Origin of the sequence: Streptomyces sp. CoH27 (genome assembly GCF_020181035.1) — a bacterium.
Lineage (GTDB): Bacteria > Actinomycetota > Actinomycetes > Streptomycetales > Streptomycetaceae > Streptomyces > Streptomyces camelliae.
This window is the reverse complement of the sequence record NZ_JAIQYY010000032.1, coordinates 1-56,714: the sequence shown is the minus strand read 5'-3', so window position 1 is coordinate 56,714 and position 56,714 is coordinate 1. Positions and strand designations below refer to the sequence as shown.

Annotated in this window: 49 protein-coding genes; 17 read left to right on the top strand and 32 right to left on the bottom strand. The window is 72.7% G+C overall.

All coding sequences use genetic code 11. The features are described from left to right. Positions 1-32 precede the first annotated feature (32 nt). Together LE548_RS37990 and LE548_RS37985 are read right to left on the bottom strand one after the other, a co-directional pair. The gene (locus LE548_RS37990) at positions 33-878 is read right to left on the bottom strand and encodes an inositol monophosphatase family protein (RefSeq protein ID WP_225101611.1); all 846 of its coding nucleotides are present in this window, start codon (positions 876-878) and stop codon (positions 33-35) included. An 89-nt stretch (positions 879-967) separates the two neighbouring features. Continuing rightward, positions 968-2,782: a gamma-glutamyltransferase family protein gene (locus tag LE548_RS37985; RefSeq protein ID WP_225101610.1), complete on the bottom strand. Its 1,815-nt coding sequence runs from the start codon at positions 2,780-2,782 to the stop codon at positions 968-970. A 134-nt stretch (positions 2,783-2,916) separates the two neighbouring features. On the opposite strand from LE548_RS37985, the gene LE548_RS37980 reads away from it, so the two are divergent. The 7 genes from LE548_RS37980 to LE548_RS37950 all read left to right on the top strand — a co-directional run bounded on the left by LE548_RS37980 (position 2,917) and on the right by LE548_RS37950 (position 8,097). Beyond that, entirely contained in the window at positions 2,917-3,981 is a 1,065-nt protein-coding gene (locus LE548_RS37980; protein ID WP_225101625.1) for a biotin/lipoate A/B protein ligase family protein, read from the top strand. Between the two features lie 188 nt (positions 3,982-4,169). Beyond that, positions 4,170-4,676, top strand: a complete 507-nt coding sequence (locus tag LE548_RS37975) for an SAV_915 family protein (RefSeq protein ID WP_225101609.1) — start codon at positions 4,170-4,172, stop codon at positions 4,674-4,676. Beyond that, positions 4,676-4,975 carry a DUF6317 family protein gene (locus tag LE548_RS37970; RefSeq protein ID WP_225101608.1) on the top strand — a complete coding sequence of 100 codons (300 nt, stop codon included), beginning with the start codon at positions 4,676-4,678 and terminating at the stop codon, positions 4,973-4,975. Before LE548_RS37975 ends, LE548_RS37970 begins: the two co-directional genes overlap by 1 nt. Continuing rightward, positions 4,975-6,258, top strand: coding sequence for a WXG100 family type VII secretion target (locus LE548_RS37965; protein WP_225101607.1), 1,284 nt, complete (start codon positions 4,975-4,977; stop codon positions 6,256-6,258). Before LE548_RS37970 ends, LE548_RS37965 begins: the two co-directional genes overlap by 1 nt. After that, positions 6,236-6,772 (top strand): hypothetical protein, encoded by a 537-nt coding sequence (locus LE548_RS37960; RefSeq protein WP_225101606.1) that lies wholly within the window; start codon positions 6,236-6,238, stop codon positions 6,770-6,772. Before LE548_RS37965 ends, LE548_RS37960 begins: the two co-directional genes overlap by 23 nt. Further along, positions 6,769-7,293 (top strand): hypothetical protein, encoded by a 525-nt coding sequence (locus tag LE548_RS37955; RefSeq protein WP_225101605.1) that lies wholly within the window; start codon positions 6,769-6,771, stop codon positions 7,291-7,293. Before LE548_RS37960 ends, LE548_RS37955 begins: the two co-directional genes overlap by 4 nt. Positions 7,294-7,422: 129 nt before the next feature. Continuing rightward, positions 7,423-8,097 carry a hypothetical protein gene (locus tag LE548_RS37950; RefSeq protein WP_225101604.1) on the top strand — a complete coding sequence of 225 codons (675 nt, stop codon included), beginning with the start codon at positions 7,423-7,425 and terminating at the stop codon, positions 8,095-8,097. A gap of 56 nt (positions 8,098-8,153) precedes the next feature. Here the strand turns inward: LE548_RS37950 and LE548_RS37945 are convergent, their stop codons facing one another. The 4 genes from LE548_RS37945 to LE548_RS37930 are packed head-to-tail and all read right to left on the bottom strand — an operon-like array spanning position 8,154 to position 14,843. Further along, a complete protein-coding gene (locus tag LE548_RS37945; protein WP_225101603.1) occupies positions 8,154-8,846 on the bottom strand; it encodes an FHA domain-containing protein in 693 nt (230 codons plus the stop codon). After that, positions 8,821-10,833, bottom strand: a complete 2,013-nt coding sequence (locus LE548_RS37940; protein ID WP_225101602.1) for an AAA family ATPase — start codon at positions 10,831-10,833, stop codon at positions 8,821-8,823. The genes LE548_RS37945 and LE548_RS37940 overlap by 26 nt, the downstream gene beginning before the upstream one ends. Before the next feature lie 60 nt (positions 10,834-10,893). Next, positions 10,894-12,555 (bottom strand): hypothetical protein, encoded by a 1,662-nt coding sequence (locus tag LE548_RS37935; protein ID WP_225101601.1) that lies wholly within the window; start codon positions 12,553-12,555, stop codon positions 10,894-10,896. Then, a complete protein-coding gene (locus LE548_RS37930) occupies positions 12,552-14,843 on the bottom strand; it encodes a protein kinase (RefSeq protein ID WP_225101600.1) in 2,292 nt (763 codons plus the stop codon). The genes LE548_RS37935 and LE548_RS37930 overlap by 4 nt, the downstream gene beginning before the upstream one ends. Before the next feature lie 167 nt (positions 14,844-15,010). On the opposite strand from LE548_RS37930, the gene LE548_RS37925 reads away from it, so the two are divergent. Continuing rightward, positions 15,011-16,171, top strand: a complete 1,161-nt coding sequence (locus LE548_RS37925) for a macro domain-containing protein (protein ID WP_225101599.1) — start codon at positions 15,011-15,013, stop codon at positions 16,169-16,171. On the opposite strand, the gene LE548_RS37920 is transcribed toward LE548_RS37925, so the two are convergent. After that, the gene (locus LE548_RS37920; protein WP_225101598.1) at positions 16,125-16,820 is read right to left on the bottom strand and encodes a 4Fe-4S single cluster domain-containing protein; all 696 of its coding nucleotides are present in this window, start codon (positions 16,818-16,820) and stop codon (positions 16,125-16,127) included. The two genes, LE548_RS37925 and LE548_RS37920, sit on opposite strands and share 47 nt — an antisense overlap. 238 nt (positions 16,821-17,058) lie before the next feature. On the opposite strand from LE548_RS37920, the gene LE548_RS37915 reads away from it, so the two are divergent. Genes LE548_RS37915 through LE548_RS37905 form a run of 3 tightly spaced genes read left to right on the top strand, consistent with a single transcriptional unit; the run spans position 17,059 to position 20,193 of the window. Continuing rightward, positions 17,059-17,742, top strand: coding sequence for a hypothetical protein (locus LE548_RS37915; protein ID WP_225101597.1), 684 nt, complete (start codon positions 17,059-17,061; stop codon positions 17,740-17,742). Positions 17,743-17,801: 59 nt separating this feature from the next. Beyond that, entirely contained in the window at positions 17,802-18,566 is a 765-nt protein-coding gene (locus LE548_RS37910) for a hypothetical protein (protein WP_225101596.1), read from the top strand. Then, positions 18,541-20,193 (top strand): hypothetical protein, encoded by a 1,653-nt coding sequence (locus LE548_RS37905; RefSeq protein WP_225101595.1) that lies wholly within the window; start codon positions 18,541-18,543, stop codon positions 20,191-20,193. The genes LE548_RS37910 and LE548_RS37905 overlap by 26 nt, the downstream gene beginning before the upstream one ends. A 109-nt stretch (positions 20,194-20,302) precedes the next feature. On the opposite strand, the gene LE548_RS37900 is transcribed toward LE548_RS37905, so the two are convergent. The 3 genes from LE548_RS37900 to LE548_RS37890 are packed head-to-tail and all read right to left on the bottom strand — an operon-like array spanning position 20,303 to position 25,685. Beyond that, positions 20,303-20,956 (bottom strand): RES family NAD+ phosphorylase, encoded by a 654-nt coding sequence (locus LE548_RS37900; RefSeq protein WP_225101594.1) that lies wholly within the window; start codon positions 20,954-20,956, stop codon positions 20,303-20,305. Next, positions 20,956-21,783, bottom strand: a complete 828-nt coding sequence (locus tag LE548_RS37895; RefSeq protein ID WP_225101593.1) for a hypothetical protein — start codon at positions 21,781-21,783, stop codon at positions 20,956-20,958. Before LE548_RS37895 ends, LE548_RS37900 begins: the two co-directional genes overlap by 1 nt. Continuing rightward, positions 21,780-25,685: a CHAT domain-containing protein gene (locus tag LE548_RS37890; protein ID WP_225101592.1), complete on the bottom strand. Its 3,906-nt coding sequence runs from the start codon at positions 25,683-25,685 to the stop codon at positions 21,780-21,782. Before LE548_RS37890 ends, LE548_RS37895 begins: the two co-directional genes overlap by 4 nt. A 20-nt stretch (positions 25,686-25,705) precedes the next feature. Here LE548_RS37890 and LE548_RS37885 point away from each other — a divergent pair, with 20 nt between their 5' ends. Next, positions 25,706-26,242, top strand: a complete 537-nt coding sequence (locus LE548_RS37885; protein ID WP_225101591.1) for a hypothetical protein — start codon at positions 25,706-25,708, stop codon at positions 26,240-26,242. Positions 26,243-26,271: 29 nt separating this feature from the next. Here the strand turns inward: LE548_RS37885 and LE548_RS37880 are convergent, their stop codons facing one another. The 9 genes from LE548_RS37880 to LE548_RS37840 all read right to left on the bottom strand — a co-directional run bounded on the left by LE548_RS37880 (position 26,272) and on the right by LE548_RS37840 (position 37,638). Beyond that, a complete protein-coding gene (locus LE548_RS37880) occupies positions 26,272-27,798 on the bottom strand; it encodes an NCS1 family nucleobase:cation symporter-1 (RefSeq protein ID WP_225101590.1) in 1,527 nt (508 codons plus the stop codon). 131 nt (positions 27,799-27,929) lie between these two features. Continuing rightward, positions 27,930-28,949, bottom strand: a complete 1,020-nt coding sequence (locus LE548_RS37875; protein ID WP_225101589.1) for a TIGR03842 family LLM class F420-dependent oxidoreductase — start codon at positions 28,947-28,949, stop codon at positions 27,930-27,932. A 31-nt stretch (positions 28,950-28,980) separates the two neighbouring features. Next, complete coding sequence (hydA, locus tag LE548_RS37870) at positions 28,981-30,384, bottom strand: dihydropyrimidinase (protein WP_225101588.1); 1,404 nt, start codon at positions 30,382-30,384, stop codon at positions 28,981-28,983. Between the two features lie 28 nt (positions 30,385-30,412). Then, the gene (locus LE548_RS37865; RefSeq protein ID WP_225101587.1) at positions 30,413-31,255 is read right to left on the bottom strand and encodes a nitrilase-related carbon-nitrogen hydrolase; all 843 of its coding nucleotides are present in this window, start codon (positions 31,253-31,255) and stop codon (positions 30,413-30,415) included. A gap of 155 nt (positions 31,256-31,410) precedes the next feature. After that, entirely contained in the window at positions 31,411-32,979 is a 1,569-nt protein-coding gene (locus tag LE548_RS37860) for a PucR family transcriptional regulator (RefSeq protein WP_225101586.1), read from the bottom strand. A gap of 18 nt (positions 32,980-32,997) precedes the next feature. Then, a complete protein-coding gene (locus tag LE548_RS37855) occupies positions 32,998-34,281 on the bottom strand; it encodes an aspartate aminotransferase family protein (RefSeq protein WP_225101585.1) in 1,284 nt (427 codons plus the stop codon). Continuing rightward, entirely contained in the window at positions 34,278-35,120 is an 843-nt protein-coding gene (locus LE548_RS37850) for a nitrilase-related carbon-nitrogen hydrolase (RefSeq protein WP_225101584.1), read from the bottom strand. The genes LE548_RS37855 and LE548_RS37850 overlap by 4 nt, the downstream gene beginning before the upstream one ends. Before the next feature lie 206 nt (positions 35,121-35,326). Beyond that, positions 35,327-37,270 carry a hypothetical protein gene (locus LE548_RS37845; protein WP_225101583.1) on the bottom strand — a complete coding sequence of 648 codons (1,944 nt, stop codon included), beginning with the start codon at positions 37,268-37,270 and terminating at the stop codon, positions 35,327-35,329. A gap of 116 nt (positions 37,271-37,386) precedes the next feature. Then, complete coding sequence (locus LE548_RS37840; protein WP_225101582.1) at positions 37,387-37,638, bottom strand: helix-turn-helix domain-containing protein; 252 nt, start codon at positions 37,636-37,638, stop codon at positions 37,387-37,389. Between the two features lie 62 nt (positions 37,639-37,700). Between LE548_RS37840 and map the strand changes: the two genes are divergently transcribed. Both map and LE548_RS37830 read left to right on the top strand, forming a co-directional pair. After that, entirely contained in the window at positions 37,701-38,468 is a 768-nt protein-coding gene (gene map, locus LE548_RS37835) for a type I methionyl aminopeptidase (protein WP_225101581.1), read from the top strand. Between the two features lie 72 nt (positions 38,469-38,540). Continuing rightward, entirely contained in the window at positions 38,541-41,078 is a 2,538-nt protein-coding gene (locus tag LE548_RS37830; protein ID WP_225101580.1) for an ATP-dependent Clp protease ATP-binding subunit, read from the top strand. Between the two features lie 84 nt (positions 41,079-41,162). On the opposite strand, the gene ggt is transcribed toward LE548_RS37830, so the two are convergent. Continuing rightward, on the bottom strand, positions 41,163-42,965 hold the full coding sequence (gene ggt, locus LE548_RS37825) for a gamma-glutamyltransferase (RefSeq protein ID WP_225101579.1): 1,803 nt from the start codon (positions 42,963-42,965) through the stop codon (positions 41,163-41,165). A 144-nt stretch (positions 42,966-43,109) separates the two neighbouring features. Between ggt and LE548_RS37820 the strand changes: the two genes are divergently transcribed. Then, positions 43,110-43,856, top strand: coding sequence for a hypothetical protein (locus tag LE548_RS37820; protein WP_225101578.1), 747 nt, complete (start codon positions 43,110-43,112; stop codon positions 43,854-43,856). A 108-nt stretch (positions 43,857-43,964) separates the two neighbouring features. Further along, the gene (locus tag LE548_RS37815) at positions 43,965-45,596 is read left to right on the top strand and encodes a CocE/NonD family hydrolase (protein WP_225101577.1); all 1,632 of its coding nucleotides are present in this window, start codon (positions 43,965-43,967) and stop codon (positions 45,594-45,596) included. A gap of 49 nt (positions 45,597-45,645) precedes the next feature. On the opposite strand, the gene LE548_RS37810 is transcribed toward LE548_RS37815, so the two are convergent. From LE548_RS37810 to LE548_RS37755, 12 genes are all read right to left on the bottom strand, one after another. Next, positions 45,646-46,524: an amino acid ABC transporter permease gene (locus LE548_RS37810; RefSeq protein ID WP_225101576.1), complete on the bottom strand. Its 879-nt coding sequence runs from the start codon at positions 46,522-46,524 to the stop codon at positions 45,646-45,648. Then, the gene (locus tag LE548_RS37805) at positions 46,521-47,165 is read right to left on the bottom strand and encodes an amino acid ABC transporter permease (RefSeq protein WP_225101575.1); all 645 of its coding nucleotides are present in this window, start codon (positions 47,163-47,165) and stop codon (positions 46,521-46,523) included. Before LE548_RS37805 ends, LE548_RS37810 begins: the two co-directional genes overlap by 4 nt. After that, a complete protein-coding gene (locus LE548_RS37800) occupies positions 47,162-48,100 on the bottom strand; it encodes a glutamate ABC transporter substrate-binding protein (RefSeq protein WP_225101574.1) in 939 nt (312 codons plus the stop codon). Before LE548_RS37800 ends, LE548_RS37805 begins: the two co-directional genes overlap by 4 nt. Positions 48,101-48,117: 17 nt before the next feature. Then, a complete protein-coding gene (locus LE548_RS37795) occupies positions 48,118-48,861 on the bottom strand; it encodes an amino acid ABC transporter ATP-binding protein (protein ID WP_225101573.1) in 744 nt (247 codons plus the stop codon). Positions 48,862-48,997: 136 nt separating this feature from the next. Next, positions 48,998-49,417, bottom strand: a complete 420-nt coding sequence (locus tag LE548_RS37790; RefSeq protein ID WP_225101572.1) for a DUF6278 family protein — start codon at positions 49,415-49,417, stop codon at positions 48,998-49,000. Between the two features lie 15 nt (positions 49,418-49,432). Beyond that, a complete protein-coding gene (locus LE548_RS37785) occupies positions 49,433-50,212 on the bottom strand; it encodes an exodeoxyribonuclease III (RefSeq protein WP_225101571.1) in 780 nt (259 codons plus the stop codon). 42 nt (positions 50,213-50,254) lie between these two features. Then, the gene (locus tag LE548_RS37780; protein WP_225101570.1) at positions 50,255-50,890 is read right to left on the bottom strand and encodes an MBL fold metallo-hydrolase; all 636 of its coding nucleotides are present in this window, start codon (positions 50,888-50,890) and stop codon (positions 50,255-50,257) included. A 180-nt stretch (positions 50,891-51,070) separates the two neighbouring features. Further along, positions 51,071-52,363 carry a 4-carboxymuconolactone decarboxylase gene (gene pcaC, locus LE548_RS37775; protein WP_225101569.1) on the bottom strand — a complete coding sequence of 431 codons (1,293 nt, stop codon included), beginning with the start codon at positions 52,361-52,363 and terminating at the stop codon, positions 51,071-51,073. A gap of 32 nt (positions 52,364-52,395) precedes the next feature. Beyond that, positions 52,396-53,493: an IS110 family transposase gene (locus LE548_RS37770; protein ID WP_225101568.1), complete on the bottom strand. Its 1,098-nt coding sequence runs from the start codon at positions 53,491-53,493 to the stop codon at positions 52,396-52,398. A gap of 293 nt (positions 53,494-53,786) precedes the next feature. Continuing rightward, positions 53,787-54,248: a hypothetical protein gene (locus LE548_RS37765; protein WP_225101567.1), complete on the bottom strand. Its 462-nt coding sequence runs from the start codon at positions 54,246-54,248 to the stop codon at positions 53,787-53,789. Positions 54,249-54,569: 321 nt separating this feature from the next. Then, positions 54,570-54,953 carry an ATP-binding protein gene (locus LE548_RS37760; RefSeq protein ID WP_308030984.1) on the bottom strand — a complete coding sequence of 128 codons (384 nt, stop codon included), beginning with the start codon at positions 54,951-54,953 and terminating at the stop codon, positions 54,570-54,572. Between the two features lie 157 nt (positions 54,954-55,110). Further along, positions 55,111-55,764: a TetR/AcrR family transcriptional regulator gene (locus LE548_RS37755; RefSeq protein WP_225101566.1), complete on the bottom strand. Its 654-nt coding sequence runs from the start codon at positions 55,762-55,764 to the stop codon at positions 55,111-55,113. Positions 55,765-56,019: 255 nt separating this feature from the next. Here LE548_RS37755 and LE548_RS37750 point away from each other — a divergent pair, with 255 nt between their 5' ends. Then, complete coding sequence (locus LE548_RS37750; protein ID WP_225101565.1) at positions 56,020-56,598, top strand: Asp23/Gls24 family envelope stress response protein; 579 nt, start codon at positions 56,020-56,022, stop codon at positions 56,596-56,598. Positions 56,599-56,714 lie beyond the last annotated feature (116 nt).

Here is a 56,714-nt window from a genome sequence, read left to right as displayed (position 1 = left end):
GAGGCCGGCCGAGCCGGGCCCCTGCGCCGGAATCAGGCCGGTGTGCGCAGCAGGCCGGCGATCCGTTCGGCCGTCGCCGTGTCGCGGGCCGCGGTGAAGGGCAGGGCGTTGGCGCCGGTGACGCGGAACGGGATGCCGGTGCGGGTGAGGTGGGTGCCGCCCGCCTCCTCGACGAGGAGCAGTCCGGCCGCGTGGTCCCAGGCGGCCTCCCAGGAGAACGCGACGGCGTCCAACTCGCCCCGGGCGATGGCGAGATACTCCAGGCCCGCGGAGCCGCACGGGCGGGGCGCGATCCCCTCGGTCCACAGGCCGCGCAGGGCGCGCTTCTGCTCGTCGGTGGTGTAGTCCGGGTGGGACGTGGCGACGACGAGGTCCCGGCCGGGCTCGGGCGTGCCCGCGAAGAGCCGCTCGCCGTCGAGGAAGGCACCCCGGCCGCGGACCGCGGTGGCCATCCGGCCGCGCGCCGCGGCATAGGTCCAGGAGGCGATGACGACGCCCCGGTGGGCGAGCGCGACCAGCGTGCAGAACCCGTCGTCGCCGTGCACGAACTGGCGGGTGCCGTCGACCGGGTCGACGATCCAGACCGGCGCGTCGCCCTGGAGCGCCTCGTACGTCGCCGGGTCGGCGTGCACGGCCTCCTCGCCGACCACGACCGAGCCGGGCAGCAGGGCGCCGAGCGCCTCGGTGAGCCGCTTCTCCGCGAGCCGGTCGGCGTCCGTCACCAGGTCGTGCGGGCCGCTCTTCTGGTCGACCTCGTCCTCGGCGAGGCGGCGGAAGCGGGGCAGGATCTCGGCCGCGGCGGCGTCGCGCACCGCCTCCTCCACGTCGGCCGAGCGGCGGGTGAGAAACTCTTCGATGGTTTCCGTCTCTTCGAGCATGCGTCCATGAGAACATGCCCCACTGACAATCCCCGCCCGCCCGGTGCACACCGGGTGGAATCGGGATGAAGAGCAGGGGCTGCGCATGGTCAGCGGCCCACCGCGTACCCCTGCATCCCGCGTGGGTTCGCCGCCGCCGACAGCACGCCGGTCTCCGGGTCGCGGGCCACCGCGCACAGCCGGCCCTCGGACCAGGCGGGGCCGACGGTGACGTCGTGGCCGCGGCGCCGCAGTTCCTCGATCACCCCGGCGTCCGTGCCGGACTCCACGGTCACACTCCCGGGGCGCCGCCCGCGCGGGTGGAAGGAGCTGGGGAAGCTGTCGTTGTGCCAGTTCGGGGCGTCGACGGCGCCCTGCAGGTCGAGGCCGCCGCGGACGGGGGCGCGCAGCGTGGCGGCGAGGAGGAAGTGCAGCTGCCACTGGTCCTGCTGGTCTCCGCCCGGGGTGCCGAACGCCATGACCGGCACGCCGTCGCGCAGCGCGAGGGACGGGGTGAGGGTGGTGCGGGGGCGCCGGCCCGGGGTGAGCGAGTTCGGCAGGCCCTCCTCCAGCCAGGCCATCTGCAGGCGCGTGCCGAGCGGGAAGCCGAGCTCGGGCACGACCGGGTTGGACTGCAGCCAGCCGCCGCTCGGCGTGGCCGCGATCATGTTGCCCCAGCGGTCGACGACGTCCAGGTGGCAGGTGTCGCCGCGGGTCATGCCGTCGGCGGCGACCTGCGGCTCCCCGGGGAACACGGCGACGGTCGGCTCCCCCGCGCCCATCGGGTCGAACCCGCGCTCACCGGTCTCCACGCGCGCGCGTGCCTGCGCGGGCAGCCGCGGGGTGCGTCCGCCGGGGCTGCCGGGCCGCAGTTCGTGGGAGGCCTCGGCGCCGACCAGGGCGCGCCGGCCGGTGTTGTAGTCGTCCGACAGCAGCTCGGCGAGCGGCACGTCTGCGGCGTCGCCGTACCAGGCCTCGCGGTCGGCCATGGCGAGCTTGCAGTTCTCGATCAGGAGATGGACGTAGCCGGCGGAGCCGTACGGCGGCAACTCGTCCGGGAGCAGGGCGAGTTGCTGAAGGAGGACCGGGCCCTGGCTCCACGGCCCGGCCTTGCACACGGTCCAGCCGTGCCAGTCGTACGTCACCGGGGTCTCGTAGCTCGCCGACCAGCCGGCGAGGTCGGCCTCCGTGAGCGTGCCGGTGTGGTGTGCGCCGCTGGTGTCCAGGGCGGGCCGCCGGGACTGGCGCAGCAGGGCCTCGGCGATGAAGCCGGAGCGCCACACCGCGCGCGCGGCGTCGATCCGCGCCTCCCGGTCCCCCGCGCCGGCGGTCTCGGCGAGCAGCCGCTTCCAGGTGGCGGCGAGGGCGGGGTTGCGGAAGAGTTCACCCGGCCGGGGGGACATGCCGCCGGGCAGATACACCTCGGCCGACGACGTCCACTCCGTCTCGAACAGCCGCCGTACGCTCTCCACGGTCGCACCGAGCTTCTCCACGGGCGCGTGCCCGTGTTCGGCGTATCCGACGGCGTACTTCAGGACGTCGTCGAGGGACTTGGTGCCGTGGTCGCGCAACAGCAGCATCCAGGCGTCGAAGGCGCCGGGCACGGCGGCGGCGAGCGGTCCGGTGCCGGGGACGAGGTCCAGTCCGAGCCCCCGGTAGTGGGTGACGGTGGCGCCGGCCGGGGCCACGCCCTGCCCGCACAGCACGCGCACGTCGCTGCCGGCCGGGGCGAGCAGGATCGGCACCTCACCGGCCGGCCCGTTGAGGTGCGGCTCCACCACGTGCAGCACGAACGCCCCGGCCACGGCGGCGTCGAAGGCGTTGCCGCCGTCCTCCAGGACCGCCATCGCCGACTGCGAGGCCAGCCAGTGGGTGGAGGACACCATGCCGAAGGTGCCCTGCAGGGTGGGCCTGGTGGTGAACACGGGGGGTGCCTCCTCGGTTCGGGTACGTCTCCCGGGTGATCGTAGGAGCGTGATCACCGCCCGGGGAACACGGCGGCGGGCCGGGCCGTTGATCTCGTGCGGGAAGCGGGAGGACGGAGGCCCGGACGGTGACGGTGCACGGTGAGTACAAGGTGCCCGGCGGCAAGCTCGTCGTCGTGGACGTGGCGGCCGAGGACGGCGTGCTGCGGCACGTGCGCGTGGCGGGCGACTTCTTCCTGGAGCCGGACGAGGCGCTGGACGCCGTGAACCGCGCGCTGGAGGGCGCCCCGGCCGACACCGACGCGGCGGGGCTGGCCGCGCGGATCGACGCCGCGCTGCCCGAGGGGACCGCCATGTACGGCCTGACCTCGGAGGGCGTCGGCATCGCGGTGCGCCGGGCGCTCGCGCACGCCACGGACTGGACGGACTACGACTGGCAGCTGATCCACGAGCGCCCGCAGCCGCCCGCGCTGCACATGGCGCTGGACGAGGTGCTGACCGCCGAGGTCGCCGCGGGCCGTCGCCCGCCGACGCTCAGAGTGTGGGAGTGGGGCGCCCCCGCGGTGATCATCGGCAGCTTCCAGTCGCTGCGCAACGAGGTGGACCCCGAGGGCGCCGCGCGGCACGGCATCGAGGTGGTGCGGCGGATCTCCGGCGGCGGCGCGATGTTCGTCGAACCGGGCAACACGATCACCTACTCGCTGTCGGTCCCCGACTCCCTCGTACAGGGTCTGTCCTTCCAGGACAGCTACGCCTATCTGGACGACTGGGTGCTCGGTGCCCTCGGCGACATGGGCATCCTGGCCTGGTACCAGCCGCTGAACGACATCGCGACCGACCAGGGCAAGATCGCGGGCGCGGCGCAGAAGCGGATGGTCGGCCCGGACGGCGGCCCGGGGGCCGTGCTGCACCACGTGACCATGTCGTACGACATCGACGCCGACAAGATGCTCGACGTGCTGCGCATCGGCCGGGAGAAGCTGTCGGACAAGGGGACGCGGAGCGCGAAGAAGCGGGTTGATCCGCTGCGCCGGCAGACCGGGCTGCCGCGCGAGGCGGTCATCGACCGGATGATCGAGTCGTTCCGCGCGCGGTACGGCCTGGCGCAGGGCAAGATCACGGACGAGGAGCTGGCGCGGGCCGAGGAGCTGGCGCGGACCAAGTTCTCCTCCGGGGAGTGGACGGCCCGGGTGCCGTAGCGGCGGCCCGGCCGGAGGCACTGGTTCAGCAGCGGGTCAAGAACTGCTCTCCCCTGGACCAAACGGTCGTATGAGTTCCGTGTACGTCGGCTCCGGCACCCCGACATAGCCGGATTTGCCCCGTTGACCGCTGGCTAACGTGGTCGAGCCCGACAGCCATGCGAGTCCACGGGGAAGAGGTGACGGCGGTGGGGGCGCCGATACGTTCACGGCTGCACGATTTCCTGGAACCGGGTCCGGCGGGGGGTGGCCTTCCGCAGCAGGCTCCCGAGCCGCGCCGTTCCGCGTTGCTGGATCTGGTGGACGCCGCGCCGCCGGCACGGTCGGCCACGGACGACCGCCCGGGCCCGAAGCCCGGCGTGCCCGCGTACCACACGCCGGTGTGTGTGCCGGCGCATCCGAGGTCCGTCGCCGGGACGGGCAGGGACGGCCGCCCCGCGCGCGTTCCCTTCGTCGTCGTCGAGCTCTTCGATCACCCCGCGCACGGCACCGTGGCTTTCGCTTTCAGCACCCCGCGGAAGCTGGTGGAGGCCCTCGGCGAGGCCCAGCCCTGGGTCGCCGCCTCGCTCGGCCCGCTGACGGAGGGGGTGGCCGAGCAGGGCGTCACCGTGCTGCTGGACCCGCGGCTGACACCCGAGGCCTCCCACTGGCACCCCGCGGACCTGGCCGCCTACGCACGGGAGGTGCGCGGATAATGGCCGACTTCAAGGCGGTCTACGACGATCTCGCCACGATGGCGAAGACGTTCCACGACCAGGCCGGCGACTACCGCAAGCTGCACCCGGACGTGGCACCGCCCGTGGTCAGCGGCGGCGATCCCGGCCTGGACGCAGCGATCAAGGAAGTCGCCGACCTCATCGTCGCCCTGCACATCGGCATGGCCGACCGGATGGACGACCACGGGGACAAGGTCGCGTACGCGCGCGACTCCTTCCACCGGCACGACGTGGACGTCCACGGTGTCTTCGAGGACCTGATGAAGGGCGAGGGCTGATGGGGGACAGCTGGGTCGGCGGCGACATCGGCGGGCTGCACACGATGGCCCAGACGTACAAGAACGCCAAGGACAAACTGGACGGCGTGGTGAAGCCGCTCAGCGGCGCCGTCGAGAAGCTGGTCGGCGACGCGAGCTGGCAGGGCGACGCGGCCCAGTCCTTCCGCGCGAGGTGGAGCGAGGACGCGCTGGCCGCCGGTGGCTTCGCCGAGCTGGTGCACGCGGCCGGCGAGATCATCGAAACGCTCGCGAACGCGCTGTCCACGTGTGAGTCGTCCCTGCAGAACGCGCAGCACACCGCGGCCGGCAAGGGAGTGGCGACGGACCCCACGGGCGCGCCGGTGCCGATCATGACGGCGAGTCCCCCGAGCGCGGCCGACCAGAAGGCCATCTCCGCGATGAACGACTACGCCACGGCGCGCAACGAGATCCTGCACACCGCCCAGCACGCGCGTCTGGTGGCGGCGCAGCAGTTGCAGGGGCTGTACGACAAGGTGACGGCGAAGGACGACTCGGTGTCGCAGGGCGACAAGGTCACCCTGTACGACGCGCTGCGCGGCCTGTACGCGTACGACGCCGAGGACGCCCGGGCGGGCGGCATCGAGGCCCGCAAGCACCTCGACGACGCCAAGGCCGAGGCACAGGACGCCAAGAAGGCGATGCGCGCCGAGCGCAAGGCGTACCAGAAGGCGGGCGAGGCGCTGCCCAAGGACGCGCCCGCCAAGAGCGCGTACCGCGACGCGGTCACCAAGGTCGACGCGCTGGAGGAGGACATCGCCCGCGCCGACAACGGCAGCACCGCGCTGCCGTACGACCGTGCCCTGAACGTCAAGCTGGCCGATGCGGCGGACGCGCTGCGCCTGGGCAAGGGGCTGGAGGCGCTGCCGGACGCCTTGCGGGAGCTGCCGGTCCTGGACGTCGCCGCGGCGGCGGCCTGCGGTCTGATCGAGGCGAAGGACGACCACGACAAGGGCTGGTCCTGGCAGCACTCCGTCGTCGTGGACGGCGGTGTCGCGCTCGGCGGCCTGGCCGCCGGTGCGGCGATCACCGCGGCCCTGCCGGTCGAGGGTGCCGTCGCGGTCGCCGCGGTCGGGGTCGGTGCGGTGATCGTCTCGACGTCCGTCCTCGATCACGCCTTCCACGAGCACTGGAGCGAGGACATTCACGACCACGGGGTGGTCGGTGGCGTGCTGACCGGGTCGGGGCACGTCGCCTCCGAGACCTACGACGACGGAAAGCGACTGGTGAAGGACGTCTGGCATGGCATCACGAGCATCTTCTGAGGCGCCCGCCCCCGGGTTCTCCGTCCCCATCCCCGCTCTGCCGAAGCTGGGCCGGACGTGGTACCGGCGCGGGGCGCTCTACTGGCTGTGCCGCGCCCGTACGACGGTCTTCCTGATCCTCGTCATGGCCATGTTCTGCTTCTTCGCGCTGAGCCTGTACGCGGGGGTCCGTGACCTGCTGCCCTCCACCGCGCGCGTCGTGTGGGACGGCGTGCAGGTCGCCGCGTCCGTCGTGACCCTGGTGTGGGGCTGGGTGACGCAGCGCCGGGGCCACCGGGAGGCGCTGCTGGATCCGCCCACTCCGGAACAGACCCGCCAGGCCAAACGCGACCACAACAGGCGCGTCCCGGGCCGCATCGCCATGGGCCGCGGACTCGTGGTGCTCGCCGCTCCGGTCATGCCGGCGTTCGCCGCGTACATCGTCGGCTGGCTGGCCGCCTGGACCACCGTCCGGGAATACCCGAGCGAGGTCGGCGCCCGCCGCTGGCTCCAGGAGCACGCCGGCGGAACATGACCCGGACCGACACCCCCACCGGCATCCCGTCCCTGCCGGGGCTCGGCACCACCTGGTACGAGCGCGGGGCACGCTACTGGCTGCGTCGTGCTTTCAGCACCCTGTTCCTGCTCGCCGTGCCGGCCTTCTTCTGCTACATCGCGCTGAGGCTCTGTCAGGGCGCCCCGCGCAGCGACATGCCGCCGGGTGTGCGCCGGGTCTGGGACGTGACGATGGTGATCGCCTCCTGCGCGACCTTCGCCCGGGGGTGGGTCGGACAACGCCGGGCGCTGCGCAGACAGTTGCTGGATCCGCCCACGCCCGACGCGTTCCTGGCGGCCAAGCGCGCCGAGGCGGGCCGTGCCCGGTACTGGTCTCGCGCGTGCCTCATCCCGTTGCTGCTCGCGGCGCCGGTCCTGCCCGCGGTCGCCGCGTGGTGCGTGGGCCGGCTCCTGGCCGTGCTCACTGTCCGCGCGTACCCGAGCGAGGTCGGCGCGCGCCGCTGGATGGAGGTACATAAGGGGCAGATCCGTACGGGATGAACGCGCTGCCGTGACCGCCCGGGTACAGAGAGCGTTGGCACTTCCGCCCCACAGACAGTCGTGTGACACTGACGTCCCACGTCCACCATGCGGACTCCCTCCGCACCCCTCCCCCACGAGAAGTGCGCCGTGCGTTCTCTTCCTCTGCCGCTCGCCCTCACCGCGCGGATCTCACCGGTCGCCGTGCTCGCCTGTGCCGGCTGGGCGCTGACGTCCGGTCCGGCCGCGCCGACCGCCGCCGACGGCTCCCCGGCGGGCCAGAAGGCGCCGGCCCAGTCCTCCGCCGCCACGTCCGACCCGTCGTCCTCCGCCGGACCGAAGCGGTACGCCACCGCGCCCGCGCCCTGCACGAGCGTGCCCGCGGCCACGGTCACGGCGCTGGTGCCCGGGGCGAACACGGCGGGCAAGGAGATCCCGTCGACGGACACCACGCTGCGGCGCACGTGCTCCTGGAACGCGCTGAAGGGGTACTCCTACCGGTGGCTCGACGTGTCGTTCGAGATCGGTGAGTCGGAGCAGGCGGCGAAGCAGGAGTACCAGCAGCGGGTGACCGAGAAGAGCGGCGGCGGGGCGGTGCCGGGGCTCGGCGACAGCGCCTACTCCGTCGTGAACCTCACCACCGAGGACAAGCAGCAGACCCGTGAGGGCGTGGTGATGGTGCGGGCCTCCAACGCTCTGGTGATCGTCACCTACAACGGCAGCGACTTCGACACCAAGAAGGCCCCCGGTACGGACGAGATCAACCAGGGCGCCATCAAGGCGGCCCGAGCCGCGGCCGGCGCACTCGGGGGCGGACAGGGCTGAGCCCGACCGGGCCGACGGCCCGGTGGCCCCCGTACCATCTTCGGCCAGGGCTTCGGCTACGGCTCCGGTTCCGGCTCCTGTTCGACGCCGTGGACCACGAAGCAGATCCGGGGGCCGAGTTCGACGCGGTCGCCGTTGCGCAGGCGGGCGGAGCCGTCCGGGCCGAGGACCCGGTCGTTGACGCGGGTGCCGTTGGTGGCGCCCTGCGCGACCTCGCTCACCCAGGCCGCCCCGTCCGCGGTGTGCACGACGGTCGCGTGCCGGGCCGACACCGTCTCCTCGTCGGCCAGCAGCGCCGACGCCTCGGTGGCCCATGTGCCGCTGCGCCCGAGCCTGAGCTCCCGGCCGCGTGGCACGTCAAGGTGCCGGCCGCCGCGGAACACCAGCCGCAGGACACCGCCCGCCAGCCGCTCCGGCCGCCGTCCCGGTGCGGCGACCGGGGTCCGGCATACGGGGCACGCGCGCATGCCGTCGGGGACCACCGCGCGACACCCTTGGCACCGCCGGCCGGCGGACGGTGGGGCAACGGGTGGCTGGGGGGGCTCAGGGGGCGGCCTGACGCCGGTCTCGATTTCATCCCAGTCGCGATCGAGCGCCGGCCCCTCGGACTCCCCCAGCCGCTCGCCGGCCTCCCCCTCGTCGACGCCCTCCCAGCCCTCCCGCTCCCCGCTCTCCCCCGGCCTCTCGGCTCCCCCTTCCTCGACGCCCTCCCACTCCTCGTCGTCACCCCAGTCCCGTACCTCCGTCAAGGGCCTCTCCCTTCTTCAGGACCACCGTCGTGTCCACTCGCCCGCTGTCGGCCTCCCGGACGTCGGTCACCACGACCGTGCTGCCCGGGCCGAGGTCGGACGCGCAGAAGAGTTCGCGGGCGAGGGGGTTGATCAGATGGGTTTCCAGGACCATGCCGATGCCGCGGCCGCCGTTCCACTTGTCGCGGGTGCAGTGGTCCAGGAGAGCGCTGCGGGCCTTGTCCTCGATCTTCAGCACCAGTCGGTGGCCCTGGGCCAACTGCCGCTGGATGTTGCGGACCTGGAGGTCGAAGATCTGCTCGGCGACCTCGTCCGAGATGAAGTCGAAGACGACGACGTTGCCGCCGATGCGGTTCATCAGCTCGGGCCGGCCGATGACCAGGTCGAAGTGCTTCTTGACGTTGTCCTTGACCGTGGCCTCCAACTCCTTGTACGGCGTGCCGGGTTCGACGATCCACTCGCGTTCCTTGGTCTTCGGGTCCGTGCGCTGCACCCCGAGGTTGGAGGTGAAGATGAGCACGCACTCGCTGAAGTAGGTCGTGACGCCCTGCCCGTCGGTGAGCCTGCCGTCCTCCAGCACCTGCAGGAACTTGTCGAGGATCCCCTTGTCGGCCTTCTCGATCTCGTCGAAGAGGATGACGCGGAAGGGGTTCTCCCGTACGGCGGAGGTCAGTTCGCCGCCCGCCTCGTAACCGACGTAGCCGGGCGGTGCGCCGACGAGCCGGTCGGCGGAGTGCGCGGCGGAGAACTCGCTCATGTCGAAGCGGAGATACGCCTGGTCGCTGTCGAAGAGCACGGAGGCCACGGCCTTCGCCAGTTCCGTCTTGCCGGTTCCGGTCGGCCCGGCGAAGAACAGCACACCGCGCGGCCGGTGCCCGGGGTTGGTCGCCTGCGCCCCGGACAGCCCCAGCGCGGCCCGCTTGAGGATGTCCAGGGTCATCGCGACGGCCGCTTCCTGCCCCAGCACCCGGCGGGGGATGGACCGCTCGTCGCCGGGGTCCTCGCCGCGCAGGATGCGCCGGCGGATCTCGTCGCGGCTCCAGGGGTTCTTCTCCACGCCGAGCCGGTAGATCCGTACGGCGTCGGGCATGGCGGTGAACGGCAGGCCGCGGGAGCGGGCGAGTTTCACGCTCTCCTCCATGGCGCGCAGACTCAGGCCGGCGGCCGCCCGGGCGAACGCGCCGACCGCCCGGGCCGTCGCCTCGCCGTCCGTACCGGAGGGCGGAGTCGGGACGCCGCGGGTGCCGCGTCCCGGATAACGCTCGTAGCGTTCGTGCAGGAGGCGGGCCATCGTGGTGCGCTCGTCCGCGTCCGGCTCCGGTACGGCGACCGCGCGGATCCGCTCGCTGCCGGCGATCAGCCAGCCGGGCACGTCCCGCTCGCCCTCGGCGAGCCAGATCACCGGGTTGAACAGGCCCGGTCCGTCGGGCGCGAGACCGGTGCCGGGCCGGGGCGGCAACGGCCTTGCCTCGTGGGCGAGTTTGAGGCAGCCGAGGAAGAAGTCCCGTTCGTCGGTGGCCGGCCGGGACGGGTCGACGAGGAGACGGGAGGCGTGGTCGATCACCAGGACGACCCGCAGCGGGCGGAGCCGGCGGCCGTCGCGCAGCGTCTCCTCGCGCTGCCGGGCCCAGCCGCTCGTGATGTCCCGCAGCTGCTCCAGCACCGCCTGGCGCCCGGCCGGCCCCTGACCGGGGAACTCGCACGGCCGCTGGAGCAGTTCCTCCACGGCCGCCTGGGCCGCGCCCTCGCCGACCTGCGCGACCCGGAAGCCGCTGACCTGGTCGCACAGCACCAGCGCCTCGTAGCCCTTCTCCCGCAGCGGGTTCCACAGCACGTCGAGCAGTTTGTGGAAGCGGTCCTGGCCACGACGGCGCACCAGGTGCAGATCCCGGATGTTTCCGTGCAGGATGTACTGCGCGTGCACACCGAGCGTTCCGACCAGCTCCTCCGCGAAGGGCGGGAGCCGGTCTTCCTTGGACAGGTCCATCGTTCCTCCCCGATGCGCGCTGTCACGGGCCGCGCGCCGGCCATGGATGCGAAAGGTGTCTCAGGGGCGCTGGTCGCCTTCGACGGTCCGGTACCGGGGCCTGTTCGGGCGTGCGTTCCGGTGCTGCTGCTCAGCGGCCTGCTGAACGGCCTCCTCGGCGGCCTGTGCGGCCTCGGCGATCAGCGGGTCGAGCACGATCGCGTCCTCCCCCAGCACGCCCGGCAGGGCCCCCTCGGTGTGCCGGACCGTGAGTTCCAGGTCCAGTCCCAGCGCGCCGGTGATCTCCTCGAACTCGGCGAACCGCTGCCGGGCCTCGGCGCAGCGGGCGTCGTCCAGGGCGCGCTGCTCGGGTGTCCGCTCGCCCGGCGTCCCGCGGTACATGGTGGCCACGCGCAGGGCGCCGTCGACCAGGCTCGCCCGGAGCCAGTGGCCGGGGTCCCAGCCCTGCGGTGTCCAGTCCAGGCGGATCTCCTGCCCGTCGGGGCGCCCGGCCCCGGCCCGGCCGCCGTACCGCCTGGCCAGCTCCGCCACGGCGTCGGCGCACTGCGTACGGACGTAGAGCGCCTCCAGACGTTGCTGACGCTCCGTCACTGCACGCTCTACCTGGTCGAGTTCGGTGCGGGACAGCAGGACGCCGTCGTCCAGGGTGCGCCGGAGCAGCGCCACCGCCTCCGGGGCCGGGGGCAGGTCCTCGGCGCCCTCGGGGGTCTCGTACACGAGAAAGTCGTACTGCAGTGCGGCACGTTCCTGGGCCTCGCGCATCTCGTGCGCCTCCTTGCCGGCGTCCCGGACGAACTTGCGGGCCTCGGTGAGGTGGATCCGCGCACGGCGGGGGTCGGCGGCGGCGCGGCGTGCGGCGTTCCGGACGGCCTGTGCGGCGAGTTCGGCGGTCTCGGACGGGGCGTACGGGTCCAGTCCGCCGAGGATCTCCGCGCCGATCCGGCGGACCTCCTCGGGGTCGAAGGGCTCGGGGCCGGCGGGCCGCGGGGGCGGGGTGTGTACGCCGGCGGTGCGCTCGTCGGCGAACCGCCGCAGGGCGCGCTCCCGGCTCTCGCGCAGGGCGCGTGTGCAGTCGTCGTCCTGCTCCTCGTCCAGCCGCAACTGGGCGGCGAGCCGGCGCTGTTCCCACGCGGCCTGCCGTTCCTCCGCGCGGCGCACCGCCTCCTCGGCGCGGGCGAGCTGCTCGCGCAGTTCGCCCAGCTGTTCGCCGACGGGCGCGAGCGGCGGCGGGATGTCGGGGTCGGGCGGGAGTCCGAGCGGGCCGCCGCGCCGCGCGGCCCGCGCCGCCCGGGCGCGCAGGGCGTGTCCGCGGGCGTTGATCCGGGCGGCGGCGAAGGCGGCGGCCTCCCACTGCTCGGCGGCCGTGGCGGCCAGCTTCTGCTGCTGTCGCAGGCACCGCTGTTCCTCCGCGGCCCGCACCGCCGCCGCGGCGAGCACCCTGGTGCCGAGCACGGCGGCCCGACCGGCGAGCAGCACACCGCTGAGCGAGCCGAGCGCCTGCAGCGCCGCGTCGGCGGCGTGGTGGACGGCGTGCCCGGCCGCGTCGGCGAGGTGGCTGCCCGCGCCGGCCAGATGGCCGGAGACATGGCCGGCCGCCGCGTCGTGCAGGTTCAGCATGCCGGCGTGCGGCAGCGTCTGCAGGTCGACGGGCGGCGGTGGCGGCGGGAACTGCACGGCCGGTGCGACGATCTGGATCGTGGGGAAGGCGAGACCCGAACTCATGCCCGTTCTCCTGTCGTGTCGGTCCTCGGCCGGCTGCGCCGGTTCGCCACCCGCCGGGCCCGGCGCCCGCGCCGCAGCCGGCGCCACGCCCAGCCGCGGCGCACGCTCCACGCGGCGACCGCGACGGCCGAGGCGAGCGGCCACAGCCAGGGGGCGACGGCGATGGCGTAGAACCCGAGGAGGACGGCGAGGACGAGCAGGGCCGCCCCGGCCCAGCGGCCGGCCCGGGTCTGCGCGAGCCGGCCGGGGCGCTCGGCGCTGCGGATCAGCAGGCCCGCCAGCGACCGGTCGGGGTGGTAGAAGGGCGGGCCGATGTAGACGGCGGTCCACAGTTCGACCACGAAGACGAACGCGGCGGCGGGCAGCGCCTCCAGCCAGGCCGTGACGACCGCTCCCTCGTCGGCGCGGCCCAGCACGTCGGCGAGACCGATGACGAACGTCCAGGGTGCCGTGACGACGGTGGCGCCGAGCAGCGCCCAGCCCAGGGTCGGCAGGCGGTCCAGCCGGCGCAGCAGGGCGAGCACGCCGTCCTGGTCGGCCGCGAGCAGCCGCTCGTACTCCTCGGTGTCCCGTCTGCTTCTGAGCTGCTCCGCCTCCTGCCGTGCCCGGCCGGTGAGCAGTACGGCGGCGACGAGGCGTATGTCGTCGTCCTGGGCGTTCAGCAGCGCGTCGAACCAGGGCACCCGCGCCGGGAACTCGGCGCGCACGCGCAGCAGGAGGTCGGTGAGCCGGCCGCGGGTGCGTTCGGGTTCGCGGGCGAGTTGCAGCAGCCAGGCGTCCACGGCGACGGTGCGCCTGAGGGCCCGGTCCCGGCGGCCGCGCTCCAGTTCCCGGACGGTGTACTGCCAGCGGTCCCGCAGCACGCGCCAGGCGCGGTCGGTCTCGTCCAGGCCGCGGCCGCCCGGCCGTTCGGCGAGGTGGGTGAGGATCTCGGGGTGGTCCGCCAGCTGGCGGATCAGCGAGGCGGCCTCGGCGTGCCCGTCCCGGGCGCCCTGGCACAGCCGGCGCAGGCCCGGCGGGTCCAGGGCGGCGCCGTGCCAGGTGACGTCCAGGCCGGGGCCCAGCCAGTTCAGGAGCCGTACGACGACCTCGACGGACGGCGGCTGCTCCAGCCGGACCCGCAGGTCCCGGAGCCGGCCCAGTTCCTCGGGGCTGCGGCCGGCGGCGGTCTCGAACTGGCCGAGCCAGCCGGCCAGTCGGGCCCGGTCGCCCTCGTCCGCCAGCATGCGGGCGGCCGCGACGGGGTTCTGGTCCAGGTGGAGCGCGAGCCGGTCGGTCCCGGTGAACTCCTGGCCCATGAAGGGGAAGGGCTCGATCGCGGGGCGTGCGGGGGCGTCCGGGAAGAGCCGGCCGTCGGTGCGCGGGGCGACGTCGGGGTCCTTGCCGTCCAGCCAGTCCCGTATCTGCCCGGCCGCCCAGCGGTGCTCCGGGGCCCGGGTGAGCAGGCCCTCGCAGAGCAGGCGGGTCCTGCGGTGCGCGATGCCGCCGACGTCGGGGTCGTGGGTGGCGATCTCGGCAAGCACCTCCTCGTCCCGGCGGAACTCGACGGGGTGCCTGCCGAGGGCGAGTTCGGCAACGATCATGCCGAGCGACCACCAGTCGCCGGCCTCGGAGACGGTCTGCCTGAGCGGTCCCGCCTCGGGCGCGAGGTAGAGGGGTTTGCCGCGCCAGTCGGTCCGGGACTCCAGCGTCTCGTCCGGGCGGTGGACGGCGGCGCCGAAGTCGACGAGGACCAGGTCGGCGGTGTCGCCGCGCCGGGTCTGCACCATGATGTTGTCGGGGGTGATGTCCCGGTGGACGACGCCCCGTTCGTGCAGGGCGGTGACGGCGTCGTACAGCTGGCGCACCACGGCCCGGACGGCCTCGGCGGGCAGGCCGTCGGGATGGTCCTCGTGGTACTTCTCCAGCGTCTCCTCGCCGTGCGACCAGTACAGATGCCAGGGGTGCCCGTGCGCGTCGCCGGTCTCCAGGAGCCGTTCCACATGCGCGGCCGGGCGCTCGGCGAGCCCGCGCAGTTCCTGTGTCACGTCCCGGTCGGGGGCGTGCAGCCGGTGGTACCACTTGAGGACCAGGGGTATCTCCGCAGGTCCGTGACGTGCCGTCAGGTCGCGCACACGCAGGACGACGGCCTCGGCAGGCTGCTGTGCCTCGCGCAGTACGGCGACGAGCGCGAAGCGGTCGGCGAGTGCGGGGGGCACGTCGGCGTGGACCGGACGGGTCTCGACGCGGCGGGCGTCGGTGAAGCCCCCGTCCGCGAAGTCGACGAAGGGGGTGGGCGGCGTGGTCATCGTCCGGCCTTCCGGGAGACGCGCAGGGTGCGCCGGGGTGCCGCCCCGCGCGGCGAGCCGGCCCGGAGCGGCGGCCGCGGGACGACGACCATAGCCCGAACTCCCCTTCGCAGCAGGGGGTTTCCGGGATCTACGGCCGCGCTCCGGCCGGGGCTACGATGCCTGTCATGCACCCCCTGCCCTCGCACGAGAGCCTCGTCGCCGAACTCAGGGACCTGCGGCCCCGCGGTCTGCCCGGGCTGCGCCACTGCACCAGGGACGCGCTGCGCGAGGCCGCCGTCGCGGCCGGTCTGTGCAGCGGGCCGGAGGACGAGCAGACCGGCATCGAGAAGCTGCTCGGCGCGGCGGTGCGGCGGCTGGCCGGCGGGCATCCGGTGCGCGACGACGACTCCTGCGATCCGCTGGCCCGGGCCGCCGCGCACTCCTTCGGGATCTTCGCCGCGCGCCGTGGGGTGCCCGGTACCGACCGGCGCAAGGCCGCGGCGGGGGTCTACGGGGTGACCACCGAGCGTTTCCGCAAGAGCCAGGAGCGCGAGGTGATCGACGAACTCGCGGCGGCGGTGCTGGCCGTGGCCCGGGAGGCGGGCGGCGGCCGGGCGGAGGTGGTGCCGGAGCCGCCGGCCGCGCCGCCGTCGGCACCCCCCGCGCACGCGGCCCCGGCCGCCGCCGGACTCCCGCCCCGGCGTCCGCCCCGCCCCGGCGTCCGGCCGTCCGGCGTCGCCCCGGCGGGCCGGATCACCGTCCGGGTGGGTCTGATCGAAGAGGTGCGGGACGTGGACGTTCTGGTCTCCTCGGAGAACACATATCTGGAGATGTCCAAGACCTTCCGCCCCACGGTGTCCGGTGCCTTGCGGCGGGCCGCCGCGGTCCGGGACGCGGCGGGCGAGACCGTGGACGACGTCCTCGCGCGTGAACTGGGCGTGTGGCAGCGCACGCACGGCCGTACCGGCATGCCCGTGCGGCCGGGCACGGTCGTCGCCACGTCGTCCGGTGCGCTGGCCGCCCAGGGGGTACGGCGCATCCACCACGCGGCGATCGCCACCCCGGTCGGGGACGGCGACCGCTACCACGTGTCCCCCGCCGTATTGGGCGAGGCGGTGCGTAGGTCTTTCGAACTGGCCCGCCACGAGAGCGAGTTCCTCTCCCTGCCGATGTCCTCGATCTGTTTTCCGCTGCTGGGCTCCGGCCGGGGCGGCCTGCCCGTCGAGACGGTAGCCCGCCGGCTGCTCGACGCGGTCCGCGAGGAGCTGCGCCGGGATCCGTCCTGGGCGGTGCTGCTGGTCACGCCCGAGGAGAGCCACGCCCGCCTGCTCCTGGACGCCAGCTAGGCTCCGCGAGGGCCACCCCGTCCTGCCTCAACCGCCGTTCCAGGGCAGCGAGTTCGCCGCGCAGCGGGACGCCGTAGAGGCGCAGCCGGCCGTCCTCGCCCGGGGCCGCCTGCAGGCGCGGGCCGGCCGGCTCCCGGGCCAGGTGCGGGGCGTAGCGCAGGGCGCCGAGCGGGGTCAGCGGGACGATCCGCTGGTTGGCCGAGCCGCGCCAGGCCAGCCGGGTGGGCTCCGCGATCCGGAACCGGCCGGTGATCACGGCGTCCGCGCCGGCGAGGGCCCGGTACCGCTCGGGCGGCAGTTCCCCGGGCTCGTACCCGGTGTACACCAGCACGTCCGCGGGGCCGGATCCGCCGCGCCGGGCCTCGTCGCGCAGGTGTGCCGCCCCGGCCAGCAGCGTTGCGAGCGCCGCCGCCTGCTGCAGCGGTTCGCCGCCGCTGACCGTCAGGCCGTCGGCGCCGTCGGCGAGGGCCCGCCGCCACAGCGCGAGCAGCTCCGCGACGGTGCCGGCCGTTCCCGCCGCCGGGTCCAAGGTGTGCCGGGACATGCATCCGGGGCAGGCCAGCGAGCAGCCCTGGAACCAGATGCCGAGCCGCTTTCCCGGGCCCAGCGTTTCGAGCGGGTAGTGCGTCCCGTCGATACGTAATTCCACGGTGTCTCCTCCCCCGTACCGGCCCCGAGTATCCAGCGCGCCGAGGAAAGCGCGCAATTGCCGGAAAGCCTCCGTCCGGCTGTGCGCCGGGCGGGATCCGGTTGTTTTCCGGAACACCACGAGAAATGCCCTGCTCCCGCCAACTCATCAGTCCCGCAAGGAGATTCGCTCCGCTACTCTCTCCCCATCGCGGCGCCTTCCCACCCGGACCGCCCGCGACGAATGGGGGACGTTCGAAATGATCAATGAGGGTCGAATAAATGTCCGGGTCCGCCAGCTGAAAGCCGGACGGCTGTCGTCCGTGCTCGCCCGGTTCCACGGCCGCCGGGACGCGGCCGGTCTCCGGGAATTCCTGACGGACACGGCGGCGGGGCGCACACCGGCCGACGACGGCCTGCCGCCCTACATCCTGGGGCTGCGCGCCCAGGTGGGGCGCGGCGCCGCACGGCTGCGCTCCCGCACGCTCGCCGAGCACGGCGAGCTGTACGTCCGGATCCAGGCCGAGTCGGTGCGCGTGGTGACCCAGTACACCGTGCGGGGGGAGCCGGCGCCGGCCGCGCTCGCCCGGTTCGGGCGGATGGTCGGCCAGTGGCGCTCGGCCGCCTCCGTCGACCGGCAGCGGGCGCAGCAACTCGTCGACGAGGCAAACCAGTTGATCGCCTGCTACTGGGACGCCGCCTGGGCCCGCACCCGGCGCGAGGGCCATGTCAGCGGCGGGCGGCCCACCGGCTGGCTGCCCGGCCAGATCGCCCTGGACCGCACCTGGGCGCAACTCGACGACGGCCTGCTCAGCGACCGCTGGTACGCCCCGGAGCGGGCCGGGCACGACGCGGACCCGTCGGCCGTCGCGCAGGCCCTGCACATCCTCGATCACCAGGCCGCGCGCGGCGGTGCCACCCCGAGCGGACCGGGCCGGCGATGAACCCGCCCCGTCCGCTGCCCGCAGCCGCCCGTCTGCCAGGAAGGCCAGGGAACTCCATCGTGCATCACTCGGCCCGGACCGCTCACCGGTCCCCCGCCCGCGCCGCCCGCCGGATCGCCGTCGTCGTCCCGCTGGTGTGCGCGCTCGCCTCCCTCGTGTCCTGCACCAAACAGGAGGCAGCCCTCACCACGCCCTGCGGAGTGGTCGTCGACGGTTCGGGCTCGGCCGCCGCGGACCCGAAGGGCTTCAACGCGGAGGCCAAACTCAAGGACACGCTGGTCGAGTTCCTCACCGACCAGAAGTGCGGCACCGTCGACTACGCCCCCATCACCTGGTCCTCGCGCAGCTCCTCGTGCCGACAGGACCAGGTGGATCTCGACCCGCCGCACGACGCGAACACCGACCAGAAGGCCCAGCGGGCGAACGCCCTGAAGCAGGCCGCCGCCGCCGCGCTCGCCGAGCTCCGTTGCGCGCGCACCCAGGACGGTTCGGACGTCTGGGGCGCGCTGGCCCGCATCGGCGAGGCCGTACCCGGCAAGGGCGGGACGCCCAAGCTGCTCGTCGTGAGCGACTTCGACCAGGCCGACCGGGAGTTCGCCCTGTCCCGCCAGGACATCACCACCCAGGCCAAGCGGGCCGAGGTCATCGACTCGCTCGTGAAGAGCAGGGGCATGCCCGGCATCAAGGGGATGGACGTCTTCCCGGTCGGGCTCGGCATGCAGTACTGGGCGAACCCCAGCGAGGCCCAGAACTTCGAGTCCTTCTGGACCGAGGCCCTGGAAGGGAGGGCCAAGGCACATGTCGACAACCAGTACAAGCGCTGACGGCGAGCCGCAGCCGCGCCGCCGCCGGATCGCCCGCTACGTCCCGGTCCCCGGGCGGAGCGCACAGCAGACCACCCGGCCCCGCCCCGGGCCGGCCCCCGGCGCCGCCCCCGCCCGCCGGCCCCTGGTCCTCGACGACCGGGCCGAACGCGCGCTGCTCACCGAGGCCGGACGCAGAGGCCAGGAGGCCGCCAGAAAGGGCGCCCTGGACCCGTGGGTACTGGGCAGCGGCGACCGGGTGCCCTACTTCGCCGAGCTGGCCTCCGTGCGGGACGCGGTGATCCACCGGGTCGAGGAGGACCTGAGGCTGCGCGAGGAGGCGGCACGGCTGGCGGACGCCCAGGCGGCCTCCGACGTGACCGCGGGCGAGACCGAGTCCCGGCTGCTGGACGAGCGCCTGCGCGAGGCCGAGCAGGACATCGTGACCGCCCGGCAGCAGCTCGACCTGCTCGCGCTCCGCTCCTCCCGCTGGCTCCGCTTCCGGGACCGGCTGCGCGAACGGGTGGAGGACCGCTGGCTGCGCGCCCGCTTCCCGGACCCGGACGACCCGCCGCGCACCGGCACCCCGGACCCCGACGGACCGCCGTACACCGGCACCCCCGGCACCGGCGGGCCGGACCCGGCGGACTCCGGCCGGTCGAAGGACGGCTCCGGGCCCGCGGCCGGTGCCGAGGAGGGCGACCCGGGCGACGACTGGCAGTCGGTGGCCACGGCGGGCACCGCCCCGGACGCCGGCTCGGCCGCCGCGCTGCGGGCGGAGATCCGTGCCGCCCGGCGGGACACCGCCGTCACCGCGTCCGGCGAGGGCTGGGAGGGACTCCAGACCCGTCCCGGTCTGCCCGCCTGGATGACCTGGGGCCTGCTCGGGGTCATCGTCGCCGTGGAGGTGCCGGTCTACTGGATCGCGTACCAGCCCTTCCACGGGATCGGCAGCACCGGCGGCGATCTGCTCTCCGGCACGCTCGCGGCCTCCTCCGCGATCATCATGGTGACCGTGCCGCACCTGGCGGGACGAATGCTGCGCTGGCGCTCGGCGACCGGGTCGCCGCGCGGGAGCTGGTTCCCGGCCGCGTCGCTGCTCGGCGTGTGGGGCGGGCTGACCTGGCTCCTCGGCACCTTGCGCGCCAAGTTCGTGATGCAGCACGACACCCCGGCGCCCGCCGGCGGGGACACCTCGGGCTTCCGCGGGCTCGGCGGCGCGTCCGACACCACCACCCTGGTGGACCGGCTGCATCTGACGACCCAGACGGTGACCTGGCTGTTCTGCGCGCTGCTGCTCCTCTCGGGCGGGGTCGGATTCCTGCTCGGCCTGTTCCGGGAACACCCCTTCCTCGACGCGTTCCGCACCGCGGTGGAACGGCGTACGGGACTGCTGCGGCGCCGTGAGCAGAGCCTCGCCGCCACCGAGCGGGCCCGGGCCGCGCAGGAGACGGCCGAGGACCGGCAGCGGCTGCGCAGGGAGGCCGCGAACGAGCGGATCGCCACCGCCCGCAAGCTGTACGAGGCGGCCGCCCACGAGTATCTCGACGGGGTGATGACGGCCGCGCGGGACAGTGCCGTCACCGAGTCGGCGATGCGGCTGTCGCAGAACTGGCCGCTGCTGCCGGCGACGGTGCGCGACCGCTGAGGGTCCGCGCGGCCCCGGACACACCGCTGCCCCGGCCCTCGTCAGGAGGGCCGGGGCAGCGGTGTGTCTCCCGGTTGTATGTCTGCCAGTTGTATGTCTCCCGGGGCGCTCACTCCTCCGGAACCGAGACGACCGCGCGCAGCGGTGCCAGCAGCCGGTTGACGCCCTTCAGGTCGTCGGCCGAGGCGAGCCGCAGGCACTGCTCCGGGACGGGGTCGAGGGGGGCTTCGGGGCAGCGGTCCTGGAAGAGCAGGAGCGCCGGGCGCGGCCGGCAGCGTTTGGACGTCCACCACAGGCCCTGCGCGTCGGCACGGCGTTCGCGGATCACCCGCACCCAGTACCGGGTGCCGGCGTACTCCTCGCTGTCGACCAGCCAGTGGTCCTGCCATACGGCGGCCAGCCCCTCGGCGCTGGTGAGGTCCACCAGGGAGAGTTCCGCCGTGGTGCGCACGGCGGACAGGACGTACCGGGAGGCCTGGGCCCAGGGGATCAGGCGTACCCCGCCGGTGTCGAACTCGACTGATCTGAGGAGGACTTCGGACAGGGCGGTGACCGGGTCGAGGGCCGCGTACACGTAGGGATAGGGGTCCTTCTCGGTGGGGTCGAAGCGGTTGCCCTTGAAGTACTCGTGCGCGACGTTCGGGTTGAACTCACCGGCCCTGTACTGCTCTTCGTGGCACCGCCACAGCAGGGTGCCCGCGGGCAGCGCGTGCCACACCGGATCCATGGGAACGCCCTGGGGAGGCGGGATCTGCTGCCCCATCAGCTCGCTCCCACCAGCTCGGCGGCGGCGCGTTCCAGCGCGTCGTCGGGCAGGACGCCGAGCAGGTCCGCGGGGACGCCGCCGAGCCAGCGGTTGCCACCCAGCCACCAGTCCGCGGCCCCCCAGGGGTCGCGGTCCGCGCACAGCAGGGCGTTGATCCGGCGGACGACGGGCAGCGGTTCGGCCGTGCCGGGCCGGAACTGGAAGCGGGGGTAGCGGATACCGCGCTCCGGGTCACGCAGCCGGATCACACCGCCGGACGCGTCCGGGCCTCCGGGTACGGCCGGGCCTCCGGATACGGCCGGGCCTCCGGGCGGCGCGGCGCGCTCGGCCTCGGCGTTGCCCGGCGCGGCGCGCTCGGCCTCGGCCGGCGAGACGTGCCCGGCCTCGGTCGTCGAGACGGGTCCGTCGTGGGTCGGCCCGGCCTGCCCGGCACGGGTCAGCGCGGCGTGCTCGGCCTCCGTCAGCGCGGGTGCGGCGAGGAGCCGCCGGCGGGCCGCCCGCAGCAGGTCGGCCGGGTCGGGCGGCGGGGTGCCGAGGACGCCGAGCACCGCGTCGACCGTGGTGAGAGAGGGCAGTTCACGGGTGCCGGACGCGTAGCGGTGGCCGCCGAGGGCCCGGGACACCGGGTGGTCCGGCGGCAGCGCGGACAGCGTGCGCTTGAGCCGGCGCACGGCGCGGGCGACGGCCGGCGGGTTCCCGGCGGCCGTCTCCTCACGCAACTCTCCCAGTGTGTCGGCCAGTTGGCCGAGGGCTTCGTCGTCCAGCCCGGTGCTGACGGTGGTCCAGTGCCGCTCCAGAAGCCGGAGCAGCTCCTCCGACGTCATACGCGCTCTCCTTCCTGCTGCCGGGTGGGCGCCGGTGCCGGATTGCCGTGGTGGACGAAGGCGGCCCAGATGTCGGGCCGGTCGCGGAAGTCCTGCGCGAGGCGCCAGGCGGCCGCGATGTTCTTCAGCGACCGGACCGGCGGGCGCGCGTCCGGCGCGGTGAGCATCCAGCGCTGGGCGGCGCGCAGCGCGTCGGGCGGAGCCAGGCCCCGGGCCAGCGCGTCGTGCAGGACGAGCATGAGGATCTCGGAGGTCATGTCGTCGACCTTCCAGCGGGAGCCGACGGCGTCGGCGGCGAGCCGGTGCACCAGGACCGAGGTGACGGTCAGAGCCTCGTCGTGGTCGCGGGTGGTGAGGTCGGTCTCGCAGCTGCCGCACACGACCAGGGGCCCGGCCGAGCGGAACGCGTCGCCCTCCGCGGGCGTCTCCAGCAGCCGGCTCAGGGTGAGGTCCCCGGAGGTGCCGGGCCGCGCGGCGAGCTGGAGGGCCGACCGGGTGGGATCGGGCCCGGCGAGCCCGTGGCAGGCGAGGTGCACCAGGGAGGCGGGGGCGGTGGCCCGGCCGCCGAGCAGGTCCAGGACCGTCTCCGGGGTGGCGGGGGCGTCGTCGGGGTGGTGGACCACGGCGCCCGGGTAGTACACGCGGGCCAGCGTCTCGATCTCCTCCTCGGCCCACTCCAGGTCGTCCGCCGCGTGGAACACCAGGGCCGGCCGTTCGCCCGGCGCCATGCGTCGCCGGGCCACGGCCCGCAGGAACTCCCGCCCGGAGGCGGCGTGGGTGACGACGGCCACCTCACAGGCCCGGACGACACCCGGCACGCCGGAACCGGCGGGAGGCCGCACCACGGCCGCCGGCCAGGGCACGACACCCAGATCCCCACAGGGCACGACGACGAGCCGTACGGCACGGGGACCGGCGGCGCCCTCCGAAGCGGCGGCCTCACCGGCCGTGGCACCGACCGCACCGAAATCGCCCCCGCCGCCCGGAGCACCTCCCACGCCGACCGCCCCCGGATCGGCCCCGCCACCAGAGGCCCCGGCCACACCACGAGAAGCACCAGCCGCGCCACCGTCGGCACCGGCCACACCACAAGCAACACCAGCCACGTCACCCTCGGCACCGGCCACACCACGACCGTCCGCGCCGCCCCCGGCATCGAAGTCACTGCCTGCCGAGGCACCCGGCAGACCCGACTCGGTGAGTGCGCGGTCCCACAGCCCGAGGTGGTCCAGGGCGGGGCCGAGCGTCTCGCCGGCCCAGGCGCACATCGTCTCCAGAGCGGTGCTCCAGGCCTGCTCGGCGCGCTTGCGCTCGCGTGCGTCGACCGGGTCCGCCGCGGCGTCCAGGGTCTGCAGCCGGGCCCCCGCCGCCAGGTACCGCGCGACGGGGCCGCGGCCGCCGGGGGCCAGCGCGGGCAAGGGCAGTGCTTCGACGGGGCCCTCGCGGGGGACCAGCAGTACGGCCCCGTCCGGGTCCTCGACGCCGGGCACCAGGTACAGCAGCGCGTCCGCGCCCGACTCCCGCAGCCCAGCACGCAGTTCGTGCACGGAGGCGAGCTCCGGCTGTACGTCCTCCCCGCTCCGCCCTCGCAGCACCTCCAGCGAACGGCGCCGCACATCACCGGGCAGCCCGGGTGCGCCCGCGCCCGCCGCGGCCAGGACCTCCAGCGGGGAGCGGTCCCGCAGGGCGCCCAGGGCGGCCGGCCCCGCTTCGGCGGACAGTTCGCGCAGGGAGCGGTCGTCGCCCCACTCCCCGGCCGGGTCGGCGGCGGCGCGCCAGCGCTCGGCCAGTTCGCTCTCCCCGAGGGCCGCCAGCCGGTCGGCGACACCCGCCGAGACGGCCGCCGCGCCGAGCACCAGGGAGCGGCCGGCCTCCAGACACGCGAGGGCCTCCTCGGCACGACCGGCGCGCAGCGCCCAGAAGGCCGCCTTGCGGCCCCGGTCGGCCGCCGCACGCGCGATGCGCAGGCCCCGTCCGACGCCCTGCTGGAGCAGCACCTCGTCGGCGGAGTGCCGTAGCGAGGCACGGGCGAGACCCACGGCGTCCCGCAGTTCGTCTGCGGCGCCCGGCGCGTCCGCGCTCAGGCCGGCACGCTTGGCCCGGTAGTCGGCCAGCTGCCAGGTGAGTCGGGCCTCGCCCGGTCCGCCATCGGGCAGTTCCGTCCGCGCCCGCGTCAGTTCGGCGATCGCCTCGTCGAGGGCCCTGGCGTCGCCGGTGAGGTGGTGCAGGGTTTCCAGGGCGTTCGCGATGCCCTCGCGTGCCCTGGGCCGGAAGTCGGACATGGGGCCGGGGGTCTCCAGCGCCGCCCTGGCACGCCGTACGCCTTCCGCGATCCGGCCCGGGTCGGACTCGGCGAGCGCGGTCAGGGTGAGCAGCGGGGCCCACATGACGTCGAGGAGGACCCGCAGCGCGGGCATGTCCACCGACGTCTCGACGGCCCGCTGCAAGTGGTGCACGGCCGCGCGCAGGTCGGCGGTCCGGTCGTCCGCCGACGAGGCGAGCAGGGCGTGGCCCAGGTAGGCGCTGCCCAGGACGAAGCAGGTCAGCGCGCCGGTCCAGGTCTCGGCGTCGTCGTAGATCTCGTCCAGTTCCAGTTCGCACACGGCGTCGATGACATCCTCGACCGCGTCGGCATCGCCCCGGTCGAGGGCGGACGTCAGCCGCCCGTGCAGCCGCAGGCACTCCGTGCACCGGCGCAGGGTCGCGGCCGGTCCGCTCGACGGGGCGTCGTCCCACGCTTGGGCCTCCAGCAGGGCCAGCGCCATGTCCTCGTCCTGGAGGCTGCCCCCGGTGAGGGTGGCCCCGAGGAGCAGTCCCGGCACGACGCTCCGGAGCCACTCGTCGTACACGCGGCTGTCGAGTTCCCCCGTGGCCGCCGCATCGTGCATCAGCCGGAGTGCCGCCCGGAACCCCTCCATGTCGCCGCTGCGGGTGGCGAGCGTGAAGTGGAAGAGGGCGGCGATCATCCTGGACGGCAGGGGCGCCTGGCCGGGCTCCCGCGCTCCGGCGCCCTGCGCTCCCGACAGTTCGGCGAGGATGCCGGACACGTCCTGCGGCTCAACGCTCCCAGGTGCCATCACCTCGGCGAGGGCGAGCAGCTGGGTCAGGAAGTCCCGCTCCTCCGCCGACGTGTCGGTGCCGTTATCCGGCGCGTCGCCGGTTCCCTCCGGCTCGGACGGGAGCGCGGCGAGGAGTTGCTCCGCCGGGCCGAACAGCAGCGGCGCCAGGGCGGCCAGCGGCTGCGGCAGCGCCGCGTCCGCCCCGTCGAGGAGTTGCCGGCCCGTGCGGAAGAACGCGGCCGTGTCACCGGCCAGCATGGCTTCGGTCATCGCGCCGAACAGCCGGAACTGCTCGTGAACGTGGGGCGTCAGCTGCGGGTGCTCGCGTTCCAGCAGCAGCCGGACGAGCAGCTCGCTGTCCTCCACGAGGCCCGACCCCCCTTGTGCGAGGGGGGTGCCGAGCCTGGAGAGGAACACGACCCGGTCAGTGATCGACTGGCCCGGGGGTCCCGCCGCCGTCTCACGGTGCAGACGCACCAGCCGGAACCCGGCCAGGGCCACCAGGTCCCGCCGCGCCGACTCCCGGTCCGCCTCGCCGAGCCGGGCAGACGTACGGGCCTGCTGGAGCAGGGTCAGCGCCGACTCCCGGTCGGCCGGTCCGCCCCCCAGCACGAACCGTACGGCGTGACAGCGGCCGAGCCGTGCCGCGACGGCGGCCGTCGCTCCCTCGCCGCCGCCCGACTGCTCCGACTCGCCCAGAATCACGCCCAGTTCACCGATCAGGAAATCGAGCTCGGACCCCCTTGGCCCTTCGTACTCCTCCGGATCGAGCGGCACGGAGAATCCGTCCGCGCGCGCGAGCGCGGCGGCGGCGCGGTCGGGTACGGCCCCGGCTTCACTCATGCGTCCTCCCCTCCGCTGCCATGGTGCCCCTTCTCCTGGCCCCGCAGCCGGGTTACGGCGCACCTCACCGGCCTCGCGCCGGAGGACGCCCGGCTCCCGTCCGGTTTCCGCCCGGTCTCGCGGCCCTCTTCGTGGGGCTGCTCGGCTTCGGCCTGGTCAAGGGCCGCACCGGCGTGGGTGAACTGGCCTCCCCGTACGACGCGTTGGTGGGCGGTGCGCTGCTGCTGTGCCTGCTGTGCGGCACGCTCTGCGCGCTGCTCCTGCTCCTGCTCCGGGCGGCGCACGGCGCGCCCACCGTCGTCCGGCTGCCCACCGGGATACCCGCCTCCGCCACGGCGCTGCGCCTGGGTGACGGGCCCCGGATCCTGGTGCCCACCCCGTCGGGGGTGGTGTGCGGCGATCCGGTGCGGACGGCGGACGGGCTGCTGCTCGTCAGGACGGACACCGGCGAGAGCACGATACGGCTCGACCGCGCCGAGGCCCTGGCCGCGGTCGGCCGCTGCCCGGGTGTGCCGGCCGCGCAGGAGGGGCGGGCCTGGCGGGGACGCACCGCGTGAGACCGGCGCGCCCCGCCGACGGGTGCCGATCAGCCGGTCGCCCGCTCCCGCCCCGAGACCGCCGTCAGGACCAGGTACAGCACCAGTGACGTGCCGAGCCCGACCGCCCAGCCGTAGTCGGCCAGCGGAGACAGGGCCGGGATGGGGCGGCCGTCGAGCAGGGGCTTGAAGCTGGCGCCGCCGATCGCGAGGACGCCGCCCACGAGGAAGGCGACGACGGCCCGCCAGTTCCAGCCGGCCGCGTACCAGTAACGGCCGCCCGCGCGGTACAGGTCGGCGAGGTCCAGGCGGGTGCGGCGCAGCAGCCAGTAGTCGGCGACGAGGATGCCCGCGACCGTGCCGAGCAGCCCGCCGACCAGGCCGAGCCAGGTGAAGATGTAGCCCTGCGGGTCGGAGTACAGCTTCCACGGGAAGATCAGGACCGCGAGGACCGCCGTGATGAGCGCTCCGGTGCGGAAACTCACCTTCCTGGGCGCCACATTGGAGAAGTCGAAGGCCGGGGAGACGAGGTTGGCCGCGATGTTCACGGAGAGGGTCGCGACGAGGACGGTCACCAGGGCGTAGAGAAGGCCCACCACGTTGTCGGTCTTCGCGGCGAGCTGCACCGGGTCCCAGACCGGCTGGCCGTAGACCGCCTGCGAGCCGGACGTCACCAGCACCGACAGGAACGCGAACAGCGTCATGGTCGTCGGCAGGCCGAGTGCCTGGCCCCAGGTCTGGGCCTTCTGGCTCCTGCCGTAGCGGGTGAAGTCGGGGATGTTCAGCGACAGCGTGGACCAGAAGCCGATCATGCCCATCAGGGAGGGCCAGAACAGCTTCCAGAAGTGGCCGCCCCAGCCGAGCTTCGACGGCTGGTCGAAGAGCGGGCCGACGCCGCCGGCCTTGCCGCTCATCCACGCCAGCATCACCACGGCGCCGACGATCACGAACGGCGCCGCCCAGTTCTCGAAGCGGCGGATGGTCTCCATGCCCCGGTAGATGATGGCGACCTGGATCAGCCAGAAGATCGCGAACGACAGCCACATGGTCCAGGCGTAGCCGCCCACGTGCGCCGCGTTCGACCAGCTGTTCCCGATCAGCTTGCCGGCGAGGAAGTAGATGGCCTCGCCGCCGATCCAGGTCTGGATGCCGAACCAGCCGCAGGCCACCAACGCCCGCACGACGGCGGGCAGGTTGGCGCCGCGCACCCCGAAGGAGGCGCGGGCGAAGACCGGGAAGGGGATGCCGTACTTGGGGCCCGCGTGCCCGGTGAGCAGCATCGGGACGAGGACGATCAGGTTCGCCAGGGCGATGGTGAACACCGCCTGCTTCCAGTCCATCCCGACGGCGATCAAGCCGGAGGCGAGCGTCCAGGAGGCCGTGTTGTGGGCCATGCCGACCCACAGCGCGGAGAAGTTGTACGTGGTCCAGGTGCGCTTGCCCACCGGAACCGGGAGCAGGTCGTCGTTGGCGTACGGACCGCTGGGCGGCGGAGTGCCAGGAGCGAGTTCCACGCGCCCGTCGGGGAGGGTGACTTGGCCGGACAAGGGTATGGCCGTGGGAGCGGTGTCGGTCATGGGCTGGCCAATCGGGGTGAGGTGGGTCGGGGAGTGGCCGTGCGGGCACCAGCCCCCTCCCCGGGACGGCGGGGAGGGGAGACCATGAGGGGCGTGGGGGGACTCGGGGGATGTGAACCAAGGGGAGGGCGTCAGGCGTTGACGGCCGGGATCACCTTCGTGCCGTAGGCGTCGATGGTGGCCTCCTGGGCGTCGTGCATGTCGTACACGGCGAACTGGTCGACGCCCAGCGCGCGCAGCGCCTTCAGTTTCTCGATGTGTTTCTCGGCGGGGCCGATCACGCAGAAGCGGTCCACGATCTCGTCGGGCACGAACGCGGTGTCGGGGTTGTCGGCGCGTCCGTGGTGGGAGTAGTCGTAACCCTCGCGGGCCTTGATGTAGTCGGTGAGTTCGTCGGGGACCTGGGCGGAGTGCTCGCCGTACTTGGCGACGAGGTCGGCGACGTGGTTGCCGACCATGCCGCCGAACCAGCGGCACTGCTCGCGGGCGTGGGCGAGCGCCTCGGGCGAGTCGTCGGCCGTGACGTAGGCGGGGGCGGCGACGCAGATCGTCACCTCGGACGGGTCGCGTCCGGCGGCCACGGCCGCGTCCTTGACCGCCTTGACCATGTACTCGGTGAGGTAGAGGTCGGAGAGCTGGAGGATGAAGCCGTCGGCCTCCTCACCGGTCATCTTCAGCGCCTTCGGGCCGTACGCGGCCATCCACACGGGGAGCCGGGCGCCTTCCTTGATCCACGGGAAGCGGATCTTCGTGCCGCCGAGGTCGGCCTCCTCACCGCTTCCCAGGGCACGGATGACCTTCATCGCCTCGCTGATGCGGGCCAGGGTGTTGGGTTTGCGGCCCGCCACGCGCATCGCGGAGTCGCCGCGGCCGATGCCGCACACGGTGCGGTTGCCGAACATGTCGTTGAGGGTGGCGAAGGTGGAGGCGGTGACCTCCCAGGTGCGGGTGCCCGGGTTGGTCACCATCGGGCCGACCGTCAGCTTCTGGGTGTTGGCGAGGATCTGACTGTAGATGACGAACGGTTCCTGCCAGAGCACGGCGGAGTCGAAGGTCCAGCCGTACCGGAAGCCGTTGCGCTCGGCCCGTTTCATCAGACTGATGACGCGGGAGGCCGGCGGGTCGGTCTGCAGGACGAGTCCGAAGTCCATGGGCGCCACTCCTCGTTCGAATAGCTTTCGATTAGTTGAGGTACTGACAGGTGGAGCGCGGGGTGTAGACGCCGTGGCCGGCGTGTCCCGTGTACTCCCGCTCGGTGATGACGGGCACACCGCGCGAGAGGACGGTCTCGACCCGGCCGGTGGTCCGCTTGCCCTCGTAGGCCGAGTAGTCGACGTTCATGTGGTGGGTCCGGGCCGACATGGTCTGCTCGGCGTGCGGGTCGTAGATGACGATGTCGGCGTCGGCGCCCGGGGCGATGGTGCCCTTCTTCGGGTACAGGCCGAACATGCGGGCCGGGGTGGCGCAGGCGATCTCGATCCAGCGGCGGCGGGAGATGTGCCCGTCGACGACGGCCTGGTGCAGCAGGTCCATGCGGTTCTCGACGCCGGGCAGGCCGTTGGGGATCTTGGAGAAGTCGCCGCGGCCCAGCTCCTTCTGGCCCGTGAAGCAGAACGGGCAGTGGTCGGTGGAGACCACCTGGAGGTCGTTCGTCCGCAGCCCCTGCCACAGCTTGGCCTGGTGTTCGCGCGGCCTCAGCGGGGTGCTGCACACGTACTTCGCGCCCTCGAAGTCCGGCTCGGCGAGGTTGTCGGTGGACAGGAACAGATACTGCGGGCAGGTCTCGCCGAAGACGGGGAGCCCCTCGTCCCGCGCCCGCGCCAGCTCGGCCACCGCCTCCATCGCCGAGACGTGCACGACGTACAGGGGGGCGCCGGCCACCTGGGCGAGCCGGATGGCGCGGTGGGTGGCCTCGGCTTCGAGCAGGGCCTTGCGGACTTCCCCGTGATACCGGGGGTCGGTCTCACCGCGGTCGAGGGCCTGCTGCACCAGCACGTCGATGGCGATGCCGTTCTCGGCGTGCATCATGATCAGGCCGCCGTTGTCGGCGGAGCGCTGCATGGCGCGCAGGATCTGCCCGTCGTCGCTGTAGAAGACCCCGGGGTACGCCATGAACTGCTTGAAGGAGGTCACCCCCTCCTCCACCAGCAGGTCCATCTCCTTCAGCGTCTCGTCGTGGACGTCGGAGACGATCATGTGGAAGGCGTAGTCGATCGCGCAGTTGCCCTCGGCCTTGGCGTGCCAGGCGTCCAGGCCCTCGCGCAGGGTGTGCCCGACGCTCTGCACCGCGAAGTCCACGATCGTCGTCGTACCGCCCCAGGCGGCGGCACGGGTGCCGGTCTCGAAGGTGTCGGAGGCGAAGGTCCCGCCGAACGGCAGCTCCATGTGGGTGTGCGCGTCGACACCGCCCGGGATGACGTACTTCCCGGTGGCGTCGACGACCCGCTCGGCGGTGAACGCCCCGGCGGCGGGGGTGCCGGAGGCGGCGAGGGCGGCGATGCGGCCGTCCTCGATCAGGACGTCGGCGTGGATCTCGTCGGAGGCGGTGATGACGAGTCCTCCGCGGATGACTGTACGGCCGGTCATGCTGCTCCCTCGGTCAACTCGGTTACGGTCAGGGTGCGGTCAGCGGCGTGTACGCCCCCGGCGCCCGGTCCCGGTAGAACTGCCAGCGGTCCCGGACCTCGCGGAGCTTCGCCAGATCCAGGTCGCGGACGACGAGTTCGGTCTCCTTGTCGCCGGCGACCTCGCCGACGAACTGGGCCTCGGGGTCCACGAAGTAGGTCGTGCCGTAGAAGTCGTTGTCGCCGAGGTCCTCCACGCCGACCCGGTTGATCGCGCCGACGAAGTACTCGTTGGCGACGGCCGCCGCGGGCTGCTCCAGCTGCCAGAGGTAGCGGGACAGGCCGCGCGAGGTGGCCGAGGGGTTGAAGACGATCTCGGCTCCGGCAAGGCCCAGCGCCCGCCAGCCCTCGGGGAAGTGACGGTCGTAGCAGATGTAGACGCCGATCCTGCCGACGGCCGTGTCGAAGACGGGCCAGCCGCTGTTGCCGGGACGGAAGTAGAACTTCTCCCAGAATCCCTGGACCTGGGGGATGTGGGTCTTGCGGTACTTGCCGAGGTAGGAGCCGTCCGCGTCGATCACGGCGGCGGTGTTGTAGAGGACGCCGGGCTGCTCCTCCTCGTACATCGGCAGGACGAGGACGATGCCCAGTTCCCGGGCGAGCGCCTGGAAGCGCTGCACGGTCGGACCCTCGGGGATCCGTTCGGCGTACTCGTAGAAGGCCTTGTCCTGGACCTGGCAGAAGTAGGGGCCGTAGAACAGCTCCTGGAAGCAGAGGACTTGGGCGCCCTGGGCGGCGGCGTCGCGGGCCGCCTGCTCGTGGACCTGGATCATGGATTCCTTGTCGCCGGTCCAGGCGGTCTGGAACAGGGCGGCGCGGATCACTCGGCTCATCGGGACCTCCGGTAGCTCGGTGTGCGGTGAGCCTAGAAAGCCGGAGCAGGCCGTTGGATTGGCAGCGTGTCACGTCTGCGGGGCGTGGGCGTGCCACCGTGTCACGCGTTCGCTGACCCATGTTTCACCGCCGTTTTCGCAGGTCGTCGCATGTTTCACCGCTGTTGCGCATCGTGCGCGAGGAGCGCGATGTGGACCGAGGCCGCCTGTTCGAAGTCGTCGAGGTCGACGCCGAGGCGGGCCTGTATCGCCTCCAGGCGGCGGTAGAGGGCGGGCCGGGAGACGTGGTGGAGCTGGGCGGTGCGGGACTTGTTGCGGCCGGTCGCGAGATAGGTCCGCAGCACGTTCAGCAACTCGGGTTCGGCGGCGCACAGCAGCCCGTCCAGCTCCCGTTCGGCGAAGGACTGCACCTGCGGGTCGTCGCGCAGCAGCCGGATCAGGCCGCGCAGATGTACGTCCTTGAGGCGTACGACGGCCGGGAGGTCCAGGGCGTGGGGGGAGTCGGCGACGGCGTCGGCGACGTGCCGGGACTCCCGCAGTCCGGCCGGTACGTCGTCCCAGGCGGTACGGGGATCCGCGGCGGCCACCACGGCGTCGGACCCGGTCCGCAGCCGGGCCGCGAAGTGCCCGGTGAGGGCCTCGGCGTCCTGGTCCCGGGCGAGGCTGAGCAGGACGGCACTGGCCCCGTCGGCGAGTTCGGCGACGAGCCCGGACAGCCCCAGCAGCCGGAGCACCCGGTCGAGTTGCCCGGGGCTCCGGCCGAGAACGACGAGCGGCACGAAGGTGCGCCGATTGACCGGCAGTCCGGCGGCGCGGGCCCGGGGCAGCAGCTGCCGGGCCGGTACGACACCGGAGACGAGGTCGGTCAGCAGGCTCTGCGCGGACTGCTCCTCCCAGCTGCGCGCGGAGCCGCCGTCGAGCATGCGGTGCAGCACGAGCGCCTCGGCGGCCCGGTCGGCGAGCAGCCGTCCGGTGGCCGGCTCGCCCCGGAAGCCGCACAGCAGCAGCCGGCCCCAGCGCTCCCCGCGGCCGCCCAGCTCGGCGCTGAACCAGCCCTCGCCGTCGGCGCCGCCGGCCTGCCGGGCGATCCGTTCCCAGTCGCGCAGCACGTCGTCCACGGCGGACCGCTCCCCCGCCGTGGCGAGGACGCGGTGGGCGAGGTTGGTGACGACGACGGGGCAGCCGCTGTGCACGGCGACCTCGTCGAGAAGCCGCCCGAGGGGGACGCCGGCCGTGATGAGGCCGGTGAGCGCGCTGCGGACCGACTCCGAGAGACTGACCGCGGCGAACTTGCGCCGGACCAGCCGGGACTGGACCTCCTCCGTCAGCTCGGCGAAGGGGAAGGGCCGGTGCAGCACCACCATGGGCAGACCGCAGCGGTCCGCCGCGCGGCGCATCGCGTCCGGCGGCGCGGGGAACGCCCGCCCGAGACCGAGGACGACGGCGGCCGCCTCGGCCCGGTACAGGGACTGGATGTACTCGGCCTGTTTGCTCTCGTCACCGGCGAGCAGCACGCCGGTGGTGAGGACCATCTCGCCGCCGCTGAGCATCACGCCGACGTCGGCGGCCTCGGCGACATGCACCCAGCGCACCGGCCGGTCCAGCTGTCCGGCCCCGGCCACCACCTCGGGCTCCCCGGCCAGGACCCGTTCCAGGGACAGCACCTGGCGGACGGAGAGCACGGGTTCCCAGCCGTACCGGGTCTCGGAGGTGGTGGTGGTCATGGCCGTACACCTGTTTCTCTAGTACGCGCTGCGAAGCGCCTGTTCGAGGATGGCCGCGCCCTCCTCCGCCTCCACCACCGTCAGGGACAGCGGGGGTGCGATGCGCAGGGCGCTGGTGTCGTGGCCGCCGCCCTTGCCGATGAGCAGGCCGCCGGCGCGGGCCGCCTCCAGGACGGCCGAGGCCGCCCGCGGATCGGCCTCGTCCGTGCCCGGCCTGGTCAGCTCGATGCCGATCATCAGCCCGCGCCCGCGCACCTCGCGTACGCCGGGCAGCTGGGCGGCGACGGCCCGCAGCCGCTCGATGAGCAGCCCGCCGACCCGGCGGGCGTTGCCCTGGAGGTCGTGCTCCAGCAGGTAGGTGAGGTTGGCGAGGCCGGCGGCCATGGTGATCTGGGTGCCGCCGAACGTGGAGATGCTGTTGGCGTCCAGGCAGTTCATGATCTCGGCGCGGGCGATGACCCCGCCGATGGACATGCCGTTGCCGATGCCCTTGGCGAAGGTGACGAGGTCCGGCGGACCGCTCCGGGCGTGCGCCTGCCAGCCCCAGAAGTGCTCGCCGGTGCGGCCCCAGCCGGTCTGCACCTCGTCGGCGATCCACAGGACGCCGTGCTCGGCCAGGACCTCGCGGAAGGCGGCGTAGAGGCCGTCGGGCGGGGAGGTGAAGCCGCCGACGCCCTGGATGGGTTCGGCGATCAGCGCGGCGGGCGGCCGGATGTGCCCGAGGATGTCCCTGAGGTCGGCCACGCACGCGTCGGTGAACGCGCGGTCGTCCAGCCCGGCGAACGGGCCCCGGCCGCGCACCGCACCGTGCACGTAGTGGGTCTGGAGCGGGGAAAGGGAGGTCGGGGACCAGCCGCGGTTGCCGGTGATGCCGACCGTGCTGAAGGAGCGCCCGTGGTAGCTGTTGCGCATCGCCAGGACGGTGTTGCTGCGCCGGTGGGCGGTGGCGAGGAGCAGGGCGGTGTCGTTGGCCTCGGTGCCGGAGGTGGTGAAGAAGACCCGGGCGTCCGGAATGCCGCTCACCTGGGCGATGCGCTCGGCGAGTTCGACCATCGGCCGGTTCAGATAGAGCGTCGAGGAGTGGATGATCCGCCCGGCCTGCTCGCTGACGGCCTTGGTGACCTCGGGCAGCGCGTGCGCGGTCATCGTGGTCAGGATGCCGCCGAAGAAGTCCAGGTACTTGTTGCCGGCGGAGTCCCAGACGTGGCGTCCCTCGCCGTGGGTGATCTCGATCGGCTCGTCGTAGTACAGGGCCAGCCAGTCGGGCAGGACCTGGCGGTGGCGGGAGTAGAGGTCGTTCACGGCTGGATCAGTCCTTCGTAGGCGTCGGGGCGGCGGTCGCGGTAGAAGGCCCACTGCTGCCGCACTTCGTCGATCAGGCCGAAGTCGAGGTCGCGGACGAGGAGTTCCTCGGACTTGTCGCTCGCGGTCTCGCCCACGAACTGCCCACGCGGATCAACGAAGTAACTGGTCCCGTAGAAGTCGTTGTCGCCGTACTCCTCCCGGCCCACGCGGTTGATGGCGGCGACGAAGTACTCGTTGGCGACGGCCGCCGCGGGCTGCTCCAGCTGCCACAGGTACGCCGAAAGGCCGCGGTGGGTGGCGGAGGGGTTGTAGACCAACTGGGCACCGTTGAGCCCGAGTTGCCGCCAGCCCTCCGGGAAGTGCCGGTCGTAGCAGATGTAGACGCCGATGCGCCCGACGGCGGTGTCGAAGACGGGCCAGCCGACGTTCCCGGGCCTGAAGTAGTACTTCTCCCAGAAGCCCTTGACCTGCGGGATGTGGTGCTTGCGGTACTTGCCGAGGTAGGTGCCGTCGGCGTCGATCACGGCGGCGGTGTTGTAGTAGAAGCCGGACTGCTCGACCTCGAAGACCGGGACGACGATCACCATGCCGGTCTCGCGCGCGAGATCCCGCATACGGCGCACGGTCGGCCCGTCGGGAACGGGCTCGGCCCACCGGTAGTGCTCGGGCTCCTGGACCTGGCAGAAGTAGGGCGCGTTGAAGACTTCCTGGAACCCGATGACCTTGGCACCCTGCCGGGCCGCCTCGCGGGCGTGCTCCTCGTGCTTCGCCACCATGGACTCCGTGTCGCCGGTCCAGGTGGCCTGGACCAGTGCGGCGCGTACGACGTTGGCCATGAGCTGCTCCTTCGACGGGACGCCAGAGCCTCTACGCCCGTAGAGCAGGCGGTAGAGGGATGAAAGTAAGCCTCCTGGAGGCCCTTGCCAAGACCATCGTCGTCAACCCGCGGGGTCGATCACGTTTCACACGCCGATGGGCGAGCGGACGATCCGGCCCGGCGGAGCGAAGCGGGACACACCGGGACGAGCCCTCCGCGCATCGCTCACGTACCGTGTCCGGCGACTCGCAGGGCGTGCACGAGGTCCCAGTACCGCTCCTCGGACACGGCGCGGGCGGCCTCCAGCAGCAGGGGCACGAGCCGGCCGGGATCGGGAAGGACGGCACGGGCGGCCTCCTCCGCCGTCCGCGCCCGCGCACAGGCGTCCAACAACGCCCGGGCCTCCCGCCCTCGCCCCTCGTCCGCCAGGCGCAGCACGGCGGCCCCGACCTGCTCGGCCGGCCGGGCCACCCCCTGCCGCAGCAACTGCCGTCCGTCGGCGCCCCGCCCGGCGCCGGCCAGCGCGTCGGCGACGCCGACCAGCCGCTCAGGAGGCAGCGAGGCGGCCTCCCACAACAACGTCGCCCAGTCCGCCCCGAGCCCGGCGACGCGCAGCGCGTCGGCAAGCAGCGGAAACCGGCCGGCCGGCCACTGCGCGACCTCGGCGAGCAGCACATGCGCCTCCCCGCTGCGCCCCTCGGCACGCAACCGGGCGAGCCGCTCGACGGCACCGACGACGGCCGCGCCGGCTTCACCGTCCACCTCCTCGACGCCGACCGCCTCCGCCTCCACGGCCTGCTGCACTCCCCCGGCGAACCGCGCACCCCGCGGCCTGCCGGTCGCGGCAGCCTGCGGCAGCGCGGCCGACGGCACGGGCACCTGCGGTACGGCGACGGGGGCCGCCGTGTCCTCGGCCATCCCGGCGAAGCGGGCACTGCCACGGCGGCGCTTGCGGGGGGTGGTGGGGGCAGCTGGGGCAGGGGGTGGAGGCGGGGCGGATGCGGCGGCGGGCACGGCGTTCGGGGTGACCGGGGTGACGGACGCAGGGGTCGGAGCGGGCGCTGCGGCAGGCGCGGGGTTCGGAGTGGGCGCGATGTGCGAGGAGGGGGTCGCGGTGGCGTGTATACGGGATGTGCGGGTTGGGTGGGCTTGCGCCGGGTGGGCGGCCGGTGCGGCGGGGCCGGAGGCCGGGGCAGGGCGGAAGTCGGGCGCCGGGAGGGCCTGGCCGGGTCCGGATCCGGCGGGGCCAGAGGCCGCGGCAGCGAAGGAACCAGCAGCCCACAGGACCTGACCAGGCGCGGACCCCGCAGGGCCGGAGGCCGGGGCAGGGAAGGAGCCCGCAGGACCGGAGGCCGGGGCAGGGAAGGAGCCCGCAGGACCGGAGGCCGGGGCAGGGAAGGAGCCGGAGGCTCGGAAGGCCTGGTCAGGTTCGGGCCGGACGGGGGCCGGCGTCTCCGCCCGCCCGGAATCGACAGCCACAGGACGCCCCACACCCTCACCCGACGCCCCCGACACCCCACCCCGGCCACCACCCGAGGCCACCCGGCCCCCACCGCCATCACCTCGCACCGGCATCCCCGCCCGCCCGGAATCCGCGGCCGAGGGGCGCCCCGGACCCGCAGCCCACTGCCCCCGTCCCGCTCCCGCCCGACTGCCCGTCGCACGGCGGTCCAGTTCCCGGAGGCGGCGCTGGAGTTCCGCGCACCGGGCGGACGCGCGGGTGTGGTCGTCGTGGGCCCAGGCGAGGTCGAGGCGCAGGGCATCGGTCTCCGGGCCGGAGGCCGCCGTGGAGAGCAGGCGGGCCAGTTCGGTCTGGCGGTCGGCGGCGTACCGCTGCTCGCGGAGCATGACGTCGAGGCGGTCGGCCAGGACCTCGCGTGCCCCGGGGCGGGCGTCGTACGCCGCAAGGGCCGCCCGGTAGAGAGCTCGGGCCCGTTCCCGCTCGGCGTCGGCCGCGGGCGCACCGTATGCCGCCGCGAGGTCGTCCAGCAGGGCCGCCACCACGTCCCACGGCGGCACCTCGCGCCCCTGAAGGCAGGCCCGCATGCCCTCGGGGTCACGCTGCCAGAAGACGCCGCTCCAGCCTTCCCCCTGGTCCAGGCGCGCCAGCAGACCGCTCAGGTAGCCCGCGAACTCCCGCACCTCACCAGGGAGTTGATCCACCGCCATCGCCCAGCTCCCGCCCGACCGCCAGCACTCCGACCGCCAGGCAACACCAGTCGTGTTACGGCTCTGCTACGCACGGTTTTCCGGCAGTGCGCGGATGGCTCACCGCACGCCCTGTCTCACACGGCGGCCATCGCGCATCGCGTGAGCAGTTCGTCCATCGACAGCCCGAGGACTCCGGCCAGCGCGGCCACCGTGAAGAACGCCGGTGTCGGCGCCCGGCCCGTCTCGATCTTGCGCAGGGTCTCGGCGGAGACGCCCGCCGCGGCGGCCACCTCGGTCATGCTCCGGCCACCGCGCGCCTCGCGCAGCAACTGCCCGAGCCGCTCGCCGCGTTCGCGCTCTTCGGGGGTGAGAGGGGTGCGCACCATGCCCCCATTCTAATACCGGCCACCCCGACGGCCCCCATTTAAATACCGGTATAGTAATTGGCATGGTGGAACTGAAGACAGACACGTCGATCGACGCGATGCACGCGGCGGGCCAGGTCGTCGCGCGGGCCCTGACGGCCGTACGGCAGGCCGCGGACGTCGGCGTCTCACTGCTGGAGCTGGACGAGGTGGCACGGGAGGTGCTGCGCGAGGCCGGGGCGTCCTCGCCGTTCCTCGGCTACCGCCCGTCCTTCGCCCCGACCCCCTTCCCCGCGGTGATCTGCGCCTCCGTGAACGACGCGATCGTCCACGGCATCCCCACCCGCTACCGCCTGCGCGACGGCGACCTGCTCTCCGTCGACTGCGGTGCGGTGCTGGACGGCTGGGCCGGCGACTCGGCGCTCAGCCTCACGGTCGGCCGCCCGCGCCCGGCCGACCGCCGCCTCATCGACACCGCCGAGCGCGCCCTGGCGGCCGGCATCGCGGCGGCCGTCGCCGGCAACCGCATCGGCGACATCGCCCACGCCGTCGGCAAGGTCTGCCGCGGCGCCGGGTACGGCATCCCGCAGGGCTTCGGCGGCCACGGCATCGGCCGCCGGATGCACGAGGATCCCGACGTCCCGAACGAGGGCCGCCCCGGCCGAGCCCTTCCCCTGCGCCCCGGCATGGTCCTGGCCATCGAGCCCATGCTGATCGCGAGCGGCAAGGACACCTACTACGAGGCGGGCGACGGCTGGACCCTGCGCACGAGCGACGGCTCCCGCGCTGCCCACGTGGAGCACACGGTGGCGATCACGGAGGAGGGCCCGAGGATCCTCACGGCCCGGTAGGCACCCCGCACATGCCAGCCAGCAGCATCCGTGACAAGGTGATATGAACCAGCACCAAAGGAACGGAATGCCATGACCAACGGCTACCCTCCCGACCCCTTCGGTGAATTCCTGTCCCGCTTCTTCGGCGGCACCGGCGGCGCCCCCGCGCCCCGCCACATCGACATCGGCCGCCTGCTCAGCCAGCCGGCCCGGGAGCTGGTCAGAGGGGCCGCCCAGTACGCCGCCGAGCACGGCAGCCGGAACCTGGACACCCAGCACCTGCTGCGCGCGGCCGTGGCGGCGGAGCCCACCCGGAGCCTGCTGAGCCGGGCCGGCGCGGACCCGGACTCGCTCGCCACGGAGATCGACGACCGGGCCGGGCCGGTCCAGCACCCGCCGGGCGACGTGCCGCCGCCGACCTCGCTGTCGCTCACCCCGGCCGTCAAGCGCGCCCTGCTGGACGCGCACGACATGGCACGGGCGAGCGGCGCCGGGTACATCGGCCCGGAGCACGTGCTGAGCGCCCTGGCCGCGAACCCGGACTCGGCGGCCGGGCACATCCTGAACGCGGCCCGGTTCTCGGCCGGGAGTCTGCCGCCGGAGGCCCCGGAGAGCGCGCCGGTCCGCGTGGAGCGGCAGCGGTCCACCGGGACGCCCACTCTGGACAAGTACGGCCGTGATCTGACCGACCTGGCCCGGCAGGGGCGGATCGACCCGGTGATCGGCCGGGACACCGAGATCGAGCAGACCATCGAGGTGCTCTCCCGGCGCGGCAAGAACAACCCCGTGCTGATCGGCGACGCCGGTGTCGGCAAGACGGCCGTCGTGGAGGGGCTGGCGCAGCGCATCGCCGACGGGGACGTACCGGACGGGCTGGCCGGGCGCCGGGTCGTCGCGCTGGACCTCACCGGGGTCGTCGCCGGCACCCGTTACCGGGGCGACTTCGAGGAGCGGCTCAACACCATCGTCGAGGAGATCCGCGCCCACTCCGAGCGGCTGGTCGTGTTCATCGACGAGCTGCACACCGTCGTGGGCGCGGGCTCCGGCGGCGAGGGCGGCGCGATGGACGCCGGCAACATCCTCAAGCCCGCGCTCGCCCGGGGCGAGCTGCACATCGTCGGCGCGACCACGCTGGAGGAGTTCCGGAGGATCGAGAAGGACGCGGCGCTGGCCCGCCGGTTCCAGCCGGTCCTGGTGCCCGAGCCGACCGTCCCGGACACCATCGAGATCCTGCGCGGGCTGCGCGACCGCTACGAGGCCCACCACCAGGTCCGCTACACCGACGCGGCGCTGGTCGCCGCCGTACAGCTGTCGGACCGCTACCTCACCGACCGGCGGCTGCCGGACAAGGCCATCGACCTGATCGACCAGGCGGGCGCCCGGGTGCGGCTCGGTGCCGGGACCAAGGGACAGGACGTGCGCGCGATGGAGCGCGAGGCCGAGCAGCTGGTGCGGGACAAGGACCAGGCGGTCGCGGACGAGGACTACGACGAGGCGAAGGAGCTGCGCGACCGGATCGGCGAGCTGAAGCGGCGCATCGAGGAGGCGAGCGGCGGCGGCAAGGCCGACGAGGGGCTGGACCTGGAGGTGACGGCGGAGGCCATCGCCGAGGTGGTGTCCCGGCAGACTGGCATCCCGGTCAGCCGGCTCACCCAGGAGGAGAAGGAACGGCTGCTCGATCTGGAGCAGCATCTGCACCAGCGGGTGGTCGGCCAGGAGGAGGCCGTCGCCGTGGTCTCGGAGGCCGTGCTGCGCTCCCGCGCGGGCCTCGCGAGCCCGCGCCGGCCGATCGGCAGCTTCCTGTTCCTCGGGCCGACCGGCGTCGGCAAGACCGAGCTGGCACGGGCACTCGCCGAGGCGCTGTTCAGCAGCGAGGACCGCATGGTCCGCCTGGACATGAGCGAGTACCAGGAACGGCACACCGTCTCCCGGCTGGTCGGCGCCCCGCCGGGGTACGTCGGCCACGAGGAGGCCGGCCAGCTCACCGAGGTGGTGCGCCGGTACCCGTACTCGCTGCTCCTCCTCGACGAGGTGGAGAAGGCGCATCCGGACGTCTTCAACATCCTGCTCCAGGTCCTGGACGACGGCCGGCTGACCGACTCCCAGGGCCGGACGGTGGACTTCACCAACACCGTCATCGTGATGACCAGCAACCTCGGCTCCGAGGCGATCACCCGGCGCGGTACCGGGATCGGGTTCGGGCCGGGCGGGGCGGAGGCGGACGAGGAGGCGCGGCGCGAGCAGATCCTGCGGCCGCTGCGCGAGCACTTCCGGCCGGAGTTCCTCAACCGCATCGACGAGATCGTGATCTTCCGGCAGCTGACCGGCGAGCAACTCCGGCAGATCACCGGCCTGTTGCTGGAGGGCACCCGGCGGCTGCTGGACGGGCAGGGCGTCACGGTCCACTTCACGGACGCGGCCGTCGACTGGCTCGCCGAGCGCGGCTACCAGCCCGAGTACGGCGCCCGCCCGCTGCGCCGCACCATCCAGCGGGAGGTGGACAACCAGCTGTCCCGGCTGCTGCTCGACGGCACGATCACCGAGGGCGGCCATGTGACGGTGGACGTGACGGAGGGCCGGCTGGACTTCCGCACGGACCGCTCCCGGCGACCGGCGCCGGAGCTGTAGGCCGGCCGGGCCCGCAAGCGAAAGTCCTGCGGCGCCGGCCCCCGCACGGGTGCCGGCGCCGCGGGCATGACGACGTTTCGTCCGCTACGGTGCGGCGGGGTCGACCACCATCGCCGAGCCGCCTCCGCGTCGTACCTTCTCGGCGGCGGCGAGCCACTCGCCGCCCGGCAGGCGTTGCACGCCGGTCGCCGCGCCGATCTCGGGGCTGAGGGAGAAGGAGTGCCCGATGGACTCCAGCTGCTTCCTCACGTCACCGTTGTAGAGGGTGGGTTCGAGTTCGGTCTTCGCCGCGTTGCGCTGGCTGGCGCGGGGTGCGGCGATGGCGTCGACCAGCGGGAGGCGCCGGTCGAGGAACTCGGTCAGGGTCTGCAGCACCGTGGTGATGATGGTCGCCCCGCCCGGTGAACCGAGTGCCACCACCGGCCTGTCGGCCTTGTCCAGGACGATCGTCGGGGAGATCGACGAGCGCGGCCGCTTGCCCGGGCCCGGCAGATTCGGGTCGTGCACCGCCGGGTTGGCCGGGGCGAAGGAGAAGTCGGTCAGCTCGTTGTTGAGCAGGAAGCCCCGGCCGGGCACGGTGATGCCGCTGCCGCCGGTCTGCTCGATGGTGAGCGTGTAGGCGACGACGTCGCCCCACTTGTCGGCCACGGTCAGATGGGTGGTGTTCTCACCCTCGTACGTCGTCGGGGCCGCCGTACCGCCCTGGCCGCAGGGCGCCGGGTGGCGCGGGTCACCGGGCGCGAGCGGGCTGGTGAGGACAGCGTCGTCCTTGATCAGGCAGGCCCGCGAGTCGGCGTACCGCTGCGACAGCAGCTCCTTGGTCGGTACGTCCTCGAAGGCGGGGTCGCCGACCCAGCGCCCCCGGTCGGCGAAGGCGATCCGGCCGGCCTCGATGAAGTGGTGCAGATACTGCACCTCGCTCGCCTTCGAAAGGTCGGTCTTCTCCAGGATGTTGAGCGCCTCGCCGACCGTGGTGCCGCCCGAGGAGGAGGGCGCGATGGAGTACACGTTCAGGCCGCGGTACGACGTCCTGGTGGGCGCCTGGAGCTTGGCCCGGTAGACGGCGAGGTCCTTCTCCTCCAGCTTGCCCGGGCGGGCGTGCCAGCCGGAGGCGGGGTCCACGGGCGGGTGTTCGGCCGTCCTGACGATGTCGTCGCCGATGTCCCCGCGGTAGACGGCACCGATGCCCTTGCGCCCCAGTTCCTCGTAGGTGCGGGCGAGTTCGGGGTTCTTGAACGTCGAACCCACCACGGGGAGCTGCCCGTTCGGCAGGAACAGCTTCGCGGTGTCCGGGAAGTAGCGGAACCGCGTCTCGTTGGACGCGGTCTGCGAGCGGAAGGTGTCGTCCACGGTGAAGCCGTCGCGGGCGATCCGCTCGGCCGGCTTCAGGACCGTACCGAGCCTCCTGGTGCCCCACTCGTCCAGCGCCGTCTGCCAGGTGGCGGGCGTGCCCGGGGTGCCGACGCTCAGCCCGCTGCTGACGGCGTCGGCGAAGGCGAGCGGCTTGCCGTTCTCCAGGAACAGGTCGGAGTCGGCGCTGAGGGGCGCCGTCTCGCGGCCGTCGATGGTGTGCACGGTGCGGGTCCGGGCGTCGTAGTAGACGAAGTAGCCGCCTCCGCCGATGCCGGCGGAGTAGGGCTCGGTGACGCCGAGCGCGGCGGCGGTGGCGACGGCCGCGTCGACCGCGTTGCCGCCGCGCCTGAGGACCTCGATGCCGGCCGCGGTCGCGTCCGCGTCGACACTCGCGACGGCGCCGCCGTAACCGACGGCCACGGGAACCTTGGTGGGTGTGCTGCTCGTCGCGGCGGGCGGCGCCGCGGCCCCCACTGACACCATGGCGGCCGAGACCGCCAGCACCGCCAGTTTCCGTCTGCCAGGGCGACCCATCCGTACCTCCCGTCGGGACCGGTCAGCGCAGCGTAACGAGATTGCCGGAGCCTCGACAGGGGGCCTCGGCGGGCTGCCACACGAACGTCACACGTCGAACACCGGTACGCTCCCGGACGCCTGGGGCCGCTACCATGCCCGGCCATGAACGACGACCTGCGCAACATCGTCCTCGGTCTGGTGGCGACCGGCATCTCGGCCTGCCTCGGCTGGATCGCCCGGACCTCGCTGTGGCGCCGCAAGCTGCGGCGCAAGCAGGCGTTCTTCGGGCTGCCGGACCACTCCGAGTCGCTGCTCGTGGTGAACCGCAACGCGGGCGGGCCGGACCTGTCGGTGATGCGGTACGACGTGTTCGCCCTGCTGGAACTCGCCGCACTGATCAAGGGCTGCCACGCGCACGCCCAGGTCGTGGCGCACGACGCCACCCAGCAGGGCTTCGGCGAGCGGACAGAGTTCTGCGTCGGCGGGCCCTACTCGAACCGCCGGATGGCGGCCCACCTCTCCTCGCTGCTGCCGGGCGTGCGGATGAACGTGGAGACCGACGCCGGCCCGGAGACGGGCGCCTTCCGGATCGGCGGGGAGCACTACCGCATGGACGGCGGCCGGAGCGAGTACGTGCTGCTCGCCCGGATCGGCGCGGACGGGCACGGCTCCGGCCGCCCGGTGTTCCTCTTCTGCGGCCAGCGGGCCATCACCAACCAGGCCGCGACCCGCTATCTCGCCCGCCACCACGAACGCCTGCACCGCAAGTACGGCACCGGCTCCTTCGTCCTGCTGCTGAAGGTGCTCAACTCCCAGGCGTACGGCCCCGACGTGGTCGAACTGGTCGCGGACGTCACCCGGGCGGCACGCGCCCCGCTGCCCGAGACGGCGCCGGCCACTGGCGCGTGAGGCTTCAACAATCTTTACCGGCACGTAACTTACCGACGGGTTACTTGCGGTAAGCGGCCACGGTTACCGTCGGGTCACTTTGCACTGACACGAGTGAAGGAGTGACCCATGATTCAGGGGGGCGGCGCGAAGCGCCATCGCAAAGGCCGGTGGCGTGCGACGGGCGGGCAGGGTCGGCACGGCCGCACCGCTCTGCGCACCGCCGCCGCCACGGCCGTCTCGGCGGCGCTGATCTCCGGCGGTGTCGTCGGCCTGGCCCCGGCCGCCCAGGCCGCCGCCCCCGCCGTGCGCTTCGTGGACATCGCCGGTGACGGCGGCACCGTGCTGAAGGCGAACGTCGTCACACCCGCGAACGCGAACGGCGCACACCGCTACCCGCTGGTCGTGCTGCCCACGAGCTGGGCGCTGCCCCAGGTGGAGTACCTCGCCCAGGCGCAGAAGCTCGCCGACGCCGGCTATGTGGTGCTCAGCTACAACGTGCGCGGGTTCTGGCAGTCCGGCGGGCAGATAGAAGTGGCCGGTCCGCCGGACGTGGCGGACGCCTCCAAGCTGATCGACTGGGCCCTCGCGCACACCCCGGCCGACCCGGGGCACATCGGCATGGCGGGGGTGTCGTACGGCGCCGGGATCAGTCTGCTCGCCGCCGCCCACGACCGGCGGATCAAGGCGGTGGCCGCGCTCAGCGGCTGGGCGGACCTGGTCGACTCGATCTACTCGGGCCGCACCCAGCACGTCCAGGCGCTGGCCGTGCTGGACGGCGCGGCCACCCTCACCGGCCGCGAGAGCCCCGAGCTGCGCGAGATGTTCGACAACCTGTACTCCTCGAACCTGTCGAAGGAGCGGGAGATGATCGCGTGGGGCCGCAAGCGCTCCCCCGCGGCCTATGTCGACCAGCTGAACCGGAACGGCGCCGCCGTGCTGCTCGCCAATGCCTGGGGCGACACCGTCTTCAACCCGAACGAGTACGCCGACTTCTACCAGAAGCTGAAGGTGCCCAAGCGGCTGGAGCTGCGCCCCGGCGACCACGCGACCGCCGAGCTGACCGGCCTGTTCGGGCTGCCCAACGACGTGTGGACGGACACCGAGCGCTGGCTCGACCACTACCTCAAGGGCGCCGACAACGGCATCGACCGTGAGCAGCCGGTCCAGGTGAAGTCCCGTAGCGCGGGGGGATACGAGGGCTACCCGGACTGGAAGTCGGTCGGCGCGACCCGGGAGAAGATCGCGCTCGCGGGCTCGACGACGATCCACGCGAATGTCGACTCGGGCGCGGACGGCGGGATCGTCTTCCTCTCCAGCATCCTGGACCAGGTCGCCCAACTGCCCCCGATGGCCTCGATACCGCTGCTGCCGCGCCGCTGGGCGGCCGTGTGGCAGTCACCGAGGTACGGCAGCGCGCAACAGGTGCGCGGCACGGCGGCCCTGCACACCACGCTGACCCCGACGGCGGAGAGCGGCACCCTTGTCGCCTACCTGTACGACGTGGGGCCGCTCGGCCTCGGCAAGCTGGTCACGCACGCGCCGTACACCTGGCACGGGCGGACGCCCGGCACGCCGTTCGACGTGGACCTGGATCTGTTCTCCACGGCCTACGACGTACCCGCCGGGCACCGCCTCGCGCTGGTGGTCGACACGGTCGACCCGCTGTACATCGAGCACAACCCGTCCGGCGCGCAGCTGACCTTCTCCTCGCCCTCGGACGACCCGTCGTACGTGTCCGTCCCGGTGCGCGAGCAGTGATCTCCGGCTGCCGCCGGACGAGCCTGGCCCGTGTGAACTGCCGCCCCTCCTAGGGTTTCGGGGCCAAGGGGGGCTCCCTGCCCGGCAGCAGCGCCCCAGGACCAGGTGTGGCGACCGCCACCGCCTCGGTCTTGGGGCTGCGCTGCTCACGGCGGGACACCCGGACGGCGCACCACGAGAGCAGCATGCACATCCCGATGTAGATCGGCGAGATCACCATCACCACAGGGATGAACGGCAAATCGTAGTCGAGGTTGGAGGCGATCAGTTTCCCGGCATGGAGGAACTCCTCGTAGGTGATGAGATAGCCGAGGGAGGTGTCCTTCAGAGCGACCACCAGCTGGCTGATGATGGCCGGCAGCATGGCGCGTACGGCCTGCGGGACGAGGACGTGCGCCATGACCTGGGTCTTGCGCATGCCGAGCGCGAACGCGGCCTCCCGCTGGCCGCGTTCGACCGCGCCCACACCCGCCCGGAAGACCTCGGCGAGCACCGAGCCGTTGTAGAGGGCGAGTCCGGCGACCAGCGCGGGCAGCGGCTGCACCTTGAGTGCCACGAAGATGAAGAAGATCATCACCAGCACCGGCATCGCGCGGAAGAACTCCACGACCACCGCGGCCGGCAGACGCACCGCCCTGTGGTCCGACAGCCGTCCGGCCGCGAGCACCCCGCCGAGGACGAGGGAGAGCGCGGCCGCGATCGCGAAGGCCTTCAGGGTGTTGCCGAGGCCGCGCAGCAGCAGTTCCTGGATCCCCTTGTACGCGAAGGGCATCCACTTCGTGCGGGTGAACTGGCCGGTGTCGAACAGCAGATACAGGATCCAGGCGACGAGGCCGAGGAGCGCGGCGGTGGACAGCGCGCCGTAGACGCGGTGCCGCCGCCGGGTGCGCGGGCCCGGGACGTCGTAGAGGGCGGTGGTGGCGGTCATCGGGCGACTCCCCAGGTGCGCTCCAGCGCGTGGAACAGCGCGCTGATGGCGAGCGTGATGATCAGGTAGCCGAGGGCGATCCACACGAAGGTCCAGACGATGTCGTAGCCCAGCTCGTTCAGCGTCTTGTACGTGCCGAGCAGTTCGGTGACGCTGAACGCGCCGGCGATCGCGGAGTTCTTCGCGAGTGCGATGAGCGTGGAGCCGACCGGCGGGATCACCGACCTGAACGCCTGCGGCAGCACAACCAGGTTCAGGGTCTGGCCGAAGGTCATGCCGAGGCTGCGGGCGGCCTCGCCCTGTCCCCTGGGCACGGTGTTGATGCCCGAGCGCAGCGCCTCGCAGATGAACGCCGAGGTGTAGCAGCCGAGGGCGAGGACGGCGAACAGCTGGAAGGGCAGCACGAGGCCGAACCGGGGCAGTCCGAGCACCACCGCGAAGAACAGCAGGGTGAGCGGGGTGTTGCGCAGCACGGTGACCCACACGGTGCCGAAGACCCGCAAGGAGGCGACCGGGGCGACCCGGAAGGAGGCCATCACGAAGCCCAGCACCAGAGCCAGCAGCCCGGCGTAGACGGTGAGTTCGACGGTGCCGAGGAATCCCTGGGCGTAGGTGGAGAAGTTGTCGGTCAGTACGTTCATGCCGTCCTCGCGGCGCGAGCCGGATAGCGGTCGATGGCGGGCGGGCGGGGCGCGGGCACACCGGACAGACCGAGCGTGGCCTCGTACGCCTTCTTCCAGTCGCCGTCCTTCTCCCGGGCCGCCAGGGCGTCGTCGAGGGCGAACCGCAGGGCGCTGTCGCCGCGCGGGACGCCGATGCCGTACGGCTCCCGCGAGAACGGCTTGCCGACGACCTTCAGTTCGTCGGGGACCTTGGCGGCGTAGCCGATGAGGATGGCGTCGTCGGTGGTGACCGCGTCGACCTGGTAGGTGAGCAGGTTGTCGACGCAGGCCGAGTAGGTGTCGTAGGCGACGAGGACCGCCCTCGGATAATCGGCCTGGATGCGCTGGTACGGCGTGGAGCCGGCGGCCGAGCAGACCCGTCTGCCGTCGAGGTCCTGGGGGCCGTGGATGCCCTTCTCGTCCGTGCGGACCAGCAGGGACTGGCCGGCCATGTAGTAGGGCCCCGCAAAGCCGACCAGCTTCTTGCGGCCCGCGTTGATCGTGTAGGTGCCGACGTAGTAGTCGATCTGGCCGTTCTGCAGGGCGGTCTCGCGGTTGGCGGAGGCGACGGTCCTGAAGCGCACCGACTCCGGCGGGAGGCCGAGGGAGGCGGACATCATCCTGGCGATCTCGATGTCGAAGCCGGCGTAGGTGCCGCTCGCCGGGTCCTTCTCACCGAGGTAGGGCTGGTCCTCCTTGGCTCCGACGACGAAGTAGCCGCGCCGTTTCGCCCGGGTCCAGGTGCCGGAGGCGGGCAGGGCGAAGTCCCGCGCCACCTGGTAGTGCGGGAGCCGGTCGGCCGCCGGGCCCTTGCTCGGCGGGCTGCCCTCCTTGCCGCAGGCGGCGGCGAGCAGCGCGAGCGCACCGCACAGCGCGGCGCCGAGAGCTCGGGGCACACGGGTGCTGCGGATCATGGTGTGCGCTCCCCCGGTCAGTGCTTGAGGATCTTGGAGAGGAAGTCCTTGGCGCGCTCGCTGCGCGGGTTGGTGAAGAACTCCTCGGGGGTGCGGTCCTCGACGATCCGGCCGTCGGCCATGAACACGACCCGGTTGGCGGAGGCGCGGGCGAAGCCCATCTCGTGGGTGACGACGACCATGGTCATGCCGTCGCGGGCGAGCTGCCGCATGACCTCCAGCACCTCGTTGATCATCTCCGGGTCGAGGGCGGATGTGGGCTCGTCGAAGAGCAGCGCCTTGGGTTCCATGGCGAGGGCGCGGGCGATGGCCACGCGCTGCTGCTGGCCGCCGGAGAGCTGCGCCGGGTACTTGTCCGCCTGGGCGAGCAGACCGACGCGGTCGAGGAGGGCACGGGAGCGGCGGTCGGCGTCGTCCTTCCCGCGCCTGCGGACCTTGACCTGCGCGAGGGAGACGTTCTGCAGGACCGTCTTGTGCGCGAAGAGGTTGAAGGACTGGAAGACCATGCCGACCTCGGCACGGAGGCGGGCCAGGGCCCTGCCCTCCTCGGGCAGCGGCCGCCCGTCGAGCGTGATGGTGCCGGACTGGACGGTCTCCAGCCGGTTGATCGTCCTGCACAGCGTCGACTTCCCCGACCCCGACGGGCCGATGACCACGACCACCTCCCCCTTGCCGACGGTGAGATCGATGTCCCTGAGGACATGCAGCTCCCCGTAGTACTTGTTGACGCCCTGCAGTTCGATCAGCGGATCGACGGCCATACGCAGCCCCACCCACTCTCAGCTGTGTCGTGGTTGCCGCAACCTATCCAGACACCGGTGGAGTCGACGGACGACACGCACTTTTCGGGCATTAGCCGTATTTACGGGGGTGGGTTCAGGGTTTACGGGGGTGGGTTCAGGGCTCGGCGATCTCCGCGTACAGCTGGGACAGCTCCGGAACACCGCTCGCCGCCCAGCTCTGCCCGGCGTCCGTGACCTCGAACTCCCGCCCGGAGGCGAGGAGTACGACGGGCTCGCCGTCGGAGCGGATCCGCCAGGCGGCACCCGGCACGGTACGCACCACGACCGTGCCCAGATAGAGCCCGGCGTCATGGCCGAGCCAGGGCAGGGTCTCGGCGTCGTCGCGCCAGCGCGGGACAAGCTGGTCCAATGCCTCCAGGGAGGCCGGGGTGTCGTCGAGCCGGACGCCCTCCTCGGCCGCCTGCGCGCGCAGCAGCTCGCACTCGGACAGCAGCGCGGCGGCCGCCTCGGGGTCGGCCGCGAGGTCGGCGCCGCCGTGCTTCTTGTGCCCGTGGCCCAGGAACGGAAGATTCATGGACCCAGCGTGGCATCACACGTCGAGGTCGACCACCACGGGCGCGTGATCGGAGGCACCCTTGCCCTTGCGCTCCTCGCGGTCCACGTAGGCGTCCTTGACGGCCTTCGCGAACGGCGCGTTGCCGTACACCAGGTCGATGCGCATGCCTCGGTTCTTCGGGAAGCAGAGCTGGCGGTAGTCCCAGTACGTGTACGGGTGGTCGTACTTCAGGGGGCGGGGGACGACGTCGTTCAGGCCCGCCTCGCGCAGCGCGGCGAGGGCGGCGCGCTCGGCGGGGGTGACGTGGGTGGAGCCCTCGAAGACGGCCGGGTCATAGACGTCGTCGTCCGTCGGCGCCACGTTGTAGTCCCCCAGCACGGCGAACGGGCGGCTGCCGCCCGCGTCGCCGGCGACGGCGGCCTTCAGCGCCTCGAACCACTGGAGCTTGTAGGCGTAGTGCGGGTGCTCCACCTCGCGGCCGTTGGGGACGTACACCGACCAGACGCGGACCGGGCCGCAGGTCGCCGAGATGGCGCGCGGCTCGGTCACGCCGTCGTAGCCGGGGTCGCCGGGCAGGCCCTTGACCACGTCCTCAAGACCCACCCTGGAGAGCACCGCCACGCCGTTCCACCGGCCGGTGGCGTGGACCGCCGTCTCGTAGCCCAGCTCGCGCAGTTCCCCGACCGGGAACTGCTCCTCGGCGACCTTGGCCTCCTGCAGGCACAGCACGTCGGTGCCGCTGCTCTCCAGCCAGGCCAGCAGCCTCGGGAGGCGGGCGGTGATCGAGTTCACGTTCCAGGTGGCGATGCGCATGCCTCACAACCTACCCGGAGGGTGTGACAAACCGGCCCCCGCTCACACCTCGGCGGAGGCTCCCGGGGTCAGCCGCTGGTGGTCGGTGCCGCCCAGGGCGCCGATCTGGCGGTCGTAGATCGGTCGGGCGAGGTCGGTGAGCAGGGCGTCGTGGACGTCGTAGGCGCGCTGCGGGCGCACCTCGCGGACGTAGTCGATGACCTCGGAGATCTTGTTCCAGGGCGCCATGACCGGGAGCAGCAGCGTGTCGACGGGGTGGTCGGGGACGGTGAGGGCGTCGCCGGGGTGGAAGACCCGGCCGCCGTCGACGAGGTAGCCGACGTTGGTGATGCGCGGGATGTCCGGGTGGATGACGGCGTGCAGTTCGCCGTGGACCTGGACGTCGAAGCCGGCCGCGGTGAAGGTGTCGCCGTGGCCGACGGTGTGCACGCGCCCCGGGAAGGCGGCCGCGATCTGGTCGGCGACGGACTTCAGCGTCCAGACCGCGGCCCCCGGGTTCGCCTCCAGGGCGGCCCGCAGCCGGCCCTCGTCGAAGTGGTCCGGGTGCTCGTGCGTGACCAGGATCGCGTCCGCGCCGACGGCCGCGTCCTGCTCGCTGAAGCCGCCGGGGTCGATGACGAGGGTCCGCCCGTCCTTCTCCAGGCGGACGCAGGCGTGGGACTTCTTCGTGAGCTTCATGCTGCCCCATCTTGCCGAAGTCCCACCGGCCCCGCCGACCCCGGCGGCACCGGAGACACCGAAAGGCACACCGGCATCAAGGGCGACATCTGGCTCGCCATTGAGCTCACCGGGCTCATGCAGCGCACCTGGCCCAGCCGCACCCCGGCTCACCCGGCTGCCACCCCGCTCACCCGATGTTCACTCGGCGGGCGTGGTCTCCTCCTGGATGACCTCCTGGGCCACCCGGAAAGCGCTGTTCGCCGCCGGCACCCCGCAGTACACGGCCGCCTGTAGCAGCACCTCCTTGATCTCGTCCGGGGTGAGACCGTTGCGCAGCGCCGCCCGGGTGTGGAAGGCCAGCTCCCGCAGATGGCCGCCGGCGACCAGCGCGGTCAGCGTGATGCAGCTGCGGGTACGGCGGTCCAGACCCGGCCGGTCCCAGATCTCGCCCCAGGCGTAGCGGGTGAGGAAGTCCTGGAAGTCCCCGGAGAAGTCGTCGGCCGCGGCCAGCGCCCGGTCCACGTGCGCGTCGCCGAGCACCTCACGGCGGATCTTCAGCCCGGTCTCGTACCGGTCGGCCGGTGCGGGAGCGTCGGCCGGCACGGCGGCCGGGGCGATCTCGGCGACCGGCACGGGCTGCGGCGCGGCCGGGACCGGGACCGGCACGGCGGCCAGGCTCGGCAGGGCGGTCTGGCCGGTGTCGTAGGGCTGCTGCCAGGCGGTCGCGAAGTGATGGGTCAGCAGGTCGGTGACGGCGGCCGGCTGCTCGACCGGCACCAGGTGGGAGGCGCCGGGGACGACCGCGAGCCGGGCGTCCCGTATGCCGGCCACCAGGGTGCGGGCCTCGGCGGGGCCGGTGACCTGGTCGTCGGAGCCGACCAGCACGAGCGTCGGTACGCCGACCCGGCCCAGCTCGGCGCGTACGTCGAAGGCGGCGAGGGCCTCGCAGGCGGCGATGTAACAGCCGGGGTCGGTGGTGCGCACCATCTGCACCGCCCACTCGGTGATCGCGGGCTGGGCGGCGGCGAAGGAGCCGGTGAACCAGCGCTCCGGGGAGGTCCGGGCGATCGGGTCGAGCCCGTTGGTCCGCACGATCACCCCGCGCTGGCGGAACTCGTCGGCGGTCCCGAACCGGGGCGAGGCCGCGACCAGCGCCAGCGAGGCGAGCCGCTCCGGGTGCCGCAGCGCCAGCTCGATCCCGATCGCCCCGCCCAGCGCGCAGCCCGCGTACCCGAACCGCTGCACACCGGCCGCGTCCAGCGTGGCCAGCAGCCGGTCGGCCAGCTCGGCGACGGAACCGGCCGGGTGAGCGGGGGCGCCGCCGTGTCCGGGCAGATCGAAGCGGAAGACCCGCCACTGCCTGCTCAGCTCCGGCACCTGCCGGTCCCACATGTGCCATGTGGTACCCAGTGAGGGACCCAAGATCAGGACCGGAGCGTCTTCTGGCCCGTCAAAGCGGTATTGCAGGGTGTTCGGTGGTGTCTCACTCACGCCCCAGACCCTCTCACGTCTCACGGACGCCCCTATAACGGGGGAACGCCGGGTACCGTTCTGACCAGGTTGAAGACCTCGCGGGCGGCATATCGCTTGAGGCATCGGATGATCTCGCGTCGGGTCTTGCCCTCCCGGGTGCGGCGTTCGTAGTACGCCTGGGTGCGCGGGTCGTGGCGCAGGCGGGTGAAGACGATGCGGTGCAGGGCGGCGTTGGCCTGGCGGTCGCCGCCGTAGTTGAGCCGGCGCGTACTCCGCTGGCCCGACGAATACTCGACTGGGCTGACTCCGCAAAGGGCAGCAAAGGATGCTTCGGTGTTCAGCCGCTCGGGGTTGTCTCCCATGGTGATCAGCAGGGTGACGGCGCTGTCCGGGCCGATGCCCACCGGTACGAGCAGCTGCGGGGCGTGGTGTTCGACGAGCTGGGTCAGGCGTTGGTTCAGCTCATCGATCTGCCCGGTGAGCTGTTCGATGCGCTCGGCGAGCATTCTCAGGGTCATGTGGGTGGCCTGGGCTACCGGGTTCTCGCCGTCCTCACCGTCGCCTGGCCCGAGGCGTGCGCAGGTGCGGAACAGCTCGCGGTTGCCCAGGCTGGACAGTCGTTCCCGCAGGGCGGGATCGGCGATGACCAGGACGGCTTTGAGCTGGTTGATCGCCTGGGTACGGGCCTTGACCGCGGAGTCCTTGGCGAGCTTGAAGATCCGGGCGCTGTGCACCGGACCGTCGCCGGACTTGGCCCGGGCCCGGGTGCGGCCACTGAGCACGGCTCGCGCGGCGGCCTGTGCGTCGAGCGGATCCGACTTCCCCGGCAGCCGGCGGGCCGAGCGGTCGGGGCGGTTCACTTCGTATACCTCGACCTGCTGCGCCAGCAGGTAGCGGGACAGACCCGCGCCGAAGGTGCCGGTGCCCTCCACACCGGCCCGGCGCACCGTCCCCCGCTTGCGGGCCCACACGAGCAGCCGCCGGTAGCCGGCCACCGTCGCCGGAAAGGACTCGGTGCCCAGGATCTTCCCCAGCGGGGACACCACGGCGGCGACGTGCACCTCACCGTGCGTGTCCACGCCCAGTACGACCTCCCTCCGCACGGGAGGATCCGTACTGGAGGAGGCGCTGCGCTGTCTGGTCGTCATGGTGGTCCGCCTCCCGCGTGGTGACGTACTGGGTGAGTGGCACCGGCCCGCTAGGGCGGTCTGAACCGTGATGGCGCCTGGAACTCGGCAAGGCCCCTATAGGGACACGCCCCGTGGCTCGGTGACTGCAGAAACCATCCCGCAACGACAGTCGACACGTCCGTGACTGGACACTTCGGTCAAATATCTCAAGAGTCAGACCCCGTCCGGAACGGCATCGCGCAACCGTCCCATCGACCCCGGCACGACGGTGTGACTCGATCACTGCCGGATGGCTTCGAACGAACCGGCGCTCAACCTGCCTGGGACCGGCCGACAATGAGTCGACTCTTCGTCCACTCGCGACCGGCATTGACGGACAGCCATGTGGCCCGCCTTACCAGCTGTCCTTCGTCGACCATGGCACGAACGGCCCGAGGAACGCCGAGAGGGCTGGCCCCGCACGGCACGGCGAATGATGCTTCGCTCCGCAGGCGTTCCAGGTTGTCCCCCATCGTGATCGGCAAAGCCACAACCGTGTCCGGACCGACGCCCACCACGGTGAGCAGCTGCGGTGCGTGGCGTACCACGCGCAGGGCCAGACGGTCCATCGTGGATCGGCTCGTGAGCTGTCCGATTCGCTGAGTCAGCAGAAACAGTGTGATGCGGGTGGCCCGCAGAACCGCGTCTTCACCGCCTCCGCCGTTCTTGCCGTCGTCGGCGAGCCCTGCGCAGACACGAAAGCCTGCGGGTGTGGCCCCGCCACGGGACAGCACCCACCAAGTCTCCCCACACCGACGGCATGTCGACCCGGGACCGCAGGCTTTGCTCAGTCCCACCTCCCGAGTAGTTCCGGCGGCGTCTGCCGGAGTCGCCTGAACGAGTTGTACGGCCTGACCCAGGTGATCGCGGTACTGCCGTTGCACACGGCCTGGTCGGGGATGACGGCGTACGACGTGGGCAAGCCGCGCCCGCGCATGGGCCCGTGCCGCACCTTCCTGCATCCCCGCTCGCCTCCCGCGCCCGGACGACCGCATGACAGACATGCCGGAGCTGCCTACGCGGCTGCAACGGAGTGAGATGGCCACAGGGCGTGATCAGTGGGCGCGCGCGATGGGCTGTTCGGACCAGATGGTCTTGTGGTTCTGGCCGTGGCGGCAGCCCCAGCGCGCGGCGAGTTGGGCAACGAAGAACAGGCCGCGTCCACCCTCGTCGGTGGTGCGAGCACGGCGCAGACGGGGTTGGGCGGTGTTGGAGTCGGTGACCTCGCAGACCAGAACGTGGTGCCGGATCAGTCGCAGCTCCGCCAGCGGACGACCGTAGCGGATGGCATTGGTGGCCAGTTCACTGACGATGAGCTCGGTGGGGAAGAGGAGTTCGTCCAACTCCCATGCGGTGGGCTGGCGGGTCGCCCATTCCCGGGCGGAGGGGACCAGGAACAAGCCAACGATCTTGGTCGTTTCACGGTTCAGCGTCGGCATACGGCTGCCGTGTAGAGGCTGGATGTGGAACCACCCCGCCGGGCGGTCTCACCCGATGTGACGGGGTGGCTCCCGTGTGTCGCAGCCCTGGGATCGCCCGACTGCGGGCACGCCTCAGGCGCCAGTACTTATGGCGCAGCGTCTCAGGCTGACTGGCTCAATGGCCGGCGTGCCTGCCGTCAGGACCGGCAGCGAGGCGGCTTTCCAGGCCCGTGATCAGCGTGTCCATCACGAGGCGGAACATGTGGTCCTGGTCAGGGCCTTCGGGGGCCGCACTCGTAGAGCCAGAGTGTGCGTCCGTGGCCCCGTCTTCGTCGGCTTCAGGGCCGTGGGGCTTGAGGGTCGACCACTGGTGGAGTGCGCCGTTGAGTTCTGCGGTGAGGACGCCGATGACGACGGCGACCATCAGCGCGGCGATCTCCGAGACCTCTGACTGCGGCACACCGGCAGCGGCCACGATGGCGGTGAGGGTGGCCCAGAACGGGTCGTCGGGCTGGATGAAGTCCGGCTGGTGGCTGAACGAGTACGCCAGCAGCTTGGGGTGACGGTGCGCCAGGGTCCGGAAGTCCGTGGCGAGCAGGCGGATCCGCTCCTGCCAGGGAGCGTCCTCCAGTGTCACGGTGCGGAACTGCGCTCCGACCATTCTCGTCACGCCGCGCAGCACGGCTTCCTTGTTCGGCACGTGGTGGTACAGCGACATCGGGTTCGCGTCGAGCTCGGTGGCGAGTTTGCGCATGGTGAGCGCCTCGACGCCGTCCTCGTCGATGAGCCGCAGGGCGGCGGCATAGATCCCGGCCTCCGTCAGAGGCACGTCTCTCTTCCTCGTTCCCCGCGGGGGACGTCTCTCCTTCTTTTCCATACCTCGTACGGTACCAGTTCCGTACACGGTACGGAAGTGAGCTTCACCGCAGCCCCACCTGGACTCCCGGGGTTGCACTCCACTTTCCGTACCGCGTATGGTTCCAATTCCATACGGCGTATGCTTCCGTACGGCGCCACGACATCGACCTGCGCAGCGCGCCCTTGCCCATCCCCCTTCACTCCCCTCCGCGCAGAGGAGCAAGACATGACCACGCACTCCGCGAACGACCTTCGCCCCATCCGGTCCCCGCGGGGGATCCCCCTGCTCGGCAACACGCCGCAGATCCCCGACACCAATCCGGTGGAGTACTTCGGTGAGCTGTCCAAGCAGTTCCCCGAGGGCCTCTACGGCATGGACATCGCCGGAGCGATGAACACCCGGCCCGGCTCCCCCGAGGACGGGGCGAGCCCGCCGGCACCGGCCGTCGGCCTGCCGCCCCCGGCCGAACGGGGCGCCACCGTCATCCCGGACAGGGTGGTCGCCCGTATCGCCGCCCGGGCCGCGCGCACGGCCCAGTCCCAGCGCGCCGCCCTACCGCCCGACCGGGACGGGCAAACGGCACCCCACGCCTCCGCGGCCGTCCATACCGGATCGGTGCGCCTGCACCTGACCATGGACCTGCCCTACCCCACCGACATCCCCCAGGTCTGCGAGCGGATCCAGCGCGACGTCGCCGAACGGGTGGCTCAGCTGACCGGCCTGAAGGTGGGAGAGGTCACCCTCACCGTCCGGCGGCTGGTGACCGCCGCCGACGTGAGTGTGAGCCGGGGGCGGGTCCGGTGAGCGGCAACGCGACCCGGATCGCCGGGCCCGTCGTTCAGAAAGGGTGCCCCTATGGTTTTCGTCAAGCCGCGGAGGCGAGCGGGGGTTCGTAGAAGGTGCCGTCTCGCAGCATGGCG

Bases quoted from the DNA above. Each gene is read 5' to 3' on its own strand.
- LE548_RS37990 (WP_225101611.1), bottom strand. From the start codon at position 878: ATGCTCGAAGAGACGGAAACCATCGAAGAGTTTCTCACCCGCCGCTCG.
- LE548_RS37970 (WP_225101608.1), top strand. From the start codon at position 4,676: ATGGCCGACTTCAAGGCGGTCTACGACGATCTCGCCACGATGGCGAAG.
- LE548_RS37965 (WP_225101607.1), top strand. From the start codon at position 4,975: ATGGGGGACAGCTGGGTCGGCGGCGACATCGGCGGGCTGCACACGATG.
- LE548_RS37960 (WP_225101606.1), top strand. From the start codon at position 6,236: ATGGCATCACGAGCATCTTCTGAGGCGCCCGCCCCCGGGTTCTCCGTC.
- LE548_RS37955 (WP_225101605.1), top strand. From the start codon at position 6,769: ATGACCCGGACCGACACCCCCACCGGCATCCCGTCCCTGCCGGGGCTC.
- LE548_RS37940 (WP_225101602.1), bottom strand. From the start codon at position 10,833: ATGGACCTGTCCAAGGAAGACCGGCTCCCGCCCTTCGCGGAGGAGCTG.
- LE548_RS37935 (WP_225101601.1), bottom strand. From the start codon at position 12,555: ATGAGTTCGGGTCTCGCCTTCCCCACGATCCAGATCGTCGCACCGGCC.
- LE548_RS37930 (WP_225101600.1), bottom strand. From the start codon at position 14,843: ATGACCACGCCGCCCACCCCCTTCGTCGACTTCGCGGACGGGGGCTTC.
- LE548_RS37925 (WP_225101599.1), top strand. From the start codon at position 15,011: ATGCACCCCCTGCCCTCGCACGAGAGCCTCGTCGCCGAACTCAGGGAC.
- LE548_RS37915 (WP_225101597.1), top strand. From the start codon at position 17,059: ATGATCAATGAGGGTCGAATAAATGTCCGGGTCCGCCAGCTGAAAGCC.
- LE548_RS37905 (WP_225101595.1), top strand. From the start codon at position 18,541: ATGTCGACAACCAGTACAAGCGCTGACGGCGAGCCGCAGCCGCGCCGC.
- LE548_RS37900 (WP_225101594.1), bottom strand. From the start codon at position 20,956: ATGGGGCAGCAGATCCCGCCTCCCCAGGGCGTTCCCATGGATCCGGTG.
- LE548_RS37895 (WP_225101593.1), bottom strand. From the start codon at position 21,783: ATGACGTCGGAGGAGCTGCTCCGGCTTCTGGAGCGGCACTGGACCACC.
- LE548_RS37890 (WP_225101592.1), bottom strand. From the start codon at position 25,685: ATGAGTGAAGCCGGGGCCGTACCCGACCGCGCCGCCGCCGCGCTCGCG.
- LE548_RS37885 (WP_225101591.1), top strand. From the start codon at position 25,706: ATGGTGCCCCTTCTCCTGGCCCCGCAGCCGGGTTACGGCGCACCTCAC.
- LE548_RS37880 (WP_225101590.1), bottom strand. From the start codon at position 27,798: ATGACCGACACCGCTCCCACGGCCATACCCTTGTCCGGCCAAGTCACC.
- LE548_RS37875 (WP_225101589.1), bottom strand. From the start codon at position 28,949: ATGGACTTCGGACTCGTCCTGCAGACCGACCCGCCGGCCTCCCGCGTC.
- hydA (WP_225101588.1), bottom strand. From the start codon at position 30,384: ATGACCGGCCGTACAGTCATCCGCGGAGGACTCGTCATCACCGCCTCC.
- LE548_RS37865 (WP_225101587.1), bottom strand. From the start codon at position 31,255: ATGAGCCGAGTGATCCGCGCCGCCCTGTTCCAGACCGCCTGGACCGGC.
- LE548_RS37860 (WP_225101586.1), bottom strand. From the start codon at position 32,979: ATGACCACCACCACCTCCGAGACCCGGTACGGCTGGGAACCCGTGCTC.
- LE548_RS37850 (WP_225101584.1), bottom strand. From the start codon at position 35,120: ATGGCCAACGTCGTACGCGCCGCACTGGTCCAGGCCACCTGGACCGGC.
- LE548_RS37845 (WP_225101583.1), bottom strand. From the start codon at position 37,270: ATGGCGGTGGATCAACTCCCTGGTGAGGTGCGGGAGTTCGCGGGCTAC.
- LE548_RS37840 (WP_225101582.1), bottom strand. From the start codon at position 37,638: ATGGTGCGCACCCCTCTCACCCCCGAAGAGCGCGAACGCGGCGAGCGG.
- map (WP_225101581.1), top strand. From the start codon at position 37,701: ATGGTGGAACTGAAGACAGACACGTCGATCGACGCGATGCACGCGGCG.
- LE548_RS37830 (WP_225101580.1), top strand. From the start codon at position 38,541: ATGACCAACGGCTACCCTCCCGACCCCTTCGGTGAATTCCTGTCCCGC.
- ggt (WP_225101579.1), bottom strand. From the start codon at position 42,965: ATGGGTCGCCCTGGCAGACGGAAACTGGCGGTGCTGGCGGTCTCGGCC.
- LE548_RS37820 (WP_225101578.1), top strand. From the start codon at position 43,110: ATGAACGACGACCTGCGCAACATCGTCCTCGGTCTGGTGGCGACCGGC.
- LE548_RS37815 (WP_225101577.1), top strand. From the start codon at position 43,965: ATGATTCAGGGGGGCGGCGCGAAGCGCCATCGCAAAGGCCGGTGGCGT.
- LE548_RS37810 (WP_225101576.1), bottom strand. From the start codon at position 46,524: ATGACCGCCACCACCGCCCTCTACGACGTCCCGGGCCCGCGCACCCGG.
- LE548_RS37805 (WP_225101575.1), bottom strand. From the start codon at position 47,165: ATGAACGTACTGACCGACAACTTCTCCACCTACGCCCAGGGATTCCTC.
- LE548_RS37800 (WP_225101574.1), bottom strand. From the start codon at position 48,100: ATGATCCGCAGCACCCGTGTGCCCCGAGCTCTCGGCGCCGCGCTGTGC.
- LE548_RS37795 (WP_225101573.1), bottom strand. From the start codon at position 48,861: ATGGCCGTCGATCCGCTGATCGAACTGCAGGGCGTCAACAAGTACTAC.
- LE548_RS37790 (WP_225101572.1), bottom strand. From the start codon at position 49,417: ATGAATCTTCCGTTCCTGGGCCACGGGCACAAGAAGCACGGCGGCGCC.
- LE548_RS37785 (WP_225101571.1), bottom strand. From the start codon at position 50,212: ATGCGCATCGCCACCTGGAACGTGAACTCGATCACCGCCCGCCTCCCG.
- LE548_RS37780 (WP_225101570.1), bottom strand. From the start codon at position 50,890: ATGAAGCTCACGAAGAAGTCCCACGCCTGCGTCCGCCTGGAGAAGGAC.
- LE548_RS37770 (WP_225101568.1), bottom strand. From the start codon at position 53,493: ATGACGACCAGACAGCGCAGCGCCTCCTCCAGTACGGATCCTCCCGTG.
- LE548_RS37760 (WP_308030984.1), bottom strand. From the start codon at position 54,953: ATGCCGACGCTGAACCGTGAAACGACCAAGATCGTTGGCTTGTTCCTG.
- LE548_RS37750 (WP_225101565.1), top strand. From the start codon at position 56,020: ATGACCACGCACTCCGCGAACGACCTTCGCCCCATCCGGTCCCCGCGG.